This is a genomic window from Iodobacter sp. (assembly GCF_025352645.1).
Classification (GTDB): Bacteria; Pseudomonadota; Gammaproteobacteria; order Burkholderiales; family Chitinibacteraceae; genus Iodobacter.
In genome coordinates this window covers 57,672-115,342 of record NZ_JANXSO010000175.1, presented here as the reverse complement: position 1 = coordinate 115,342, position 57,671 = coordinate 57,672, and the positions used below count along the sequence as shown (strand labels likewise).

The 57,671-nt window shown below is 48.0% G+C and carries 44 protein-coding genes (1 of these 44 only partly in view); 26 read left to right on the top strand and 18 right to left on the bottom strand.

The genetic code is table 11. The annotated features are described in order from the left end of the window. The 5 genes from Q0R17_RS19590 to Q0R17_RS19570 form a co-directional block, all read right to left on the bottom strand. Positions 1–3,150 carry the 5' portion of an AAA family ATPase gene (locus tag Q0R17_RS19590; protein ID WP_293938162.1) on the bottom strand. The gene continues 2,769 nt to the left of window position 1, outside the view, so the window shows 3,150 of its 5,919 coding nt (coding positions 1–3,150); it begins with the start codon at positions 3,148–3,150; its stop codon lies off the left edge, out of view. Between the two features lie 251 nt (positions 3,151–3,401). Further along, a complete protein-coding gene (locus Q0R17_RS19585; protein WP_293938160.1) occupies positions 3,402–4,334 on the bottom strand; it encodes an exopolyphosphatase in 933 nt (310 codons plus the stop codon). A 20-nt stretch (positions 4,335–4,354) separates the two neighbouring features. Further along, complete coding sequence (locus Q0R17_RS19580) at positions 4,355–5,299, bottom strand: SPFH domain-containing protein (RefSeq protein WP_293938158.1); 945 nt, start codon at positions 5,297–5,299, stop codon at positions 4,355–4,357. Continuing rightward, complete coding sequence (locus tag Q0R17_RS19575; protein WP_293938156.1) at positions 5,299–5,724, bottom strand: NfeD family protein; 426 nt, start codon at positions 5,722–5,724, stop codon at positions 5,299–5,301. Before Q0R17_RS19575 ends, Q0R17_RS19580 begins: the two co-directional genes overlap by 1 nt. A gap of 310 nt (positions 5,725–6,034) precedes the next feature. After that, positions 6,035–6,508: an Lrp/AsnC family transcriptional regulator gene (locus Q0R17_RS19570; RefSeq protein WP_130107422.1), complete on the bottom strand. Its 474-nt coding sequence runs from the start codon at positions 6,506–6,508 to the stop codon at positions 6,035–6,037. 156 nt (positions 6,509–6,664) lie between these two features. Here Q0R17_RS19570 and Q0R17_RS19565 point away from each other — a divergent pair, with 156 nt between their 5' ends. The 4 genes from Q0R17_RS19565 (at position 6,665) to Q0R17_RS19550 (ending at position 9,627) form a co-directional block, all read left to right on the top strand. Continuing rightward, positions 6,665–7,450 (top strand): phenylalanine 4-monooxygenase, encoded by a 786-nt coding sequence (locus Q0R17_RS19565; protein WP_293938152.1) that lies wholly within the window; start codon positions 6,665–6,667, stop codon positions 7,448–7,450. A 72-nt stretch (positions 7,451–7,522) separates the two neighbouring features. Next, complete coding sequence (gene hppD / locus Q0R17_RS19560) at positions 7,523–8,605, top strand: 4-hydroxyphenylpyruvate dioxygenase (protein ID WP_293938150.1); 1,083 nt, start codon at positions 7,523–7,525, stop codon at positions 8,603–8,605. Between the two features lie 306 nt (positions 8,606–8,911). Then, positions 8,912–9,307, top strand: coding sequence for a DUF4280 domain-containing protein (locus tag Q0R17_RS19555; protein ID WP_293938149.1), 396 nt, complete (start codon positions 8,912–8,914; stop codon positions 9,305–9,307). 50 nt (positions 9,308–9,357) lie between these two features. Next, positions 9,358–9,627 carry a hypothetical protein gene (locus Q0R17_RS19550; RefSeq protein ID WP_293938147.1) on the top strand — a complete coding sequence of 90 codons (270 nt, stop codon included), beginning with the start codon at positions 9,358–9,360 and terminating at the stop codon, positions 9,625–9,627. Between the two features lie 8 nt (positions 9,628–9,635). On the opposite strand, the gene Q0R17_RS19545 is transcribed toward Q0R17_RS19550, so the two are convergent. The 10 genes from Q0R17_RS19545 to tssB form a co-directional block, all read right to left on the bottom strand. Further along, complete coding sequence (locus Q0R17_RS19545; RefSeq protein ID WP_293938145.1) at positions 9,636–10,160, bottom strand: toxin-antitoxin system YwqK family antitoxin; 525 nt, start codon at positions 10,158–10,160, stop codon at positions 9,636–9,638. 181 nt (positions 10,161–10,341) lie between these two features. After that, positions 10,342–12,348 carry a type VI secretion system tip protein VgrG gene (gene tssI / locus Q0R17_RS19540; RefSeq protein WP_293938143.1) on the bottom strand — a complete coding sequence of 669 codons (2,007 nt, stop codon included), beginning with the start codon at positions 12,346–12,348 and terminating at the stop codon, positions 10,342–10,344. A 236-nt stretch (positions 12,349–12,584) separates the two neighbouring features. Then, a complete protein-coding gene (locus tag Q0R17_RS19535; RefSeq protein ID WP_293938141.1) occupies positions 12,585–13,115 on the bottom strand; it encodes a hypothetical protein in 531 nt (176 codons plus the stop codon). A gap of 65 nt (positions 13,116–13,180) precedes the next feature. Beyond that, positions 13,181–15,748 carry a type VI secretion system ATPase TssH gene (gene tssH, locus Q0R17_RS19530; RefSeq protein ID WP_293938139.1) on the bottom strand — a complete coding sequence of 856 codons (2,568 nt, stop codon included), beginning with the start codon at positions 15,746–15,748 and terminating at the stop codon, positions 13,181–13,183. Then, the gene (gene tssG / locus Q0R17_RS19525; protein ID WP_293938137.1) at positions 15,745–16,773 is read right to left on the bottom strand and encodes a type VI secretion system baseplate subunit TssG; all 1,029 of its coding nucleotides are present in this window, start codon (positions 16,771–16,773) and stop codon (positions 15,745–15,747) included. Before tssG ends, tssH begins: the two co-directional genes overlap by 4 nt. A gap of 234 nt (positions 16,774–17,007) precedes the next feature. Then, positions 17,008–18,780, bottom strand: a complete 1,773-nt coding sequence (gene tssF, locus Q0R17_RS19520; RefSeq protein WP_293938135.1) for a type VI secretion system baseplate subunit TssF — start codon at positions 18,778–18,780, stop codon at positions 17,008–17,010. Positions 18,781–18,834: 54 nt separating this feature from the next. Continuing rightward, positions 18,835–19,284: a type VI secretion system baseplate subunit TssE gene (tssE, locus tag Q0R17_RS19515; protein WP_293938133.1), complete on the bottom strand. Its 450-nt coding sequence runs from the start codon at positions 19,282–19,284 to the stop codon at positions 18,835–18,837. A 38-nt stretch (positions 19,285–19,322) separates the two neighbouring features. Beyond that, positions 19,323–19,823: an Hcp family type VI secretion system effector gene (locus Q0R17_RS19510; protein WP_293938131.1), complete on the bottom strand. Its 501-nt coding sequence runs from the start codon at positions 19,821–19,823 to the stop codon at positions 19,323–19,325. 165 nt (positions 19,824–19,988) lie between these two features. After that, the gene (tssC, locus tag Q0R17_RS19505; protein ID WP_293938129.1) at positions 19,989–21,467 is read right to left on the bottom strand and encodes a type VI secretion system contractile sheath large subunit; all 1,479 of its coding nucleotides are present in this window, start codon (positions 21,465–21,467) and stop codon (positions 19,989–19,991) included. 18 nt (positions 21,468–21,485) lie between these two features. Beyond that, complete coding sequence (tssB, locus tag Q0R17_RS19500; RefSeq protein WP_293938127.1) at positions 21,486–22,052, bottom strand: type VI secretion system contractile sheath small subunit; 567 nt, start codon at positions 22,050–22,052, stop codon at positions 21,486–21,488. 151 nt (positions 22,053–22,203) lie between these two features. Between tssB and Q0R17_RS19495 the strand changes: the two genes are divergently transcribed. From Q0R17_RS19495 to Q0R17_RS19470, 6 genes are all read left to right on the top strand, one after another. After that, positions 22,204–22,665 carry a hypothetical protein gene (locus tag Q0R17_RS19495; RefSeq protein WP_293938125.1) on the top strand — a complete coding sequence of 154 codons (462 nt, stop codon included), beginning with the start codon at positions 22,204–22,206 and terminating at the stop codon, positions 22,663–22,665. 127 nt (positions 22,666–22,792) lie between these two features. Then, positions 22,793–24,145, top strand: coding sequence for a type VI secretion system baseplate subunit TssK (gene tssK / locus Q0R17_RS19490; protein ID WP_293938123.1), 1,353 nt, complete (start codon positions 22,793–22,795; stop codon positions 24,143–24,145). Next, positions 24,138–24,866, top strand: coding sequence for a DotU family type IV/VI secretion system protein (locus tag Q0R17_RS19485; protein WP_293938121.1), 729 nt, complete (start codon positions 24,138–24,140; stop codon positions 24,864–24,866). Before tssK ends, Q0R17_RS19485 begins: the two co-directional genes overlap by 8 nt. Beyond that, positions 24,863–28,672 (top strand): type VI secretion system protein, encoded by a 3,810-nt coding sequence (locus tag Q0R17_RS19480; RefSeq protein WP_293938119.1) that lies wholly within the window; start codon positions 24,863–24,865, stop codon positions 28,670–28,672. The genes Q0R17_RS19485 and Q0R17_RS19480 overlap by 4 nt, the downstream gene beginning before the upstream one ends. Then, positions 28,669–29,763 (top strand): type VI secretion system protein TssA, encoded by a 1,095-nt coding sequence (gene tssA, locus Q0R17_RS19475; RefSeq protein WP_293938117.1) that lies wholly within the window; start codon positions 28,669–28,671, stop codon positions 29,761–29,763. Before Q0R17_RS19480 ends, tssA begins: the two co-directional genes overlap by 4 nt. A gap of 447 nt (positions 29,764–30,210) precedes the next feature. Further along, complete coding sequence (locus Q0R17_RS19470) at positions 30,211–30,804, top strand: hypothetical protein (RefSeq protein ID WP_293938115.1); 594 nt, start codon at positions 30,211–30,213, stop codon at positions 30,802–30,804. Positions 30,805–30,906: 102 nt separating this feature from the next. On the opposite strand, the gene serS is transcribed toward Q0R17_RS19470, so the two are convergent. Beyond that, a complete protein-coding gene (gene serS, locus Q0R17_RS19465) occupies positions 30,907–32,181 on the bottom strand; it encodes a serine--tRNA ligase (RefSeq protein ID WP_293938113.1) in 1,275 nt (424 codons plus the stop codon). 361 nt (positions 32,182–32,542) lie between these two features. Next, positions 32,543–33,238, bottom strand: coding sequence for a crotonase/enoyl-CoA hydratase family protein (locus Q0R17_RS19460; protein WP_293938112.1), 696 nt, complete (start codon positions 33,236–33,238; stop codon positions 32,543–32,545). Positions 33,239–34,019: 781 nt separating this feature from the next. Between Q0R17_RS19460 and Q0R17_RS19455 the strand changes: the two genes are divergently transcribed. The 14 genes from Q0R17_RS19455 to Q0R17_RS19390 all read left to right on the top strand — a co-directional run bounded on the left by Q0R17_RS19455 (position 34,020) and on the right by Q0R17_RS19390 (position 54,601). Beyond that, on the top strand, positions 34,020–36,521 hold the full coding sequence (locus Q0R17_RS19455) for a TonB-dependent siderophore receptor (RefSeq protein ID WP_293938110.1): 2,502 nt from the start codon (positions 34,020–34,022) through the stop codon (positions 36,519–36,521). A gap of 382 nt (positions 36,522–36,903) precedes the next feature. Beyond that, complete coding sequence (locus tag Q0R17_RS19450; RefSeq protein WP_293938108.1) at positions 36,904–37,554, top strand: hypothetical protein; 651 nt, start codon at positions 36,904–36,906, stop codon at positions 37,552–37,554. A 33-nt stretch (positions 37,555–37,587) separates the two neighbouring features. Beyond that, the gene (locus Q0R17_RS19445; protein WP_293938106.1) at positions 37,588–38,325 is read left to right on the top strand and encodes a MotA/TolQ/ExbB proton channel family protein; all 738 of its coding nucleotides are present in this window, start codon (positions 37,588–37,590) and stop codon (positions 38,323–38,325) included. 59 nt (positions 38,326–38,384) lie between these two features. After that, positions 38,385–38,768 carry a biopolymer transporter ExbD gene (locus Q0R17_RS19440; RefSeq protein ID WP_293938104.1) on the top strand — a complete coding sequence of 128 codons (384 nt, stop codon included), beginning with the start codon at positions 38,385–38,387 and terminating at the stop codon, positions 38,766–38,768. Positions 38,769–38,838: 70 nt separating this feature from the next. Beyond that, on the top strand, positions 38,839–39,258 hold the full coding sequence (locus tag Q0R17_RS19435; protein WP_293938102.1) for a biopolymer transporter ExbD: 420 nt from the start codon (positions 38,839–38,841) through the stop codon (positions 39,256–39,258). Positions 39,259–39,415: 157 nt separating this feature from the next. Beyond that, positions 39,416–41,410, top strand: coding sequence for a M3 family metallopeptidase (locus Q0R17_RS19430; protein ID WP_293938100.1), 1,995 nt, complete (start codon positions 39,416–39,418; stop codon positions 41,408–41,410). A 116-nt stretch (positions 41,411–41,526) separates the two neighbouring features. Further along, positions 41,527–43,299: an ABC transporter substrate-binding protein gene (locus Q0R17_RS19425; RefSeq protein WP_293938099.1), complete on the top strand. Its 1,773-nt coding sequence runs from the start codon at positions 41,527–41,529 to the stop codon at positions 43,297–43,299. A 37-nt stretch (positions 43,300–43,336) separates the two neighbouring features. Continuing rightward, positions 43,337–44,275 (top strand): ABC transporter permease, encoded by a 939-nt coding sequence (locus Q0R17_RS19420; RefSeq protein ID WP_293938098.1) that lies wholly within the window; start codon positions 43,337–43,339, stop codon positions 44,273–44,275. Positions 44,276–44,290: 15 nt separating this feature from the next. Next, positions 44,291–45,346, top strand: a complete 1,056-nt coding sequence (locus Q0R17_RS19415) for an ABC transporter permease (RefSeq protein WP_293938097.1) — start codon at positions 44,291–44,293, stop codon at positions 45,344–45,346. Positions 45,347–45,358: 12 nt separating this feature from the next. Then, positions 45,359–47,098, top strand: a complete 1,740-nt coding sequence (locus Q0R17_RS19410) for an ABC transporter ATP-binding protein (RefSeq protein WP_293938095.1) — start codon at positions 45,359–45,361, stop codon at positions 47,096–47,098. A 327-nt stretch (positions 47,099–47,425) separates the two neighbouring features. Continuing rightward, positions 47,426–48,313 (top strand): ABC transporter substrate-binding protein, encoded by an 888-nt coding sequence (locus Q0R17_RS19405; protein ID WP_293938094.1) that lies wholly within the window; start codon positions 47,426–47,428, stop codon positions 48,311–48,313. 95 nt (positions 48,314–48,408) lie between these two features. Beyond that, on the top strand, positions 48,409–50,643 hold the full coding sequence (locus tag Q0R17_RS19400) for an alkaline phosphatase (RefSeq protein ID WP_293938092.1): 2,235 nt from the start codon (positions 48,409–48,411) through the stop codon (positions 50,641–50,643). A 41-nt stretch (positions 50,644–50,684) separates the two neighbouring features. Then, the gene (locus Q0R17_RS19395; protein ID WP_293938090.1) at positions 50,685–51,149 is read left to right on the top strand and encodes a cytochrome c; all 465 of its coding nucleotides are present in this window, start codon (positions 50,685–50,687) and stop codon (positions 51,147–51,149) included. A 392-nt stretch (positions 51,150–51,541) separates the two neighbouring features. Next, entirely contained in the window at positions 51,542–54,601 is a 3,060-nt protein-coding gene (locus tag Q0R17_RS19390) for a response regulator (RefSeq protein WP_293938088.1), read from the top strand. A 28-nt stretch (positions 54,602–54,629) separates the two neighbouring features. Here the strand turns inward: Q0R17_RS19390 and Q0R17_RS19385 are convergent, their stop codons facing one another. Then, entirely contained in the window at positions 54,630–55,757 is a 1,128-nt protein-coding gene (locus Q0R17_RS19385; RefSeq protein WP_293938087.1) for a GNAT family N-acetyltransferase, read from the bottom strand. A 385-nt stretch (positions 55,758–56,142) separates the two neighbouring features. On the opposite strand from Q0R17_RS19385, the gene Q0R17_RS19380 reads away from it, so the two are divergent. Together Q0R17_RS19380 and Q0R17_RS19375 are read left to right on the top strand one after the other, a co-directional pair. Continuing rightward, a complete protein-coding gene (locus Q0R17_RS19380; RefSeq protein WP_293938085.1) occupies positions 56,143–57,195 on the top strand; it encodes an oxidoreductase in 1,053 nt (350 codons plus the stop codon). Continuing rightward, positions 57,188–57,652: a CreA family protein gene (locus tag Q0R17_RS19375; RefSeq protein ID WP_293938083.1), complete on the top strand. Its 465-nt coding sequence runs from the start codon at positions 57,188–57,190 to the stop codon at positions 57,650–57,652. Before Q0R17_RS19380 ends, Q0R17_RS19375 begins: the two co-directional genes overlap by 8 nt. The last annotated feature ends 19 nt before the right edge of the window (positions 57,653–57,671 follow it).

The window sequence follows — 57,671 nt, the reverse complement described above, 5'->3', positions numbered from 1 at the left end:
GCGCAGGGTATCGATGGCCCATTGGTTTTTGTTGGCGATGCACGTTTGTAAGGTTTGTTCGATACGCTCGTTTAATTTGGCCAGTGGCAGGCCACTGATAAAGCGATGCAGTACATCGGCGCAATATAAATAGCCGGTGAATTGCTGATCGCCAGTCATGAGGCCCGCATTGATACTGTCTTGAATGAGCGGTAAAGAATCGTGTAGTGGTTTAACCCAGGGCAAGCAGCCCACTGCGTAGGGCCAGCCGGTTTTGCATTTAAGCGCTAAGCCATCTAATTGCTGGATAAGTTGATAGCCTAAGCTGGCAAATTCAAAGCCACGCTGGCGCTGGCCAAAGAGCGAGCCAAGTAAGACGCCAAACGTGCCGTAACCTTTACAAATCTCCATGGAGTTGCCGTGTTCTAAGGCCGTAAGCACCATGCGGGAAATAATAAAAGGGTAGTAACTAGGGTGGCCAAATGAGGTGGCGGTATCTAAGTTAAGCAGGGTTTTTTGAATAAGCTGTTGGCAGGGATCGCTTAATAGCGGTAATTGGAGCAAGTCGCTGGGAGGGCGGTTTGCCATGCGAGCTTCGATTTGCTGCAAAATATTTTGAAAGGCAGCTTCTGGGTCTCGCGGCCAAGCTAGGCCGAGTAGTTCTAATGCCTCCCGCCCCGCCTCAATGGCGCCTTGATAGTCGGCGCTTAGCGTTTTGCCAATAATTAATAGGTTTTGAAACTCGGCTTTTTCTAGCGTGCTATGTAAGCGTGGCATCGTGGCTAAAATATAAGCTTCTGATGTGGCTAAATCACCAGATAGAAAGGCGGCTTGGGCCTGAGTGTAGTTTAGGCGTGCCAGCAGAGGGTAGTCGTCTTGCCAAAAGCTTTCATTATCCAGCAGGCGTTGTGCATTGCTGGTAAAAAGCTTGGCACTAGCATGCGCGGCTAAGGTGATGGCTTTGTCTGCCGCCTGTAAAAATAAATGCGCCAAAATGCGATTTTGTTCGGGGTTTTTTGCCTGCAATACCGCATTTAAGCCCGCACTAAATTGCTGCACAATAATAAATAAATGTTCTTGTAAGGCGGCGCCTTCGTGCAGGCTAAGCAGGTGATAGGCAATGCGTAGATGCGTTTCTTCTTGCTGGGGTTTATTGAGAATGGAATAAGCAGCTTGTTGCACGCGATCGTGCATAAAACGAATTTGTTTAGGCTTGCCTGCATCATTGGGGATTTCTGTCATAAGCTCGGCTTGGCGCAAGATCGTTAAGCTATCTTGCGTGATGCTACTGCTAAGCCCCGTGATGCTGGATAAATCGGCTAGATGACAGGTGTTACCAAAGCAGGCTGCTGAGCTGACTAATTGCTGCACATGACTGGGTAGGCGGTGGAGCTGTTCAATCACCAGCTCAACCACATTTTCTGCCACATTATAGGTGGCCAGCAAGGGGATATCCCACACCCAGAGGTGCGTGCTTCGGTCCCAGTGGATCAGCTCTTCATCGACTAAGGTGCGCAGTAATTTGCCAATAAAAAATGGATTGCCACCGGTTTTTCTATGAATAAGGCAGGCCAAAGGCATGGTGTGATCTGCTAAATGCAAAACATCGGTAAGCAGGTTGTTGACTTGTTCGGTTGTGAGCGGTGCGAGTTCAATAAAGGTGCTACGCACATCTTGAGTTTGCCATTCTGCTTGCGCCAATAATAAGGCGTGACCGGTGCTGACTTCGGAGTTTCTATAAGCCCCAATTAATAATAAGTTTTTGTTATGGCTGTTGGTGAGTAATTGGCCCATTAAATCTAAGCTGGCAGGGTCGGCCCATTGTAAATCGTCTAAAAACAAGACCAAGGGCGATTTGGCTTGGCAAATGCCTTGGATAAAATCTACCAAGGTTTTGTTGTAGCGATGGCGTAATTCGGCAGGGCCAAGCTCGGCGACAGGGGGTTGCGGGCCAAGTAACCATTGCAGGGCGGGAATGGCATCAATCAAAATTTGCGCATTGCTGCCGACAGATTCTAAAACGCGGCGTTGCCATTGCTCTGGATTGGGTTCGGCCAGCCATTGCCTCACTAACTTATCAAAGGCACTGGATAGTGCGGCGTAGGGAATACTGCGCTGAAATTGATCGAACTTGCCTTCAATAAAAAAACCATCCGACATAATAATATCGGGGCGTAGTGATTGCACCAGTGCACTCTTGCCTATGCCCGAATACCCAGCGATTAACACCACTTCTGTGGCTTGTGTGCGGCTGCGAGCAAAGGCATCTAACAGACTAAGCCGCTGCTGATCGCGGCCATAGAGGGTGTTTGATGGATGCAGCACACCAGGCTCATCGTCTTCCCCTAGTGGAAAGAGTGCGGTTTGGCCGTTGCTTAGCCGCTCGGTGCAGCGTTGTAAGTCATTAGCTAGCCCTGCTGCGGTGTGGTAGCGCTTCTCGGGGACTTTTTCGAGTAGCTTCATAATGATGGCGGACAGTGCTAATGGCGTATCCGATATCTCACTAGGGGACGCCGGTATTTTTGCTAAATGGGCATGGATTAACGATAGGGTGTCGTTGCTATTAAAAGGCAGCTGGCCTGTAAACATGCGGTAGCAAATAACACCCAAGGTGTAGAGATCGCTGCGCGGATTAACATCTGAGCGTAAACGCCCCGTTTGCTCGGGTGAAAAATAGGCAGCGCGATGTATTTGTGGATCGGCTTCACCGCCATCGGCCATGCCAACAAAACGGACGGTATGATCGGGAGCAAGAATGATATGGTCTGGCCATAGCCTGCCGTGGGGTTTGCCGCAGGCGTGCAGAGCGGCGAGTGCTTGGGCTATTGCGGTGGTGCGTTGCAGCTTTCTGGCGAGCGTAATGGCTAATTGCAAGGTGGTGCTGGGGCTATGTCCAGATTCGTTCATTAAGTCTTCTAGAGTGCGGCCGGGGCAATCCTCTAAAACTAAGACCATAGCAGCGCCATGCTTGAAAAGATCGAATACTCTGGGGGTGTGCTTGGTTTGAATTTGTTCGAGTAATTCGCGTTCAACGGTCAGCGTGATGCTGGCTCTAGGGAGGGCTTGAATACGCAAAATACATGGCGTGCCATTACTACGAACGCCGCGGTGCATGCTGCCTGTCTCGTCTTGATAAAGCGTGCTTTTTAGACTGTAGCCAGGGATGTTCACTCTTACTCCAAGCGAAAAATATTTAGATGAATGTGATCTTGTGGGGGGGGGGGGGGGCGGTGGTTCCAAACTCTGTGTGCATTATAATTAACCAAATGCCGTGTGAACTGAATTAGCTAGGGCGGGTAAATACCCGCCCTAGGACACCCCTCCTTGCTGTGCGGTATTCTCTGCAGACGAATGCCTTTGTGATCCTTCTAGGGTACCGCTTTGTCCGTACTCAGAAAGGCTTTCGGATACATGCTGTTATTTCAGCCATCTGCTGTAATTTTTAGCACTAATTCGCGCAAGACACGATTGGCGTCTTCATTGGCTACTTGGCAGGTGCCGGCATTTTCGTGGCCGCCACCGCCGTATTCCAGCATCAGCTCGCCAATATTGGTTTGTGAGCTGCGATTAATAATTGATTTGCCGGTGGCATACACCGTGTTTTGCTGATGTAAACCCCACAGCATATGAATTGAGATATTGCATTGCGGGTAAAGCGCGTAAATCATAAAGCGATTGGTGGCGAAAATAGTTTCTTCATTTCTTAAATCAAGTACCACTAAATTATCGTAAATACGGCTGCAGCTAGTGAGTTGTTCTTTAGCTTGTGGGGCGTGTTCAAAATAAACTTCAATTCTTTCCTGAACATCGGGCAGGGCTAAGATATCTTCAATGCCGTGGCTGCCGCAGTATTTAATTAAATCCATCATGAGTTGATAGTTGGAAATCCTAAAGCTTTTAAAACGGCCCAAACCCGTGCGGGCATCCATTAGGTAATTGAGTAATACCCAATCTCTAGGGCTTAGAATTTCTTCGCGGGTAAATTCGGCAGAGTCTGCTTTATCTACCGCAAGCATCATCTCGTCACTAATATTGGGGAAAACACTTTTCCCGCCGTAATAGTCGTAAACCACACGGGCAGCGGAAGGGGCTTTGGGGTCAATAATATGATTGGTTTTTTCACCGACGGTGCGAATCGTTTCGGAAAGATGGTGATCAAAAGATAAAAAAGCACCCGCCACATAGGGCAAGTTGGTGGTGATATCGTTGGCGGTCACCGCGATCTTGCCATCCTGCATATCTTTAGGATGCACAAATAAAATATCGTCGATCATATCCAACTCAGTAAGGAGCACCGCGCAGACAAGACCATCAAAATCGCTGCGGGTAACGAGGCGGTATTTTTGTTCTGACATGGTGCTATTTCCTTCGGAGTTTAAGACGGTTGTTTAATGACCGACATCGCTGTGGCCACCACGCTGGCAATATCGCTGGCATTGGTAGGGATCAGCATGGTGTTGCCTTCTTTAGCAATATTGGCAAAGGCGGCCACGTATTGCTCAGCTACTTTTAAATTAACGGCTTCGTGCCCGCCGGGTTGGCGAATTGTTTGCGCCACCATATGAATGGCTTCGGCGGTGGCTCTAGCCACAAGCCGCAGCGCTTCAGCTTCACCTTCCGCCTGATTGATGGCTGATTGCTTGTGGCCTTCAGAGGCGTTAATGGCGGCTTGGCGTTCACCTTCGGAGCGCTGGATAGAGGCTTCGCGCTGGCCCGTGGCAAGGTTGATCTGCTCTTGCTTTACCCCTTCAGATTGCGCAATACGGCCCCGTTTTTCACGTTCAGCGGTAATTTGCTGCTGCATAGAGTGCAAGATTTCTTTGGGTGGGGTTAAGTCTTTGATTTCGTAACGTAAGACTTTAACGCCCCAACTGCGGGCCGCCTCATCTAAGGCGCTGACGACTGCCGCATTAATGTCATCGCGTTCTTCAAAGGTTTTATCCAGCTCTAGCTTACCAATGACAGAGCGTAGTGTGGTTTGGGCCAATTGCATAATGGCCATGACGTAATCTGACGTGCCATAAGAGGCTAGCTTAGGATCGGTTACTTGGTAATAAAGTAGGCCATCTACTTGCAGCTGGGTGTTGTCTCGCGTAATGCAAATTTGGGATGGCACATCGAGTGGGATTTCTTTTAACGATAGATTGTAAGCAATGCGATCCACAAATGGCACGATAAAACTCAGGCCAGGCTGTAAAACGGCATGAAATTTACCAAGGCGCTCCACAATCAGCGCGTGCTGCTGTGGCACTACTTTGAAAGTTTTGGCGACAAAAATAACCGCAATAAACAAAAAGATAATGGGAAAGCCGAATTCCATTAGGAGTGCCCCAGTGGTGAATGGTTAAGTGTAAGTGAGCTGCCGTGGGTGGCAACGATGATGTAATCATTTAAGCCAGTTGGCGTGTCTGCTGCCAGCTCGGCATCCCACAGTGTGCCACGATAGCGAACGCGTGCACGGCGTTCTCCTTGCCATTCCACAATTGTTACGTGTTGACCAATATCGCTGCTGATTTCATCGGGCTGTGGGGTACGTGTACTTTGCCAACGTTTCAGTACGGCAACGGCACTCAAGCTGACTACCGCCGCCGTGATGGCCTGTATGGTAAACGTAAGCCCAAAAAAAGCCATCCCCGCTGCGCTGAGCAAGCCAAGGGCGATTGCAAGTAAGTAAAAAGTGCCAGTCAGCATTTCAAATCCGGCCAGCAGTAATGCAGCAATTAGCCAGAGTGTTTGTAAACTCATCACGTCTAATCTTATTGATATGAATAAGTGATTCGGTATAGCTGAAATACCTAGGCTCTGGCAAGCAGCAAGGAAGCGTTCCATCAGTTCTTTGATGGAAAACAGACAGTTTGTGGTTTTTTTATTACGAGTATTTTTGTGTTGTACGTAAGAAATATGACGGGATGATGTGGGGTCGTCTGTAAAAGTGGATACACAAATCGTAGGTAAACTAAAACGATATTAAGGTGCGCTGCTTGCTGCGTTCCCTACTGGGCAGGGCGCAGCAAGCAGCGCCCCTACGTTTTTCTGGTGAACGTAGGGGGCTAATTTATGGGTTCAGATGGCTTAAAGGCAGGTTGGTGGTGTTTTTGAATTCTTTGAGAACAAAACTCGATTTGATATCGGCAATGCCGGGGTGCTGGAGCAACTGGCCCATCACAAATTTAGAGAAATGCGTCATGTCTTCAAAGTAAACCTGCAGCAAATAATCCATCTCGCCCGTCATGGCATAGCAATTCACTACTTCTGGCCAATCTTGAATGGCCGCCACAAATTCTTGCAGATGGCTATGGCCGCGTTTTTCTAAAGAAACGCGGATAAATGCTTGCAAACCGAGACCAATTAAAAGTGGATCCAAAAGTGCAACATATTTACGAATAACACCACTATCTTCGAGCTGTTTGAGCCTGCGCAAACAAGGTGAAGGTGATAAAGCGATGATTTCAGCGAGTTCTACATTGCTCAAACGGCCATGTAACTGAAGCTCGTTAAGAATTTTAATATCAGTCCTATCTAGTTCCATGGTGTTTTCTCCCCTTGTTTTATGTTTAATTGGTGTTAAATTGCATAAATATTTATTTTATTGGCATTTTAGAAACAAAATTGCTCGACACTTTTTGTAGAATGGAAAGCTAGTGTAGAGCAGTTGCTGTGAAAAATACCATTTAGGAGAAGTCTTGTGTATACCGATGAAGCAGCAACCCTCAGGCCCGACATGCAATTGTGTGCACCGGACGCAGTTTTAGATCTTCATTCCTACCCTGTGCCGCAGTACACCGACGTAGAACATCAAACATGGGCCACCTTGTTGGCGAATCAAAAAGCAGTTTTACCTGGTCGGCTTTGCCAAGCTTTTTTAGAGGGTATTGAGCAAGTTGGGTTCCCCTGTGATCGCATTCCTAGTTTGCTGGAAATTAGCGATAAAGTGGAAGCGCTTTCTGGTTGGAAGCTGACACGTGTTGCGGGAATTGTTCCTGATGAAGATTTTTTTAAATTACTAGCACAGCGAATTTTCCCTTCAACCGATTTTATTCGTAAGCCTGATGAAATCGGTTACACGCCTGCTCCCGATATGTTCCACGATTTAATGGGGCACGTGCCTTTATTGGTGAACCCACGTTTTGCTGATTTTTTTGAAGCTTTTGGCCGTGCGGGTGTCCGTGCATTTGAGTTAGACCATCCTGCAAAAGTGTGGCTGGCTCGTTTGTATTGGTACACGGTTGAGTTTGGCCTGATTCAAGAAAACGACGGCCTGCATATTTTTGGTGCGGGCATTGCCTCGTCTCCCAAAGAAGTGATGTTTAGCTTGTCTGATCAAACGCGTAAGCACGCGTTTGATATTGAGCGTGTAGCAGCAACGGTATATGACATTTGGCATATGCAGGAAGACTTGTTTGTGATTGAAAGTTTTGATGCCTTAGAAAAAGAGTTTTTACAATGGACCGCTAAGCACGGTTTAAATTAATCCATACAAAGATGCCGTGGCGATATTTTGCGCTGCGGCATGTTTGGCTGGGATCACCTACTGGAGAGATAGATGAAAATGGAAAAACCGAGCATCAACCCACTTGCAACAAATGGTTTCGAGTTTGTTGAATACACCGCCAATAATCAGCAAGGATTAGACAGCTTAAAGACTTTATTTATGTCTTTGGGCTTTGTAGAAATTGCCCGTCATCGCAGCAAAAACGCCAGCTTATTCCGCCAAGGCGAAATCAATTTTATTGTGAACGGCGAATCAACTCAGCCAGCTCATGAGTTTGCTGCCGCTCATGGCCCATCCGCTTGTGCGATGGCTTGGCGCGTGGCCGATGCCGATCGCGCTTACCAATATGCTATTGAGCATGGCGCTAAGCCGTTTAACCGTCCGATTGGCTTTATGGAGTTAAATATTCCTGCGGTTGAAGGGATTGGCGGCTCGGCGCTGTATTTTGTAGACCGTTATGGTAAAGATCAAAATATTTACGATGTAGATTTTGTGCCACTTGAAGGCGTAGATCAGTATCCAGTAGGCGTGGGTTTATTTGAAGTTGATCATCTAACGCACAATGTCATGCGCGGCAATATGGACGTGTGGTCGGGCTTTTATGAAAAAATCGCCAATTTCCGTGAAATTCGTTACTTTGATATCGAAGGCAAGTTGACTGGCCTTGTCTCACGCGCTATGACTAGCCCATGTGGCAAGATTCGTATCCCAATTAACGAATCGTCTGACGATAAAAGCCAGATTGAAGAATTTTTGCGTCAGTATCAAGGCGAAGGTATTCAGCATATCGCCATGGCATCAAATGATATTTTTGCCACAGTAGAAGCTCTGAAAGCCAGCGGCACACGTTTCCTTGATACCCCAGACAGCTACTTTGATCGCACCGATGCCCGCCTACCAGGCCACGGTGAAGATTTAGCGCGCCTGCGTAAAAACCGTATCCTGATTGACGGCGCGCCAACCGAAGGCGGCGGTATTCTGCTGCAAATCTTTACCGAAACCGTGATCGGGCCAATTTTCTTTGAAATTATTCAACGTAAAGGCAATGAAGGTTTTGGCGAAGGCAACTTTAAAGCGTTGTTTGAATCGATCGAAGAAGACCAAGTTCGCCGTGGTGTATTAAGCGCAGATTAAGCTTTCTGCATATACTAAAAACCGTCATAAGCTGATGCTTGTGGCGGTTTTTTATTTTTAACTCTGACTTTTTGCTTTCATTTTCCAATAATAAGGACGTGTAGGGCGGGTAAAATCCCATATGCGCTAAGCAAAAAAATAATGATATGAATTAGCTGGTTCAAGGTTTAGCGCCATTTCATGCACAGTTCAGGCTCTATGTAACTTTTTTAGCGCATATGGGGTGCAACCCGTGAGTCATGCTGAAAAAACGCGGGTTGCACCCGCCCTACAGGTATTGCAAATATTGGCTTATAAGGAAAAACCATGGGAAGCCCACAGGTTTGTAGCGGTGCCTCTTTGCAATGCAGCTTTGGCGCGGCGCCAGGCACTTTAAATATCTTGCCGCTGAACCGCTGCATGGCGGGTGGCATGCCTGCTGCCAATATTATGGATTACATTCCCATTGTTAATGTTGCGCCGTTTGGTACTTGCATGAGCCCGGCTAATCCTATGGTGGCAGCGGCAACGGCGGCAGCGTTGGGGGTGCTCACGCCTATGCCGTGCATTCCGATGACCGCCGCGCCGTGGATTCCTGGCGGCGCGCCTACGGTGCTGATTGGTAGCATGCCTGCACTTAACTCCGGCGGCATGCTGATGTGTAACTGGGGTGGGGTGATTAAGATTGTGATGCCAGGGCAGATGCAGGATTTAATCGCCTAGCATGCACGGCCATGCCACAATGGCGGGCTTATAAAACTGCAGTTTGATCTATGTCTACAAGCAACCCATTTAGCCAGCTTAATCTGAGCCCTGACGAGCAGCGTGTTTGTGCGCTGCTGCTAAAACAACGCCAGTGCACCAGTGTAGAGCTGATCAGCAAGGCCAAAATCAGTCATCCCGCCGCGATTATTGATGCAATTAATCAGCAGCTCATCGCTAGCCAAAGCACATGGTGCATTCTGTGCAGCGCAACTCGTAGTGTAGGTAGGCAATCTGCTGCACCCGTTGGCTATTATCGCCTGCTTAAAAAAATCATCTAGTGTGGCATTTAAGCTTCGGGGTTTAACCACGCTTTAAGCTTAGAAACCGGCTTGCCATCCTTACCAAGCGTTTTGCCCTCGTTATCAAAGAGCTGGATTCCGCCCTCGGCAATGCCCTGATTAAAGGTTTGTTTTTCAGCGATCTGCCCATTGGGGTGGAAGCGCAGCTGCTCGCCATGCTGCAGCCCCGTTTGGTAATGCTCTAGCTGTGCAACTTTGCCATCATTAAAAAAGTTTTTTAATGGGCCATGCAGTTGCCCCTGCTGATAAACACATTCGCGTTGCAATATCCCCTGTGGTGAGAAAAATAAAGCGGAGCCGTGCAATAGCCCAGCTTGATAGCTGAGCCTTGCCGATGGCTTGCCATTGGGATGCATCATCAGCATCGGCCCGTGCAGATCGCCATTTTTATATTGCATGGATGCAAGCGGCCTTTTTTGATCGAACACTTTAAATGGCCCATCTAGTGCGCCTTCGTTCATCGTGCCAATAAGCTTGCTGCTGCCGCGTTCTAGTTCAAAAGGCTGGGGCATGGTGGCCTCGATGTAGCTTCCCCCTTTGTAAAAGGGGGAGATTGAGGGGGATTCGCTTTTGTAATTAGCTCTATTCCGTGCAAATCCCCCCTAACCCCCCTTTTTCAACGGGGGGGACAAGGTCATCAAACTTAGAGCTGGTTTTGTAGGGTGGGCATGTCTTTGTGCCCACGCGACGCCATCAATTAATCTTCACCAGCCCGCCTTTAATGGTCAGCATGCCGCCGCCGTCAACAGTTTGCTCTGCGCCGCCTTTGTTCATCAGGCTGACTCCGCCGTCGTTGGTGAGGGTGGTTCCCGCTTTGTTATCCAAAGATGTGCCTGCCTGATTGGTCAGCGCCGTGCCCGCTTTATTGGTGAGCGATGTGGCTGCCTGATTGGTCAGTGCTGCGCCGCTTTTGGCGGTGTAGGCGCCGCTGCTTTCTATGTTGATGGTGCCGCTGACTTTAATGCTGAGATCACCATCAACGGTGATGGTGTAATTACCTGTGACTTTTTGCTCTAAATTGCCGCCTACTTCACGCGCTTCGTCGTCGCCTGCTTTTACACTGCGCTTGCCTTTGATATCGGTGGTTTCGTCGCCTGTGCTTACCGTTAGGGTGCGGTTACCTTTGTCTATGGTAGTGGCGTCGTTGCCTTCCTGCACGGTGCGGGTTCGGTCGTTTTTTACCGTGCGGATTTCATCGTGGCCGATGGTGTGGGTGACGTCGTTAAGGATATTGGTTTTAAGGTCTTTTTGCGCTTGCAGAAACACTTCTTCGGCGTCTTTTTTATCTTCAAAACGCAGCTCGTTAAAGCCGCCACCGCCCTTGGATGAATTGGTTTTGATGCCTGATTGCGTCTGATTGGCGGGCAGGGCGTAGGGCAGGCTGTTGTCGCCGTTGTAAACGCAGCCGGTGACCAGCGGCTTGTCTGGATCGCCATCAATAAAGGTCACCACCACTTCCTGGCCGATGCGTGGAATAAATTGCGTGCCAAAGGCTTTGCCGCTCCACGCCTGCATCACCCGCACCCAGCAGGAGCTGGTTTCGTCTTTTTTACCATCCTGATCCCATGGGAACTGAATCTTGATGCGGCCATGCTCGTCGGTCCAGATTTCCTCGCCTGATTTGCCCACCACCAATGCAGTTTGCGTATGCATGCGTGGCTTGGGGGTGAGCCTTGGCGGATGGTATGGGGTCGCCTTGGGGATGGCGCTAAAGCGGTTGCGATAATGCGCATGGCTGGCGTCGTGGGTAACGGCAGTGACCACCCATTCAATATTGGCGGCGGCGTTATCGTGGCCACTCAGGGTAAAAGTGTGGCCGGGGATCAGCCAGCGGCAATCGCTCTCGCCAATAAAGCGCGTCTCCTGGCTGCGTAAACCGGCCACACGGATTTTACCCAGCGCGTCGCCCTTGGCCTTGGCGGTGTAGCCGCCCGGATGCTCATACACCGAGCGCGCACCATCTACCGCCTTGGTCTGCGAATAGAGTGAAGTGCTGGCGGTGGTGAATTCGTAATCGCTGGTGTTGTAAGCGGTAGAAACCGCCTGCTGGCACAGCTCGCCACTGCGGATGCCGTGCAACTCCCTCGCGCCCATATCCTGCCCCAGCCAGGCGATGGTGCTGGCATTGGGGCAGGCGGGGAAAGCATCGTTGCTATCGGCCAGCACCAGCGTGTGTTTGCCGTCTTCATGGGTGTAAAACCAGAAAATCCCTTCGTCTTCCATCAGGCGGGAAACAAAAGCAAAATCGCTCTCGCCGTATTGCACGCAGTATTCGCGCGGATCATAAGTGGCATCGAGTTTCAGCGAATAATCGCTAAAGCCATGCACCGCAAACACCGCCTTCACAATATCCGGCACGCTTTTGGCCTGAAACACGCGGTTATTACTCGCCAGCGTTAGCCACCACAGCCAAGGGCGCAGCGTCAGGCTGTATTTATCTACTGTCGCATCGCCCGGCAATTGCCGAATCTCCGCGCACAATAAATCCAGCGGCCGCGTTTTAGTATCGTGGCGCAAGGTGACGGTTAGGTGCGTAGCAATCGCCGCATCCATCGTCAGCGTGGTACCGCTGTAGCCTGCCAGTGTGATGGCACCCAACTGATTCAAACCCTCATCCCCCGATACGCTATCGGGGTAAAGATCCGCGAGGGCCGAGGCTGATAGGGAGATTGAAGTGGCGGTGTCGGTGGGGCGGGTCATGGTGGCCTGTGAGCAATGGGGTAAGAATGTAGTCCTATCAACGTTAGTTTAATTCATTGGGTGAGTCGGTAATCATAGGGTGTACAAGGAGGAAGTCGGAGCGCAGAGAGCGGTGCGCAAGAAAAACGACTTGCACACCCTATACAGAACCAAACTTCATCCTGTTTTTGACCTTGAATTGGGTGATTAAATTGAGCCTGGCCCCTTTGATTTGGTAGCCACTCTATGAATTAAACCTATAGGCTGGATAAAGCCTCAGTTAGTTCATCAATGTCACTCTGCTTCTCGCAGTCAAACCATAGGTCTTCTCCAGAGTTTGGGTTGCTTCGAATAAGAATTTCTCCAAGGGTCAATGCAAATGCCTGTCCTTGGCCTACCTCGTGAAAAAGCAAGTCTCGTTTTGTTCCAGATACTTTTATATTAAGTTTGTTTGCTAATTCCTGTGCGGGAGAATGTTGTTCGTTATGTTCGGAAAGGACACCAAAGTAATTTTTTTGAGATGAATTACACATCGCTAATACAACCCAGCTAACACGAGCTATGGATAAATATGTTACTAAGGATGAAAAAAGATCTTTCTTAAATTCTCCTCTATGGCCGACTACTATAAGTGACATATATTCGGAGCCCTCACCTGGTCTCAATTTATCAGGTGCTTTTAAAACTGAATAATTATTAAACTTTCTATTTAGATTACGTGCCTCCCTCCTTCCATCTTCAGAGCCTGGAATCCAGGTGATTAAGGCATGTTGTGTACTTTTAGGCATGATATGAGTCTCCATTTAGAAGGTTACTATTTCATTGAAAGAAGGATGGATAGGGTGAAATGCATTCACTCCAACACCCATTCCGCCAATTTCCCCACCACTTCTCCCATCAATACATTATCCACATCCCTCGCACCCGCCCCCCGGCATCGGGCCAATACCGCAGCCACAATGCCGCTTTCAAATTCAAAGGTTTTCCCTGTGGCATCCATATAGCGTTGTTTTAATTTTTCTAATTTGGTTTTTATTATTTGGGCGAGAATGGTGTCGTCTAGGGCGCGGTAGGGTACGACGGTCATGCGGGCTAAAAAGGCGGGGCGGAAGGATTGCAGCAGGGTGTGGCGCAGGTCGTCGGCGAATTGGGTGCTGGCGAAAGCTTGCGGAGGCGTGTCGATAATCAGCTCGGCCCCTACATTGCTGGTGGCGAGGATGACGGTGTTTTTAAAATCGACTACCAAGCCGCTGCCGTCTTCCATCATGCCTTTATCAAACACGTTGTAAAACGCTTCCAGTACGTCGGGGTGGGCTTTTTCTATTTCATCGAGGAGCACCACGCAGTAAGGTTTACGCCGCACCGCTTCGGTGAGTACGCCGCCGCTGCCGTAGCCCACATAGCCGGGCGGTGCGCCTTTTAGCTGGCTGACGGTGTGAGCTTCCTGGTATTCAGACAAATTAATGGTGACCAGATTACGCTCGCCGCCGTAGAGCGCGTCGGCCAGCGCGTAGGCGGTTTCGGTTTTGCCCACGCCGGTGGGGCCAGGAAGTAGAAACACACCAACTGGTTTGGCTGGGTCGGTCAGGCCAGCGCGGTAGGCTTGGATGCGGCTGGCGATGGTATCGAGCGCGCTTTGCTGGCCGTAAATTCTTTGCCCCATGCGCTTGGCCAGTGTGCGGATGGCGTAGGCTTCGTCGGCCAGCATTTTGCCGACGGGAATCCCTGTCCAGCCTGCAATCACGGCGGCAACGGTACGTGAATCTACGCGGGCGGGCACCATGGGGTCGTCTTGGCGGATGGCATCTAAGCCGCTTTCAAGGCGCTTGATTTCTGCGGGTAGATCGTTAAATTTTTCTTCTTCTTCAGGGCTGCGTGGGTTGGTTTTAGAGAGTGCGATCAGCTCGGTGTGGCTGCGTAGGATTTCTTTTACCGCCGCTAGCTCGTCGTCCCAGCGGCTGGATAATTCTTGCGCTTGGGTTTTGAGCTGGGTTTGTTCTTGTTGCAGGGCGCTGATGCGCTCTTGGTGTGGCACGCCGGTGAGCTGCTCTCTTTGCAAGCGGTTTAGCTCGTCGTCTACCGCCAGTTGTCGGTGGCGAGCGGCTTCTAGCTGCGGCGGCACATCGTGCTGGGCCAGCGCCACGCGGGCGCAGGCGGTGTCGAGTACGCTGATGGCTTTGTCTGGCAATTGGCGGCCGGTGATATAGCGGTGCGATAGCTTTACCGCATCGCAAATGGCGGCATCCAGCACATACACGCCGTGGTGCTGCTCCAACTCGGCCGCCACGCCGCGCAGCATTTCGATGGCGGTGGCCTCGTCTGGCTCCTCTACTTGTACCAGTTGAAAACGCCTTGCCAGCGCAGGGTCTTTTTCAAAGTATTTTTTGTATTCCAGCCAGGTGGTGGCGGCGATGGTGCGCAGCTCGCCACGGGCCAGCGCGGGTTTCAGCAGATTGGCGGCGTCATTTTGCCCTTCGGCGGCACCCGCGCCCACCAGCGTATGCGCTTCATCAATAAATAAAATAATCGGGATTTCTGAGTTTTTAACCGCTTCGATCACACTTTTTAAGCGCTGCTCAAACTCGCCTTTCAGGCTGGCCCCGGCTTGCAGCAGGCCTAAATCTAATACACGCAGCGCCACGTTTTTAAGCGCTGGCGGTACTTCGCCGGCGGCGATTCTGAGCGCTAGGCCTTCCACCACCGCTGTTTTGCCCACGCCAGGTGCGCCCACCAAAATGGGGTTGTTTTGCCTGCGCCGCAGCAGAATATCAATCGCCTGACGGATTTCGCCATCGCGCCCCACAATCGGATCAATTTTGCCCGCGCGTGCATCGGCGCAAAGATCCTGCGTGTACTGACTGAGCACGCTGTTTTCTGGCGCATGGGGGCTGATGCCTAGGTTTGCAGCGGCGGGCTGCTGCCCGGCTTCTTTAGCGGGTGCAGGCGGCGCTTCACAAGAGGCTGCGCTCCATTCGCTCAGTTCGCTGCGCAGCGTATCGCGGTTAATACTGAGCAGGGATGAAACCCCATTGAGCAGCAGGCTGCGCAGCTCTTCGTTTTCTAACAGTGCCAGCAGCAGCATGCCGGAGCGCACCCGCTGATTGTGGCTGACGGTGGCATAGACCACGGCGCTTTCTAATAGCTTAACGGTATGCGTGGCAAAGGCGGGGGTGCGGGTATTGCCGCGTTTAAAGCGCTCTAGGGCGGTGTTGATTTCGGTGCTGAGCGCATCGCGGGTGAGGCCGCAGCAGGGCAATATCTGCGAAAAATCGCCACCTTCGATCTCAATTAACTCCAGCAAAACATGCTCAATTTCGATATAAAAATGGGTTTGAATTAAGCAGCGCTGGGCGGCGCGCTCTAAGGCATCGCGGCTGGCGGGGTTTAGCAGGGCAATCAGTGCGCTTAAATCGAGGCTCATGGTGATCCTTCACTAGGCACTTGGCATTGGCGATGGCTAATGGGCTGAGGGGAGCCTAGCCAAGTGCTCAGCCCTAATAAAAATGGGCTGGCCGATTTGGCCAAGGGGGTGGCTGGCTGGCCGTCGGTGTAGTCGTTGGCGGTTTTTGCGCTATCGGCCAGTTTTAGCACCAGCCTGCAACGCATTTCTGGGCCAAAATAAAATGCCACGAGTGCCATCAATGGCCGGTAGAGCGCTCCTGTTGGCAGATAGGCAAAGTATTGCTCTAGGGAGAGCGGGCCAAGGGTGAGCTTGATTCCGGCGTGTTCATCCCATATTTTTTTCCCTGCCATGGCATTTTGGCCTAAGCGTTGATTTTGGCCTCGGCTGCCGATACGGCTGAAGTGGCTGCTGGGAATATCGCTCCATGCGCCATCAAAGGGGCTAATCCTGATGGTGTCGCCCCAGTAGCTGCTTACTAGGGCTTTAAACCCCTCGGCGGAGCGTCTGCGATTAGCCAAAATAGGGGTGTGCGCTAGTAAGGCCGCATCAGAAATGGCTAAGCGATGCTGTAAGGCTTTGGGCAAGATGCCGGTGAGTGCTTGCAGCACAGGCTGAATTGGGCTTTGCAGTGGGCTGGCAAAGGGCGCTGCGATGCGGTGCTTACTTTGTACTCGGTACAGTTGGCCGAGGATGCGTTGATGAAATAAGTCTAAAAAAGCCGCTGGACCGTGGTCTTTTTGTAAGCGCCGTGATTGCAGCCAATCTTGGTAGGCGTAGGGCAGGGGGCCATCTGGGCCGCCTAGGCCAAATAGAAATGCTTGTAGGCAGAGCTGCTCATTTTGCTGGCTGATCTCCCCCAGTGCGCTGGCGTAAAACAGCGGGTAGAGCGGGCCAGATAGGCGCACCGTTTCTTGCCGAGGATCTAGCCCCGTGCCAACCGGCGTGCGGCTTGGATTACACTTTTCTAGTAGCGCTAGGGCTTGAGCAAACTCAAAGCGGTAGGGCGCGGCGAAGAGTTCGTTGATGAGGGTGTTAGCGGGCATGTTTGTTTCTGCTTTGCATGCGGCATAGCTCATGGTTTATGGGGTGCGCATCCAGTTGATGTTTCTCATCGGATGGCCGCACACGTGCAAGTTTTGAATCATATAAATTGCTTGCGTTGAAAATGCTCAAAAACTTAAAAAAATAGCGCAACTCACAATAGGTTTTCTCCGTGAAACTCCGTGTTCTATGTGTCCTCCGTGGTTCAAGATTTGGGTTTTCAACTCTCGATAAATTCACAGAATGAGTGGATCCCCCACAAGCGGTTGCCATGTTTTGACTTCTCTGTCTTTTTCTACCAGTACGGTACGGATAAAGCGGTTTACGCTGGCGTATTGCGAGAAAAACTGTGCCAGTACTCCGGCAAATAAGACACGGCTGCTGCCAGCAAATTGGTTGGGGTCTAGTTCTAGCCGTACTTCCAGCCCGTTGCGCCAGCCGCGCCATGCTTCTGTGCCAACTTGGTCTACCGTGCGCTTGGCACTAATCTGCATTATTCCTGCGATCTGCTGCCGTGTTGCCGTGCTATTGCCGAGGTTATAGAGGCTGAGCATTTCACGTAGTGCATCGAGTGCCTGTGGGCCTTCGCATAAAGATAAATGATTGAGCGATAGCTGCGAAACCAAGCGCCATTGTGCCTTGCTGGCGTAAGCAATTTGCGGCGTTGGGGGGGCCATAAGGCGCACCTTGGCTACGGTGCCAGGTTTTTCAAAGGCCAGCTCGGTGCTGGCAGCCAGTGATTCGGCAAGAAAGCGATTGGTACAAAGCAGCTCGGCGGTGAGCGTGGGGGCAGGAGGATCGTCGGTTTGAAAATCGGCGTTCACCCAAGTGAGTAGCATATCGCTGCCACGCCGCTGGCCAAGGCCTTCTACGCGTCTGGCGTGCCAGTAGCAGCTGGCGTTGCCGTGGTTTAGGCCAAAATAGCGCGGCACAATTTGCGCGCCGTGGGATTTACTCGCCCGTACTTGGCCGATGGCATAGATTTCAGTGGCGTGCTCTCGGTGGCTATCGGCAATTACACGGTACTCACGGCTTTTGCCGTTGGGGCGTAAGGGTTCGGAGCTACGTGGGAATAAATTAATCACCGGTACGCAGCCCAAAGCCAAATCACTGGCTTGTAGGCTAAGCCGATTGGCGGGTTTATCGCTAAAGGCAATGATCAGCTCCAGATCTTGCATGGCATCGTCTGGGGTGCGAAGTGGTAAATCAAAGAAAGCAAATTTGGCTGGGCAGCTAAAGTATTCCAGTAGCAGGCCATGACTGGCGTGGCTTTCATTTGGCAGCAAGGCTTCTTGCTCAGTAAAACCTTGCGCTTCAGGTAGGCCATGAATGCGCTGTATTTGTTGTGCGCTGCGGGTAAATACCGCAAGGCTGTGTGCGGCAAGCAGATCATAAAGCGTGGCCGAATTAACGGCAGAGCCTGCTAAATGCACGGTGACTTTTTGTGGGTCTATGGCTGCCCAGCCTTCTTTTGCACTGCAATGCAGGCAGATTTTAAGCGCCGATTGTGCATAGGCAAGGCCAGTGATTTTTTGGCTTTCTTCCGCGTCTAGCAGTAGCGCTTCCACAATTTGCAAGGGCCATATCGTGAGCGGGGCGGTGGTTCTAAAGTAAATGCTGTCGGTTTCTTGCTCGCTGCGTTTATGGTTTACAAATAAAGAGGTGCCGCGTTTAATCTCCAGCCCGCTTGCGCCCTGTGGGGCATCGCTTTGAAAACAAGCAATCGCTGTGGAGGGCATAGGGCGAAGCGCATAGGGGTAAAGCTCTTCTAATAATGCGCTGCTAAGCTGGGAAAAATCGTCATCTAATTGGCGCTGCAGACGGGCATTTAAAAAAGCAAAGCTCTCGAGCAGCCGTTCAATATGCGGATCGGGGCATTCGTATTCGGATAATTCCAGCCTATGAGCAATTTTAGGGTAACGCGCAGCAAAATCCGCCCCAGCGTGGCGCAGCCATGTGAGCTCGCGTTGGTAGTAATCTAGCAAAACCGCGTCAATTGAATCGCTCATTTATTCCTCGGTGGATATTTGGCCTAAGGCCATGGCGAGCAGGAATACGCTGGTTTATTCACCTTCTATTTCAATCTTTACTCCCTCCGCTATTGGGCTGATGCAGAGCACTGCACGTTGCCCAGCGTGGCCTGCTAATTCGGCGCTGATGCGTAAGGCCGATGTTTGGCTATTCATTGCTAGTAGCTCGACCTGTGGGTTTTTTAAGCGTGGCTCAAATAGGCTAATCGCGAGACGAATATCTTTGATGAGCTTGCGCCTATCTTCCTCAAAGCCGCTTTTAAAGCTACTCCAGTCGGCAATGCCATAATCAAGCACGCTGTAATTTTCTTGCCAAGGCGTACTTGAGCGGCGGGTATTGAGTAAGTGGGATAATTCAGTGCAAATCGAAGCCAGCGCCGCATCTTGCGCATAGCGCCTGAGCGGTGTGGCTTCTGGCTTTGCTGGTGCATCATCGCTTAGGCGTTCAAATAGCGGGATGCGAAATAGGGGCTGATTGGCCATAGATATGCAGGCCAAGCGCAGTGCTTGGCCTTAGCCCTTTAACCCTTAATTAATTTATTAGCGGTTAGATCCCATGTGCTGGCTGCGGTGCCTTCTTTATCGCCGCTGTCTTTTTGGGTGGTGAGTTCCCACTTGATTTTGGTGAAATTTAAAGAAAGCGTTTCAACTGGCTTGCCGCCAGAGCCACCGCTCACGCTGACATTAGAAATCAGCACATTGGTGAGGGTGTAAACAATAAAGGCCACAATCTTACCGCTATCGTCGGAGGCATTGCGGCCAATAGTGATCTTCACTTCGGCAATATCTTTACCGGCGCAGCAGTATTGGTTGAGTAGCGGGGTAGAGGCATCAACAAATTTGGTGGTAGTGAATTCACCAATATGTGGCTTGCCTGAGGTGCGCTCTGAATTGCTGACGTCATTGGTGACTTGCATGGCGACATTATGGCTGTACGACATCACTTCAATTTTGTCGACATAGCCTTCGAGCATACACTCGCCCTTAATATCGGCACCCAAATCAAGAATAATGGCATCCATCGTTTAAAACTCCCTGTGGTTTGATATGTTGTCTGGCGATCAGTTTTTTTAGGGTGAGCAATAGGTTTTATCTTGCCTAAGCGGGCCATTCACGGCAGCCGTGTTTGTTACGTGTGTTGCGCGCGTGGGCACGCATGCGTGCCCACCTTCACCCTACAAAACACTTCAAGCCGCAGGCGGTGGAAGCTCTGCCACTAAGCGGATTGATGCGGTGAGCTCTTCTAGCTGAAAGTGCGGGCGTAGAAATACCGTGGCGCGGTAAGAGCCGGGTTTGCCTGCTACTTCGGTCACGTCTACCCTTGCTTCTCGTAGCGGGTATTGCGCTTTGATTTCTTGCGGGGCGTTGTCGTTGATCAGCACGTAATCGGCGATCCAGTTGTTCAGATAACTCTGCACATTGTCACGCGTCATAAAGCTGCCGATCTTGTCGCGCATAATCACTTTGATGTAATGCGCAAAGCGCGATGCGGCGAGTACATAAGGCAGCATGCCGGAAATATTGGCATTGGCATTGGCTTGTGGCGTGTTGTAAACCTTGGGCTTATTGGTGGTTTGCCCACCAAAGAACACGGCTAGATCGGTGTTCTTTTTGTGGCAAAGCGCAATAAAGCCTAAGTCATTGAGCTCTTTCTCACGCCGATCGGTAATCGGTACTTCGGTAGGACATTTCAGTGTTTTATCGCCCGATGCGGTAGAGAAAGTATGCGATGGCAGGCCCGCCACAGCACCGCCGCCTTCCACTCCGCGAATCGCAGCACACCAGCCATAGAGTGAAAACGCATTGGTAATGCGCTGTGTGAGCGCCCATGCGGCATTGCCCCATAGATATTTGTTGGCCTCGGTGCCGTCTACGTCTTCAACGTAATTCATGCCTTCGGTTGGCAAAGTATCTGGGCCGTAAGGTAGGCGCAGCAAGACATGCGGCAGCACTAAGGACACATAGCGTGAGTCTTCGCTGGCTCTAAAGCTTTGCCATTTAATCAGCTCGCTGCTTTCAAATAATTTAGCCAAATCACGCGGCAGGCCTAGCTCGGCAAAGCTGGTCATATCAAATAGCTTAGGATTGGCTGCGGCAATAAAGGGGGCGTGTGCGGCGGCAGCTACATTGGATAGTTTTTCTAGCAGGGCAATATCCTGTGGGTGGCGGCCAAACTTATAGTCGCCCATCAGTACGCTAAATGGATGCCCGCCAAAGGTGCCATATTCTTCTTCGTAAATTTGTTTAAACAGGGCGCTTTGGTCAAATTCAACCGCTTTTTCTAGATCAGTTTGTAAGTCTTTGCGCGATACATTAAGTAAACGCAGCTTAAGACGCGTGCTGGTTTCGGTATTCATTACGAGGTAATGCAGGCCGCGCCATGAAGCTTCCAGCTCTTGCACATCGGGATGGTGCAAAATTTGATTGAGCTGGGTGCTGATCATTTTGTCGATATCGTCGATGCGATGGTTAATCATCGCCACCGTGTCTTTATTGATGGTCATGGCCCCATCAAGCACCTGAGTGGCAAATTCACCCAGTAAATCAATGGCATGGGGCTTTTGGCTATCATCCAGCGCCATCCGACCATCTTGAATGATTTTATCGAGCAGCCCTAGGGTAGCGGTTGATCCGCCTGCTGCTGGTGCAGCTTGTGTTTCTGGCATGGTGGTTCTCCAAAAGGTTTAAGCAGCAGGCGCGGGGACTGGCGTTTCAACAGGCAGGGCCGATTTAATTTCTTTTAGGCCTTCAGTATTGGCAACTACGTCTTGCAGTAATTTATCCAAGTCATCATTGCCATCTAGCTTGCCCAAAAGATCACGCAGACGCTGGCGGGCTTCAAATAGCTTTTTAAGCGGCGCAACTTTATTCACGATGCTGATCGGGTCGAAATGGTCAAAATCTTTGCTCTTAGGCACGGCATTTTTATCGTTGATATCTTGTGGTTCATAAAAATTAAGCTCGATATTGAGCTTGCTGCCGTCGCCAGCAATGGTGTTATCCACTTGAATGGCCAGACGCGGGTTGATCGATTCCAATACGTCGATAAAGTTATCTCGATCAATATTGATAAAGCGTCGATCGCTGAGCTTGGGAAGCTTTTCTTTGGGCTGACCAGATAGATCGGACAAAATGCCGACCACAAGAGGCAGCTCTTTTTTCTCGATTGCATTGCCAATTTCTACGTCGTAAGTAATTTGGACGCGGGGAGGGCGAACGCGATCTAGCTTGTGTTGTGTGCTTTCTGTCATGACGGCCTCATGCACGATGGATTGGGGTGTCTGTTGAATCTAGAAGACGATTCTTGTAATTGCAAATATTTAATTGGAAGTTTTAAGAAAGTTATTTCTATAATAAGCATCAGGCATTAATGTTATTTGCGTAAGCATACTCGAGGGTTTTGTGCGGGATTCTCAAAAACTATATCGCTGGGCCTGCTTACTGCTGCTTTGCATCGTGCTGGCTGGCTGTGGCTTGCTAAAGCCCTCGATCAAATTAAGCAGCGTGTCCTTTTCGGTGGCCTCCTTGGCCAATGAAGACACGCCTATCCCTATCGATTTAGTGGTGGTGGATGATGAAGAGCTGCTCAAACGCCTCTTAACTCTGTCTGCGGCGCAATGGTTTGAACAACGTGCTCAGTTACAACGCGATTTCCCCAAAGCACTGTTTGTTTGGAGCCGCGAGCTGGTGCCAGGGCAAAGATTGGATGTCGTTGATTCCCCATTAAAGGGCCAGCCAGGCTTGGCCGTATTGGTTTACGCCGCGTATAGCTCGCCAGGCATGCACCGATTACGTTTAGATCAGCAAAAGAGCGTGCTGCTGTATTTGGATAGCCAAGATGTACGTTGGGTGGCTGGGGATTGAGGTTTTAAAACGCTGGATAGCCAGGTCATGTTTTCATGTAGGGCGAGTGCAATTTGCCAGATTGAAGGCGCAAAACTAAAAATGGCGGGTTTCAGCCCTACAAAGGCTTAAATAATCAGGGGATAGCGTGGGTCAAATTCCAGAAGCAATTTGTTGGTTTGAGGGCATGCAGCTTTTGCCGCAGCACTTTCAACAGCAGTCTTTGCGCGCCGAAACGCTGGCTGCGCAGTATGCCCTTACCGCGCAGCCCTATTTCTGGGGCGTGCTTAATCTGGAGATTGATGAGGCGGCTTTAATCAGCGGCAAATTACGCGTGTTGGCACTAGAGGCCATTTTGCCCGATGGCTTATGGGTATGCCTACAGCCTGGGGTGCATCCTCCTTTAGAACTGGATTTAAAAGCCCCCATCATGGCCGAGCCTAATCGGCTGGCGACGTTTTATATCGTAGTGCCACCGTTGTATCGAGCGGGCGAGCTGGATCGTAGTGGTCGGCGCTATCGTTCGGTGCTGGGTAAAGATATTCCTGATTTAGTCAGTAAAGAATCACCCGCTTCGCTCACTTTATTGCAGCCCAATCTTACGCTGGCTAGTGAGCAGCAGTGTGCCGATGGGGTGTGCTTGCCTTTGCTGCGGGTGGAAGAAGTAGCAGGTGGTTTTGCCAAAGTGCTTTATTTTGCGCCACAGCCGCGGGTTTGGCCGGAATCGCTATTGGGGATGCAAATTGCTCATTTATGTAAAAACATCGGTGAAAAATGTGTGTTTTTGGCTGGGCGTTTAAGGCTGGCACAGCAGGCCAATAATGAGGGCGATATGGCACGGCTTAATCGCCAGTTGGCGGCGCTTTGGGCCAGATTACCTGAGCTAAAAAGTGCCTTGGATAGCCGCGTGGCTCACCCTAGTACTTTGTATCAAATTCTATGCGGCGCGGCGGGCTCGGTATGTGGCTTGAACCCTATCGCGGGCGTGCCTGCTTTTCGTGCTTTTAATTATCAAGAATTACTGGGCTGTTTTGAGGAGGTGATTGGCTTTATCTCGCAGGCCATTGCCCAGATTCGCGTGGGCTATGCGCGTTATCCCTTTAAGCACGAAGGCACAGATTTTATGATTATGCCGCCCGCTACATTAAAAGACAGTGGGCAATGGGTGATGGGATTGCGCATGCCCAATGGTATGGCTGAAGAAGCGGCGGGGTCGTGGCTTAAAAATGCGGTCATTGCCTCCTTATCTTTGGTTGAAACTTTACAAAAACAAAGAATGCAGGGTGTGGCTTATCGCCAGCTAGATAGACAAGAGCAGGCGAGTTATAGCGTGGGCGAAGACACGCGTTTATTTATGCTGTATGAGTTTTCTGGCTGGATTAAGCCGGATGAGCTCTTATATATTGCCGCCGCCAGCAATGATGCTGGGCCACTCAGCATCGAGCTATTTGCGCCTGAGGCCGATGATATTCCGGTGCTGAGCGAGGCCAAAAATGGCTGATTTCACCCGCCAGTCGCTGCCTTTAAAGCAGGCTTTTTGCCAAGTTTGGGAGGAGTGGCTTTTGCTCTCTCCCAGCCTTTTAACCAGCGCAGAGCCCAAAGAAAGCTTGGTGCAACGCATGGTTGAAGAAACCAGCATCTTGGCCAAGCGGGTGTATCGATCAGTGGTGATGCAAGCGGGCGTGGCCAGCGCCAAAGATGCGCAAACCATGCAATACGCGTTTGTGGCTTTGCTCGATGAAGTGCTGCTCTTTAGCGATTGGAGTGGGCAGAGCAGTTGGCAGCTTACCCCCTTGGAGTTTCGCTTATTTGGCACCCGCACGGCAGGTGAATCGCTGCCTGATGACATCGAGCAAATGCTGGCAAGGCAAGACCCTAGCGAGCGTGATTTGGCCGCTGTTTATTTAATGACGCTGGTGTTGGGGTTTCGCGGCCGCCTGCGTATGAATCCTAGCCAATATGGTGAGTGGTGTAAGGCCTTATTTGCCCAAGTTTATCAGCGTGAGCCAGATCATCATCGGCTGGGAGCCGTGTTAGAAGGGGAGAGCATGAGCCAGCCCTTGCAGCTAAGTGAGCGAAAAATGCTACCCGATGGGTTTAGGCTGGGCTTGATGATTGCTGGTTTGCTGCTGGTGATGCTGGTGCTTAGCCAGCTATTTTGGCGGGATATTTATCTGAGTATTGAATTGGCTCACCCAGCACTGAGTGAGGCTAAGCCGTGAAGCTGCTGATTATCTTGCTGATTATTGTTGTATTACTGCTGCTTTGGTTTGTGCTTAGCAAGATGGATCGTCTTGGACGTGGCTTTATTGATTCAGTTAAAAAAATGGAAAAAGACAGTGGCATTGAGGGGCGCTATCAAGTGCCTTGGCTGCTGCTCTTGGGCGATGATCAAAAAAGTGCGGAGGCTTTATGCCGCGCTTGGCAATTAAAAAGTGAGGAAAAAACTGCGTGGTTTGGGCGTTTTTGGTATGCCAGCGATGCCGTAGTATTGCTTCCTCCGCACGATATTTTTATGCAGGCCGATGGCGCATTAGCCGCCTTATCGTCGTGGAGACGTTTATTGGGGGCTTTGCTGAGGGTGCGCGGGCAAAGGCCAATCGACGCGGTGATCTGGGCTATTTCTGCCGAGCGTTTACAGGCTAAGGGCGAGGTTTTACAAGCTGAAATTATGCTGTGTAAGCAGTTTCAAGATGCACAACAAAAACTAGGGCAAACCCTGCCGGTGTATTGGTTGATTACCGGCTTGCAAGAGATGGCGGGCGGTAAAGAGCTGATTGAATCTTTGCCAGATCAGGCGCAAGACTGTGCTTTGGGTTGGTCTTCTACCTTGCCTCTGGCCAGCACCTATCAGCGTGAATGCTTGGATAAAGCCATCAGCCAGCTACAAAACCAGCTTGGCGATTGTATCGGTGAAATTGGTGCATTAAATGGCGGCGTCAGCGATGCGTTGTTTTTACTGCCACGGCAGTTTGATGCGCTACGCGCACCTTTACAGGCTTTAGGCGATGCCGCCTTCCAAAGCAATGCGCTGGGTGATGCGCCGGTGCTGCGTGGGCTGTATTTTGTGGGCGCTTATCAGCCGCCGCAAGACGATATGGATGGCTTTGCCCCTGTCGGCTCCCAAGTCACAGAAACGCCTATTTTTGCTGCGCGCTTATTACGTCAACGCATCGCCGCTGAACGGGGCTTGGCGCAGCCTATCGTGCGGATTATGTCTTTGCGTCAACGTTGGCATCGCTATGCTTGTATTGGCATGGGCGTATTTTGTGCGGTTTGGTTATTGGCCATGGTGTGGATTTGGCAGAATGAGCGCCAAGAAGCAATCACGCTGAATCACCTTTTAAGCGAGCTTGGATCAGGACAAAGTGAGGTGCAAACCGAGGATGATCCTGCCAGCCAAGCGGCGTCTGGCCTGTGGAGTGTGTTAACTAATGCACCACGTTTGCACTTTGCGAGTTTTGTGTTTCCAGGCGCTTGGTTTTCTTCTTTTGATCAGGATTTGGATAAAAAAGTCGCCAGTTTATTTAAAACTCAGTGGTTCGCTTCGCTCTACGATCAGTTGCAAATAGATTTAGCCCTCTTGCAGGCTGAAGGTACAAATAGCGATATAACGAGTGGCGATAGCACCAGCAGCCCAGAGAATTGGCCGCGTTATGTGAGTGCGCAGCGCTTGATGCAGCAGGCCAGTTTGCTTGAGCAAGATGTAATCTTATATAACCGCGCATTAAGGGGTGGGAGCGATGCTTTAAGCAGCATGGCTAATTTAAGTAATCGGCTGTGGGAAACAGATTTCCACCCAGATCGCTTGCATTTAAGGGCCAAGCTTGAAAATGTATTACAGCAATATGCTCCTGAAATGGGGAAGCTGATTCGCTTACAAGATGTGGCTAAAGAAACCGAGCAGCACTTTGCTGAGCTAATGAAGCGCTGGCTGGATCGTTTGTATGCCGATACCACTTTCACAGAAATGGCCGACAACGTACAAACGCACTTAACCGAGCTGCAAAGTGATAATCGCAATAGCTATGCCGAGCTAGATACGCTGCAGCGACAAATTGCACTGCTCAGAAGGTTGATTGCGGCGAGCAATAGTGCATGGAGTAGCGCCTCAGGCCAAGACTTAGTGCCAGGTTATAGCGCTTTATTAAATCATGCCCGATCGAGCAGCTTTGTTGGTAAAGAGGTTGTGCAGCAGATTGAAGCGCATGCCAGTAGTGTGCGCAAAGCGTTTCAAGAGCGCTGGTCTAATCAAGACTCATCCCTTACGGCGCAAGGCGCGGTAGGGATTAGAGAAGAGGTGGTGCAGTTGCAAAGCGCCATTCATTATTTACTGGAGCAAGATTTTGTGGTGCAGGCGCGCTCTGCAAGCCTTAAAGCCGCGGTGCTTGGCAGCTTAAAAGGGATGAATGCAGAAACACTCAATACCGCGATGGAAAACTACCAAAGCAGACAGCATTATCAGGCGCAAATCTTGCCGAAAGTACCGGATTTATATCGTTCTGCCCTCGGCGATTTAGCCAGCAAGAGCACGGCTATCACCATGTGGCATATCTTAGGAGGGCTCGTTGCCGATGAGGCTCAGAGCCGTGCGGATGATAGTTTAGATGGCTTGATCCATGCCGCGCCCGCGATAAGCGTCGCCTTTATCGACCTAGGGCGCAGTGATTTATCGAATGAGCTAAATAGAGAAATCACCGAAAGGGCGTTGCAAAGCCTGCGCCAAGCCGATGCTCAGTTAGCAGAATTAGCGCTGTATCAGCCCAAGCAAGCCACGTTTTCTTGGTGGGATGGCAAAAAAAATGCCAGCTACAAGGCCTTTAAGGCCAGTAACCCACTTGAGCTACAGCAGTATTTAGCACGGCAATTAGAGCAGCTTGCCAGCGTGGCGATCAATCAAGGCATGGTGCTGGAGTGGCTGGCGGCGCACCCCAAAGGCGTGCCGGTGAAAGATATGCAAATGATTATGCGTTGGCGCAGCTTGGCGCTGGATCTGAAAAAATTTAAAGAAAAAGCCCCTGATAGTGGTGTCATACTTTTAGCTCAGCTGATTAGTAAAGAGCTGAATGAGATGGATGTAAACACCTGCCACAGCGTCTTGCAGCAGCTGGAACTACCTGCGGGGCCTGGGTATTTCTTTGAGCGGGCACAGCGTTTAGTTAATCTAGCCAATGAGCGCTGCACCGGCCTACGGGCACAAAGCAGTGCTTATGCTTGGCAGCAGCTAGCCCCCTACTTTAATCAGTACCTAGCAGGGCGTTTCCCTTTTGCCGCCAATACCGGCGCTGCCGATGCGGATGTGGAAAGAGTCAGTGTATTGATGCGCCTGATTGACAGCTATTTGCCCATTGCCCTAGCTGGGGTTGACGAGGGAGATGCAGCAAATATGCAGGCAGCACGGCTGTATTTACAAGGCCTGCAAAATGCGCGTGAGCTTTTAGGGCCACTATTATTACGTGGCACCGTTGAGCAGCCACAGCCCTTGGGCGTGGATATTGATGTGCAATGGCGCAGTGATAAAGACAAAGAGCAGGGCGCAGATCAGGTGATTGAATGGAGCTTAGGCCTTGGTGCGCAACGCTTACGCTATCCGCAAGGAGAGCGAGCAAAATTGCGCTGGTTGCTTGGTCAGCCGGTCACGTTTGCTTTGCGCTGGGCCAAAGATTCGCCACGCCTGCCAGCGGAAGATGCCTTGCAGTCCGATCTGATGGTGAGCGAGCAAACGGCCGAGTGGCGCTATGGCGGCGCATGGTCTTTGCTGCGCTTTTTGCGTAATCATCAAGCGCCAGCGGGCATGGTATTTCAAGATGAATTTGCTTATCCAGCGCTGCTGTTTAGCCTGCCCATTCATGGCCCAAGCAAAGATAACCCACACGCGCAAATGTTTGCTCGCTTTGGGATTAGCGCCGTTGGGGCAAAAACGCTATTGCCGCTGCATTTAATCAATGCCCTGCCGCTCAAAGCCCCAGCCTCACCCTTTAGGCAAATCACCATGCCGGATTCAAAAACTGTGGCGGAGCTAAAATGAGTGAAGAGTTAGTGCCAAGTGGCCTAATGGGCGGCGTTGAGTCGCTATTGCAGCCAATTTCTAATGAATCGCCTTGCGGCATGTCGATCCGTTATGAGACGGAATACGACGTGCTGCGTGAAGCCAAGCGTGAAGACGATACCAGCTTGCCCACCGGTATTTGGCAATCTGAAGTAAAGCGCGGCGATTGGTCTACGGTTGAAAAACTAGGTCGGCAGATCTTACAAATGCGCAGCAAAGATTTAACCGTAGCCGTTTGGCTAGGCGAGGCATGGATACATCGGCGGGGGATTGAAGGCTTGAATGCCGCGCTGTGTTTATTATCTGAGCTATGCAAACGCTATTGGGAGAGCATTTATCCATTGCCAAGCGATGGTGATATGAGCTTTAGAACTGGCCCCCTTGCTTGGGGAGTGCATTCCTTTAGCACAATACTGCTCTCTAGAATGCCCATGCCGGTGCTGGATCAGCGTAGCGAGTTAGATTCATTTACCTTGGCAGATTGGCGCGTATTACAGAGGCAGCTAGGGCTAGATCAAGGCAAATCAACCAGCAAGGCTTCGCAGCTACTGTTGGATGCGGCCGTTAAGAAAACACAAAAAATAAATGAAGTGGTGCGAGGGGCAGATGTGCGCATTCTGCATAGTGCGTATGAGTTTATTGTGCAGGGTATCGTGCACTTGTCCGCACTAGCACAAGATTGTGATGAAAAAATGGGCAACGACGCACCCACGTTTAAATCCCTGCTCGTTCTGATGCAAGAATACGACGGAATTTTAAAAGATTGGTTGGCGATGCATCCTCAGCCCATCCCTGTTGTTCCCGAGTTAGTTTTACCTTCACCCGCAGAGAAAAAACCAACGATGGAAGCGCTCCCTTTCAGCCAGCCCCGTAGCCGAGAAGAGGCCTACCGACAATTACAATTGATTGCCGATTACCTCGCCAAAACCGAGCCCCACAGCCCCGTGCCTTACTTAATTTATCGTAGTGTGGAGTGGGGTAATAAACCTTTAAGAGATCTTTTGGCCGAGTTGATTTCTAGTGATGCAGAAGCTAGAAAATTATGGACCTTGATGGGGGTGTTGCCTTGATTAATATTGAAAGTAATCTTGCGCTTTAAGCAGATTTAATTATCGAAGCTGCCAAAAAACGCCTCACTCTGCTGGGCTCAGGGGAGGTAAAAAACACCGGCGCAATCGTAATGCTGTTCACTTAAGGTGTTGGTTTTGCTTCCCCCTTTTACAAAGGGGAACTTAATAACAATTTAGAAAGTCATGTTTTTATGAAATTAGGCTATATTTTTAGCCATTTTTACACTGCATCTTTGGTGAACGCATTTTCCTGAAGATGACATTTCTTTCTAAACGCTTAGTAATAGCAATTTGTTTTTACAGTGAGCCATCATTAAATTAATAGGCTAAGCCACGTAAAGTGGCTTTTATTATGTAAATCTGCTCCGTATGTCCTTGACATTAGTACTGCCAAATTTTAAGCTATATTAGTGTTTAATGATTTATTGGTTGCAGGATAAAATATTAATGAAAAAGGTATTGATTGGAATGTTGGTGGCAGTCGTTTCTGTTGCAACCTTTGCTGAAGAAAGCGTGGCTAAAGCCGAAACAACGGCTAAAAGCCGGATCAGAGTCTTTGGTCAAAACGGCGCAGGGGCAAGGATATATCCAGGGTTAAGCTGTGTGAAATCTGCATGGAGTAGTGATGGAATTGTTGTTTCAGGTGGTATGGGGCAGGCCTTTTCATCTTTTGTCGGCATGGTTTCTAATCTTAGCCTTGGTATGGCAGAAACAGAAAGTAGCCGAAATTTAAGCAGCAAGGACGGTGTTTTATCTAAAGCATATTATCAAGAGCATGAAATTGCAGCAGATCAGCCGGCTAGTTTGGCATTAAGCTTTAACGATGTAAGCTCGTTTTATATTGCTAATGGCGTGTCATTTAGCACGGTAAGCCGCCGCTGCGGTGGTAATGTGACATTTACCCCGCAAGCAGGAATAGATTACGAGGTTGGTTTTACTTGGGCGGGTAAAAAATGCAGCATCGTTATTAATCAGCTGATTAGCCAGGATGGAAATACCGAATTACACCCGGTTCCGCAAACAGTAGCTCCAGCGTGCTAATTGTAGATTTTAATTTTTAGAAAACACGCAATAGCTTCGACTAAAAAGCCGCCATAGCGAACTATGGCGGCTTTTTAGTTTTTAAAGCTGATTAATCAGCAATTATTTCAATACAGTCAATCCACCCATATAGGCGTGTAATGCCTTAGGCACGGTGATGCTGCCATCGGCGTTTTGATAGTTTTCTAGCACCGCTACTAAGGTGCGGCCAACCGCCAGCCCAGAGCCATTTAAGGTGTGAACCAGCTCGTTCTTGCCTTGCTCGTTTTTAAAACGGGCTTGCATACGGCGGGCTTGGAATGCGCCCATGCTGGAGCAGCTAGAAATTTCACGGTAAGTGTTTTGTGCAGGTAGCCATACTTCTAAGTCATAGGTTTTTTGCGCGCCAAAGCCCATATCACCCGTGCATAGATTCACTTTGCGGTAAGGTAACTCTAGCTTTTGCAAGATCGCTTCTGCGTGACCTGTCAGAATTTCTAGGGTGCTTAAAGATTCGTCGGGGTGAACGATTTGTACTAGCTCAACTTTATCAAATTGATGCTGACGAATCATGCCGCGCACGTCATGGCCATAAGCGCCTGCTTCAGAACGAAAGCATGGGGTGTGGGCGGTAAATTTCAGCGGTAGTTCTTCTGCTTTAACAATGGTGTCGCGTACAAAGTTGGTCACCGACACCTCGGCCGTAGGGATCAGATACAGCGGCTCTGCGCCTGGGCGGTTTACTTTAAACAGATCTTCTTCAAATTTAGGCAGTTGCCCCGTGCCCATTAAGCTGGCAGCGTTGACTAAATAAGGGGTGTAGGCCTCGGTATAGCCATGCTCGCTGGTGTGGGTGTCCAGCATAAACTGGGCCAGTGCACGGTGCAGGCGTGCAATGCCGCCTTTGAGTGCGGTAAAACGTGCGCCAGATAATTTGCTACCCGTTTCAAAATCAAGACCTAGCGGGCCGCCTAAATCAACGTGGTCTTTAATTTCAAAATCAAAGACACGGGGTGTTCCCCAGCGCAGTACTTCTTCGTTTTCTGTTTCGTCTTTACCTACTGGCACGGATTCGTGCGGCAGATTAGGCATGGCAAATAACATATCGTTTATTTTGTCTTGCAGGCTGGCTAAAGCTGTTTCAGCAGCTTTTAATTCATCACCCAAGTTGGCAACATCGGCCATGATGGCGGAAACGTCTTCGCCTTTTGCTTTAGCTTGGCCGATCAGCTTGGAGCTGGCATTACGCTTGGCTTGTAAGTCTTGGGTGCTGGTTTGTAGCTGCTTACGCTCATTTTCTAGCGCTGAAAAAGCCTCTACATCCAGAATGAACTTACGGCTGGCAAGGCGGGCTGCAACGTTTTCTAGGTCGGTACGGAGGAGATTGATATCGAGCATAATCGTCGTCTTTTTGTTTCATTGAATAGTTGATAGTTTACACGGCTGGCAAGCGCTTAAAAACCTTAAATCTTAAGCCAAATCTAGAAAGCCTATATTTAATAGCGGCAGCAGGTAGCAGGGGAGGCAATAAATGCTGGGTTATTCTGCTATATATGGGCACAAATGGGGCGCATAGTTAATCACTTAGGGGGCTGTTTGCTACGCCCTGATTAAATAGAGCGCAACAAGCAGCGCCCCTAAGGCAACGCTAATTTATTCAGTTTCGTCATCCCCGCTAAAAATACTCAGGGACGACGATTTGATCAGCGATTCCCGAGATTTGTGTACGGGCTGCTGCAACTGCATAACGGCAAATATTTTAATCCAAGCTTAAAGTTGTTTTATCTAGTTCAATCGCTGCATCTAATGTGGCAAGTAACTCTTGGCGTACTTTTAGCTTGGTGTTTTTGTGCGCCTTCATGCTGATTTTTTTAAGTGATTGAGCGACGGCTAAGGCGCTGATGGCTAGCGCTTCAGGGGCTACCAGTATATCTAAAAAGCCAGCGGCTAAAGCGCCTTCTGGGGTAAACATCTCCCCATTGACCACCGAGCGTTGAAACGCTGCAGGGCTAAGGCGATTGCGTGCGATTTCTATGCCGGTATGTGGCATGGTCATGCCAATTTGTACTTCATTTAAGCCAATGCTAAATGGCCCATTTACGCCGATGCGGTAATCCGCAGAAAGTAATAAAAAAGCGCCTTTAGCAATCGCATGCCCTGGGCAAGCCACAATAACAGGGTAGGGGTGGGCAAGAAGACGGCGGCTGAGCATGGAGCCTGCCGTAACTAAAGGAATCGCGTTATCTAAGCCTGAAGTCATCACTTTTAAATCGTAGCCAGCGGATAGCAGCCCTGTATGAGTTGTAATCAATACCACGGCTTGATCTTGCTCGGCTTGATCGAGCGCTTGATTAAAGGCTGCAATCACCTCCATGGAGATGGCATTAACCTTGCCATTGGCTAAAACCAGCGTAGCAATACCATCTTCTAATTGGTAGGTAACAAGTGAATTCATGGTTGGCTCATATCTAAAGGGTGAGTGCAGACCTTAGCGGCTATGGATAACTGGGTAAAGTGGGGTTAGCCCGCTTGCAATGCTGTAATAATAATTTACAAAAAATATCACAAAGATGACGTGAATATTTCAGCATGCTTTTGTGTTTGTTTTTATTGTCAGGGAGTGTGGTAGATATCACTCATAAATTTCTTTTTAAGCTTATCTAATATAAATAATTTATGACGTAAAACTAATAATTTTTGAGTGTTTTCCCCCCTCTTTGCTGAATTTAATGGGTGTAAAAATACATGCTCAGCTATTAAAAAGGCATAAAAATGCTTGGGTTTTTTAAAATTTGGCCTAGGAAAAACCCTAGTCGATGAATGGATGTTTTGAAAATGGCTTACTTATTATGCCGTAAGTATATTTTCTGTTTATGCCTTGTGTTTAAGTTGTTGTGCTATCTCATTGATTAAGTTGATATAAGTTATTTTACTTATGGTCGTGATATTTATTTAGTGGAAAGAAGGAAATTGCAAGTTTGCCTGTAAGCGGCTCAAGTTAGGAATATCCCTAGCTTGCTGGTGGTTTTTTGATTTGCATCAACACTTGAGCACAAAGAGCTAAAGAATTACTTCTACATAGCACTCTTGATTGGTTACATATCGTTACATTAACATTATTCACCTATGTTAATTTTTACCTAGCGAAAGCCGTGTAAACAAAAATCGGCATGCAGGGCGAGAGGGTTCACTTCTTAGTGAGCTTCATTTGTAAGTCTAAAAATCAGGGGGCTTTCATGAAAGCAAAACAACTAGCAGTAGCAATTGCACTCATTGGCGCTGGCGCGACTCTTAATGTGCATGCTGAAGAAAAAGTAAATAAAGTTGAGCGCGTTGAAGTAACGGGTTCGAGTATCAAGCGGATTAAGAAAGAAGGTTCAACCGCTGTAGAAACTGTGAATCGCAAAGCGATTGAAAAAACGGGTGCTACTACTGTCCAAGAGCTGGTTAAGAACATTACAGCAGTTGATTTTTTTGATTATGGTGATCAAAAAGCCAACTCCCCAACAAGCTCTGGCGCTTCAAATATTAAAATGCGTGGCTTGAGTGAAACAGATGTGTTGGTTTTGATGAATGGTCGTCGTATCCCTACGGCTGCATTTACTGATGTAAGTGGGGCAGGGGCTGCGGTTGATATTAATATGATTCCGCTTTCTGCTATTGAGCGTGTAGAAGTATTGAAGGATGGCGGTTCTGCAATCTATGGTTCAGACGCGGTTGCAGGTGTAGTGAACTTTATTACTAAAAAGAACTATCAAGGTGGTGAAATTCGCGGTGGGTTGGGCCAATCTAGCCGCGGAGATGGCACTGAAAAAACCTTTGGCATGACTGGCGGTTATGGTGATCTTGAAGAACAAGGGTTCAATGTTTTAGCTACGTTTGATGTACTCAAGCGTGAAGCAATCTATGCAAAAGACAGGGATATGACCAAGTCTAATGATTTTAGACGTTTTGGTGGATCAGACGACCGTAGTGATTATTCGCCCTACGGTAACCTATTGAATGATGATGGCGATATTGTCGGGACGGTTAAGGCAGGCTGCCCAGCAGAGTCGCAAGTTGGAAAAGGGTGTAAGTACGATCCTCTGGCATCATTACTAACGATTAACAATGCCGCGGATCGAGTTGGTGGAATGTTGCAAGGTAGCGTAAAAGTTACTGACAATATTACGGCAATGGTTCAGGGTTTCTATTCTAAGTCAACAGACCATTTTGAAGCTCATCCCGTTCCCGATATATTTTTAACGAAAGATGGCAAAGAATACTTGGGTCGATTTATGCAGGCTGGCCCGCGGACAACGGATCGTGAGTCTACGTTATCTCAATTGACCGCTGGTTTGGATGGAAGCACTGGGGGCTTTGACTGGAGTGTTTCTGCTGGATATGGTGTAAGTAGATCAACTAATCAAGATAGCAACTATTTGCATGCAGTGAAGTATAAGCAAAATAAGGACAAGATTGACGCCACAGTAACGACTAATGATCAAGCGTTAGTTGATAGCATTAAAGTGACCCCGCTGCGTGAAGCTGAAAATAAACAATCTTTCTTGAATGCGAAGGTTAGTGGTGAGACGGGTCTTGTTTTAGATGGCGGAGCAGTTGCGTTTGCTGTTGGTGTGAGTTTGGTTAAAGAATCATTAGTTGATACCCCTGATCTATTAACTCAGGCAGGTTTGGTTAAGGGATCTATTAAACAAGCGGCTACAGATGTTTCTCGTACAGGAAAAGGATTGTTTGCTGAATTAGCAATTCCGGTTACTAAATCTTTGGAGTTTCAAGCTGCTGCCCGTTACGATCAGTATGAATCAGAGTCGCATGTGTCTCCACGATTGGCTGTTCGTTTTCAGCCTATCCCTGAGCTAATGTTGCGCTCATCATTCTCGGAAAGTTTCCGTATGCCTTCGCTTAAGCAAATTAGTGAAAATCCTTCGGAAGGAGCATATAAATTTTCGGGTGAAGATTGTAAGTACATAAATAAACCTGATACTTGCAATGTAAGTGGTTATACGCAAACAAAAGGGAATGCTAATTTAAAACCTGAAATTGGTAATTCATTCAATTTCGGTGCAGTAGTTGATGTGGGTGTATTTAGCGGTAGTCTTGACTGGTGGTTAATGAAGAAAGATGATGTTATCACTACGCCAACAGAATCAGAGGCACTAGCTGCAGGGCAATGGTTTATTCGGGATAAACAGCCAATTGTGTATAAACAATTGATGAATCGCGGTAAATTTGAGTCTTCTGGTATTGATACTGATTTGAGAGTCCGTCTGCCGCTGGATATTGCTACAGTTACTTTCTCAAATAGTAACTCTTACTACCTGTATAGCAAATCAACAAATGCAGCAGGGGATATGGAGGATGGGCTGGATGTGATGATCAATGGCACTCCTACTCCAGTTTGGCGCAATACATTCCGTGTTGATATTGAAAAAGCAGGTTGGTCGGGTGGTGCGGCTATTCTTTCCACAGCTGGTTTTAAAGATTCAAAAGTAAGTGTTGATGATAAAGCCAATTACGATCCAGATACTAAGCGTGTTGATGCTTTTACCGAGGTTGACCTGAATCTTAGCTACACAGGGTTTAAGGGCTTAAAGCTTGATTTTACAGTGAAAAATGCGCTGGATGCTGAGCCTCCATTCTCTAATGTTGGTACAACATTCCAGTATCCTGGTTTTGCACCAATTTATAGCGCACGTGGTCGTTTCTACACTTTAGGTGCTAAGTATTCCTTTTAAGTGAGTATCCCCTTGTGTACTAGCAATACAGTAGGGGTATTTCTAGTTATTTGGATATTGCTTTTGACGCTTAATCTAAGCATATAAAGTAAAAGCTTATAAAAGATCGCTTGCCTGTGATATTGTATTTGTCATGGGTGAGTTGATCTTTTTAAGTGGTATCTTCTTTTTTGAAAATAAATTTAAAATCAAAGTGTGAATTCATATATAAATGAAGGCATTTCTTTAAATTGATGATTTATATGGCTTTTATTTTCAAGATTTATTTTGAAAAATAAGAGAAAACCCTAGTGAATTTTTTTTATTGACTAGAGTATGTTAAGCATATTGCTGCTTAATGATTAATTAAGTTTTTTACGAAACATTTTTTAAGGAGAGCATAGTGGAAGCTTTTGGCCAGAACGCACGAGATCGTCGTGCAGTGGGCTTGGCTGGAGTGGCTGCCTTGCATGTGCTCGTTGTCTACGCGCTAGTTACAGGTTTGGGCAAGGATTTGGTCAAGGTTATTCAGCAGAAAGTTGAAGTGGCTGTGATTAGCGAGCCGCCACCACCGCCACCGCCGCCACCGCCGCCAAAAATTGAAAAAGTAGTGAAGGATACCGCGCCTCCACCTCCGCAACAGCAGCCTGCTTATGTGCCACCGCCCGTGGTTGCGCCGACCACCCAGTCAACTAATACGATTCAAGCAACATCAGAAGCAAAAGCACCTTCGGCTCCGGCAGTACCGCAAGCTACAGCCGCTCCTGCCCCTGTTGGCCCTATTTCAACTGCAGGGAATTGCTCTAAATTTGGTGGTTTAGAATATCCACGTAAAGCGCTGGGTGAAGACATTAGTGGCGTTGTCACCCTTGTTTATAAAACTAACGCCGAAGGGAAACTGAGCGAAATCATCAGCTCTAAGTTTTCTAGTGGAATTCCAATGTCTTTTCGCAGTCAGTTTTTGCAAGCAGCTAAGCAATCTTTGCAAGGCAATCACTGCAAAGCGGATACGACTTTTGAGCAAGAGCTTTCTTTCAAACTTGAATCTGAATAATTAAGTCCCTCACTTTAACGAATGGAGTAAATCATGGCTAAGTTCTCCCGCCAATTCTTTATGTTTGCAGCTGCTGCAGCTGCATGTGCTTTGCCAGTTTTGGCGAATACCACTGAAGCCGTTGCCAATCCATATGGCATCGACGCTTTGTGGGCCCAAGGTGACTTTGTAGCCAAAGGGACTTTAGTTATTTTGCTGACCATGTCGGCAGCCACATGGTATGTGTCGATTGTTAAAGTTTTAGATCAACGCCGTTTAATTAAAATTGGCCGTGATTTGCTTAAAGCGCGTGGCCCAGAGCTGCTCACTAAAGCAAAAGCGCTGAAAGATGATGGTATTTATAGCTCAGTAGCGCACGCTGGTTCACAAGCGGCCAGTGAGCACAACGGCGAATTAAGCAAAAACGTAGACCTGAATACTTGGGTATCTATGGCAACCTACGATGCGGCTGATCATGCTGCAAGCAAGATGCAAGCAGGCATGTCGGTGATTGCAACCGTTGGTTCTACCGCACCATTCGTGGGTCTGTTTGGTACTGTATGGGGTATTTACCACGCGCTGACAGCAATTGGTATCTCTGGCCAAGCGTCTATCGATAAAGTGGCTGGCCCAGTGGGCGAATCACTGATCATGACTGCGATTGGTCTGGCTGTAGCTGTTCCTGCGGTACTGGGGTACAACTGGTTGGTTCGTCGCAACAAGCTGGTGGTAGAAATGGTTCACACTGTTGCTGCTCGCTTGCACACAAATTTACTCAGCACACCTAAGTAATCATCATGAGATATCTGAGGCCAGGACAAAGGGCATCTAGCCACGATGAAGATGAGGTCATGTCTGCCATCAATACCACGCCTTTGGTGGATGTGATGTTGGTACTGCTCATTATCTTTTTGATCACTATTCCTGTTGTGACGCAAACCATTAAATTGACTTTGCCAAAGGAAATGAATATTCCTACCCAAACCAAGCCTGAGAACATTATTTTAGGCGTGGATGAGAAAAGTAATATTTATTGGAATATCAGCCAAGTGAAGTCAGATGAAGAATTGCTGGCGCGTTTGGTGAAAGTTGCAAAAATGGATCCTCAACCGGAAGTCCATATTCGCGGCGATATGTCTTCTAAATATAGCTCGGTAGGGCGGATTGTATTAGCGGTACAAAGAGCAGGTATTGTAAAGATTGCTTTTATTACCGAGCCACCAGCAAGAAATTAATAGCTTTAAGATGGCAGAGGCGGGCTAAGCCCCGCCTCTGATATGCAAAGCATCCCTGTGGAGAGCAATTATGGGAATGAACGTTGGCGGTAATGATGACGATATGATGATGGAAATCAACACCACGCCATTGATTGACGTGATGTTGGTGCTATTAATTATGTTGATTATCACCATTCCAATTCAAACACACGCTGTTAAATTGGATATGCCGGTTAATTCGCCTTCTAAGCCAACTGAAAAGCCAGAAGTGGTCCAGATTGATATTAATAGCAGCAATGTTATTTCTTGGGCGGGTACTCCTTTGGCTAATCGTGCGGAATTAGAAAAAAATCTTGAAGCCGCCGCACAAAAAGCAGTTCAACCAGAGTTTCATATTCGCCCTGATAAAGACGCAAACTATGAAGCGGTAGCAATGGTATTGGCTAGCTCACAGCGTTTGGGTGTTAAAAAGATTGGTATTGTTGGTCACGAACAGTTTATTCAGTAAAAAAAGCTAGGTGTGTCTTCACACCTAGCTGTTCTGCATTATCCAAATAAAAATTAAGCACAAGATTTTTTATAAATGGCGGCTTGCATTTTGTATGCGCGGCTTCGTGTCTATTTTAAATATCAAATTACATCAAATAAAAATCACAGGGGCTGTAATGAATAAATTAGCGATATGTATTAGTGTCTTGTTTGCATCGGCGCCCCTGTATGCCGCGCAAAGTGGCGCATTATTGTTGCCTAATGCAGAACAAATGGTGCAATTTTGCCAGCAAGGTATTGATCAAGCTAAGAGCAAAATAACAAAATTAGAAAAATTACCGTTAAATAAGGTAAATGCAGCCAATACCTTGGCCGAGTGGGATAGGATTAACCAATTGGCAGATAAAATTGGTGGCCCCGCTGGTTTATTATCAGAAGTTAGCCCCGATAGCGCTGTACGTGCAACGGCAGATGCGTGCAATTTGAAAATGTCGGCTTTAATGAATGATGTTTTACAAAGTGAAGCTTTATATAGCCGCTTTAAAGCACTTAAGCCCAAAGACGCAATTGATACTGAAGCACGTGCTGATATCCTAAATAATTTTGAAGACCGTGGCGTAAATCTGCCCAAAGCTAAGCGTGCCGAATTGCTGGCGATCTTTAATAAAATCGAAAAACTGCAACAGGATTTTTCGCGCAATATGCGTGATAATCAGGCCAAGATTAGCTTTAGCGCCGCTGAATTAACAGGTGTTGCCGCTCGTTTTTTAGAAACAGCAAAAAAAGATGCGGCAGGGCAGTATGTATTGGGCTTTGATTACCCAGAAATTGATGCGGTAATGGGCTATGCAGAATCAGAAACAACGCGTGAGCGCTACTATATTGCGCGGATGAAAATTGGTGGTGCAGCCAATTTGCAAATCTTAAAAGAAGTGGTGCAATTACGCCAACAGCTGGCTGATTTAACCGGCTATCCAAGCTACGCTGCCTTTGCTATGCGTAATAAAATGGCGGCCACCCCCGAGGCCGTAAATACTTTCCTGAGTGACGTGCAATCGCGCGTGAGCGAGCTAGAAAAATCCGACATTGAAGAGCTGCGCCAAGAAAAAGCCCGCTTTACTGGCAAGGCAGATAGCCAGCTCAAGCGCTGGGATGTCGCATTTTATGAAGAGCAACTAAAAGCCAGCCGCTATCAACTCGATCAAAAACAAGTGCGTGAGCAGTTTCCAACTGAGCCAACGATTGCTTGGATGATGAATGTTACCGGCACTTTATATGGCGTGGAATTTCGCCCTAATGCTGCTTTAAAAACCTGGCATAGCGATGTGCGCGCTTACGATGTATTTGATAAAGCCAGCCAAAAATACCTTTCCAGTTTTTATCTTGATTTATTCCCACGTGATGGTAAATACAAGCACGCAGCCGCTTTTCCTGTGCGTGGTGTAAGCGTGCTGAGTGGGCAAACTCCTGTAAGCGTACTGGTTACCAACTTTAGCCGTGAAGGTTTTAATCAGGATGAATTAGAAACGCTATTTCATGAGTTTGGCCATGTGATGCACGGCGTGCTGTCTAAAACCCGTTACAGCATGCAGGCTGGCACATCGGTTAAGCGTGACTTTGTTGAGGCCCCATCACAAATGTACGAAGAATGGGCGCGCCGCCCAGAAGCTGAAGCACTTTTTAATGATACCTGCGCTAGTTGCAAACCGATTGATCCAAAATTGATTGCAAAAATGGATGACGCCCGCCGCTTTGGCCGAGGCCTTAAATACGCTCGCCAAGTGCTGTACTCTGCATTTGATATGGCTTTAGCGGCTAAAAATGCCGGTGATCCACTCGTGCTCTGGCAAACCATGGAAGCTAAAACCCCGCTGGGCTATGTGGCCGGCACTGAATTCCCTGGTACGTTTGGTCATATCGTTGGCGGCTATGCGGCAGGCTATTACGGCTATATGTGGTCTGAAGTATTGGCATTAGATATGTTATCGGCCTATGGCAACAATGTAATGGATGTAAAACAGGGCAAACGCTACCGTGAATTGATTTTAGAAAATGGCGGCCAACGCCCCGCTATGCAATTAGTTGAAGAATTTATCGGCCGCAAGCCCAATGCCGATGCATTTTTTCAAGAAATCAGTGGTCAGCGTGGTGCAAAGCAGGCGCTTAAGTAAATAGGGATTTGCAGGGCGGCTTAGTGCCTGCCCTGCTTTTGATTTTGGTGGGTTTTTTATTCAAAAGATAAATCTGCTTGCCATGTAATAAATGACGGATAGAAGAGGAGACGGTGATGAAAAAACTATTAAGCATCGCCATAGCGGGGGCGCTATTAAGCCAGCCAGTATTGGCGGCGGATATGAGCAAGGTATTGCGGGTGGCATTTCCTGCGCCTGAAACCGGTTTTGATCCGGCGAAGGTGTCTGATGTGTATTCCAGCTCGATTACAGAAAACGTATTCGATCCCATGCTCACTTATGACTTTATGGCAAGGCCATCCAAGCTCATCCCGAATACACTGACTGAAATGCCAAAGGTCAGTGAAGATGGCAAGGTGTTAACTTTCCATCTTAAAAAAGGCATTTATTTTGCGCCTGATCCGGTATTTAAGGGCCAAACGCGTGAATTAACCGCGGCTGATTATGTTTATTCATTAAAACGCTTGGTAGATCCTACTACCGGCTCCCCAACTGGCTATTTAATTGCCGGTAAATTCATTGGCTTGGATGAATGGGTTAAAACGGCCAAGAATGGCAAATTAGATTACGACGTCACCGTTGAGGGGATTAAAACCCTTGATCGCTATACTTTGCAATTAACGCTTAAAGATGCTTATCCGGCATTGCAGTATGTATTAGCTATGCCGCATTTGGGCGCAGTTGCGCGCGAAGTCATAGAGGCTTACGCCGATAATACGATGTCGCACCCTGTTGGTACTGGCCCTTATATGGTGAGTGAGTGGAAGCCAGGCACGCATATTTCTCTAGTGGCAAATCCCTATTATAGAAAAAACATTATTGCCTATAAGCCGGGCGATGATATTGGCGATCAGCAGCTCGCTAAAGAAATGAATGGCAAAACTATTCCTGAAGTGGGCCGAATTGAAGTTTCAATCATTCAAGAAGAGCAACCAAGTTGGCTGGCATTTAGAAATGGTGATTTGGATATAAGTAAAATGCCACAGCCGCTGGTGCGTGGCTCTATGTTGCTCGATCCTAATGATCCTTGGCGTGTTGATTTAAAAGCAGATTTAAAGAAAAGAGGGATTAAACTTCACCGCGATTTGGGTGAAGAAATTACCTACTATGTGTTTAATATGAAAGACCCTGTCTTGGGGGGCTTGGGTAAAGAGAAAATTGCTTTACGCCGCGCAATTGCAATGTCTTTTAATACTACAGATACGATTCGTAATATTCGCCGCAACCAGGCGGTAAAAGCGCAATATATTATCCCGCCGAATGTGGCTGGGCATAATCCTAACTTTAGAGCGGCATTTGAATATAACCCCGCTTTAGCGAATGCCTTGCTCGATGAGTTTGGTTATAAATTGGGTGCTGATGGTAAGCGTCATCTACCCGATGGCAAGCCTTTGGTGGTTGATTTCATTACCGGCACTACAGGTATTGATAAGCAGTGGAATGAATATTGGCAAAAAGCTTTTGACCAAATTAAAGTCAAAGTGGCATTTAGACAAATGCAATGGAATGAGCAAGTTAAATCATTGCGTACCTGCACCTATGGTATGGATGGCGCGGCATGGCTGGCAGATTATCCCGATGGCGATAATTTCACTATGATGCTCTATGGCAAGAATATTGGTAGCGAAAATTATGCCTGCTATAGCTCGCCTAAATACGATAAATTATATGAAGCATCACAAAAAATGGTCGATAGCCCAGAGCGTAATGCGCTGTATGATCAAATGAATAAAGTGATGATGGCAGATACGCCTTGGGTTATGGGCGATACACGGTTTAATAACTACTTAACGCATGCTTGGATTAAGGGCTATAAACCCCATCCACAATTTAATACGCTGTGGCGTTATTTGGATATTCAAAAATAATGACTCATTTTGCATATTTTGTGGCTAAGGAAAAATAATGCTCGCATATATTATTCGCCGTGTTTTACAAATGATCCCGACTATCTTCGGGGTGATGTTATTGGTTTTTATCCTATTTTCTGTGGTGGGAGGCGATCCAAGTTTAATCTTGGGTGGTAAGCATTTAACCGAGGAAGTATTAAATAATATTCGTACCCAACTAGGGTTAGATAAAAGTCTGCCAGAGCAGTTCTTGATTTTTGTAAAGCAAGTACTGACTTTAGATTTTGGCACGTCTTGGTCTACCCAGCAGCCGGTATCGCAGATGATTGCGAGCCGTGTTGGCCCATCCTTAACCTTAACCGGTGCTTTGCTGGCTGTAAGCTTGCTGGTGTCCATTCCTTTGGCCGCATTGGTGGCTTACTTTAGGGGCGGTGTAACCGATCGCATTGTGACGATTGCTTGTACCGTGGCGATGTCGATTAGCGCCTTGGTGTATATCGTGGTGGGCCAGTATTTCCTTGCTTATGAATTGGCTTGGTTTCCGGTGCGCGGCTGGGGTGATTCCTTATTCACCAATTTAATGGTTTATGTGCCTTTGCCATTATTAATGGGTCTAATGGTTTCTATTGGCCCAGATATTCGTTTCTATCGCAGCTTTTTTATTGAAGAAATGAATAATGATTATGTGCGTACGGCTAGGGCAAAAGGTTTGTCAGAATCTAAAATTATGCTTAAGCATGTGCTGCGTAATGCGATGATTCCTGTCGTTACTAATGTGATGATGGCATTGCCGTTTTTAATGATGGGGGCGCTGATTCTGGAAAGCTTCTTTGGTATTCCAGGTATGGGTAATGAAGTATTGCTGGCCGTTAATAAAAGCGATTTTCCAGTGATTAAAGCTGTCACCATTTATATTGCGATTGCAACGATGATTTTTAATTTGTTGGCCGATTTGGTTTACAAATTAATTGATCCACGCGTTCAACTTAAATAAACCCTGGGGAAACTTATGAATGCAATTGTTGAAGCTGTGCCGGGGTTGAAGATTGAACCGGCGTCTAAAAGTTTGTGGGCATTGGGTTGGCAGCGCTTAAAGCGTAATAAGGTTGGCTTTATTGCGCTATGGGTGGTCGTGGCTTATTTGTTGATTGCCGTAGGTGGTTGGCTGAATATCGTTGCAAGCAATTGGGCCGAAGAAGTAGCCGTGCCTTACGCACCCCCTTCTTGGATTACTAAGGATAAAGACGAGCAGTTGCCAGCAAAAACGGCAACGGTGGCTGAAGCGCAGCCGATTGTAACCATGCTGCCTCCAGAAGACCCGCTGGCTCAAGAGCTGGAAGCCGCGCAGAAAAACACGGCAAAGTATGCGGATAACAGCCCAGCCAAGCTAGAAACCATGCCGTTTGGTGCGGATTTACGTGGCCGTGGTGTGATTGAAAAAACCATTAAAGGCACTTCAACTTCTATTTTTGTTGGTATTTTTGGTGCGGTGTTGGCGCTGAGTATTGGCACGACCTTGGGAGCGATTTCTGGCTATTTTGGCGGAAAAGTTGATGACTTCTTTACATGGTTTTACAGCATCTTTACTTCTGTTCCCGATATGCTCTTGCTCTTATCTTTTGCTGCGGTAAGCGGGCGTGGGATTAGCACTATTATTATGGTGATGGCGCTGACTAGCTGGACAGGTACTTATCGTCTGGTGCGCGCTGAGTATATGAAGCTTAAAAACCGTGAATACGTGCAAGCCGCCGATGCGATTGGTGCTTCGCATTACCGTCGTATGTTTGTGCATATTTTGCCAAATATCAGCCATTTGCTTTTGGTGCAGTTCTCCTTGATGACGGTTGCCTTGATTAAATACGAAGCTATTTTGTCTTTCCTTGGCTTTGGTGTGGGTGTGCGTCAGGTGAGCTTGGGCTCGATGCTGGCGGAAACGCCCGCTGAATTGGTGCAGGGCTTCTGGTGGCAAATGCTTGCTGTGACGATTGCGATGTCGGTCTTGGTGACGGCGTTTAGCCTGTTGGTGGATGCTTTGCGCGATGCGCTTGATCCAAAAGTTAAATAAGGAGATCGCGACATGTCCTCTGCTGAAAATACCGAAACATTATTATCGGTGCGTAATTTAGTGGTGAATTTTCGTCAGGAAGATGGCGAAAAATTTAGTGCCATCAAAGGCGTAAGTTTCGATATCCCTAAAAATCGTACCGTGGCCTTGGTGGGCGAATCGGGCTCGGGTAAGTCCGTGACTTCGATGGCGATTATGCAATTGCTGCCACCAAATAATACTGAAATTAGCCCTGATAGCCAGATTCTCTTTGAAGGTAAAAATCTATTAGGTTTAAGCGGTAGCGAGCTGCGTAAAATGCGCGGCAAAGATATTGCGATGATTTTCCAGGAGCCGATGAGCTCGTTAAACCCTGTGTTTACCGTGGGCGATCAGGTAGCGGAAACCTTGATGCTTCACGCTGGATTGGGCCGCCGTGCCGCTGCCAAGCGCGCGGTTGAGCTGTTGTTTGAAGTGGGTTTACCTAATCCAAGTGAAAAAGCCAATGCTTATCCGCATCAATTATCAGGCGGGCAGCAACAGCGCGTGATGATCGCCATGGCGATTGCTTGCGAGCCTAAGCTTTTGATTGCTGACGAGCCAACCACGGCGCTGGATGTCACTATCCAAAAGCAAATTTTACAACTGATTGCCGAGCTGCAAAAAAAGCACGGCATGTCGGTACTGTTTATTACTCATGATTTGGGCTTGGTTGGCGAGTTTGCCCATGATGTGGTGGTGATGCGTCATGGCGAAATCCGCGAAACGGGTACGGTAGAGCAGATTTTCGATGCACCTAAAGACAGCTACACCAAGGCACTGCTGGCTTGCAGGCCGCACTTAGATCGCCGCCCAGAGCGCCTTGCAGTGATTGACGATTTCTTAAAGCCAGGTGGCTATGTAGAGCCAGCGGATCGTGTACGCGGCTATAAAAAAGACGATGAAATTGTGCTGGAAGTAAAAGGCTTGGGCAAAGCTTTTGAATCCCGTGAAGGCCTATTTGGTAAGAAAGTATTCCATGCGGCTAAAGATGTATCGTTTAAATTAGCCCGTGGTAAAACGTTGGGTATTGTGGGCGAGTCAGGCTCGGGTAAAACCACAGTTGGATTGACTTTAGTGCGCTTGCATCAAGCCACTAGTGGCCAAGCATTCTTTAATGGTAAAGATCTATTTGCCATGAATGCACGTGAGTTTAATGACTATAAGCGCCGCATCCAGATTATTTTTCAGAATCCGTACGCCTCGCTTAATCCACGTTTTACCGTGGAACAAATCTTAACCGAGCCTATGCAGCTACACGGTATTGGCAGCAGCGCGATGGATAGAATTAAATTAGCGCGTGAGCTGCTGGATAAAGTGGGCTTGCCTGCTGCTGCGCTGGCTAAATATCCACACGAATTTTCGGGTGGGCAGCGGCAGCGGATTGCTATTGCACGTTGCTTAACCATGAAGCCAGAGATTTTAATTTGCGATGAATCGGTATCGGCCTTGGATGTATCGGTGCAAGCGCAGGTGCTGAACTTGCTGCAAGATTTGCAAGATGAATTTAAGCTGTCTTACTTGTTTATTTCGCATGATTTGGCGGTGGTGAAGCATATTTCAGATCAAGTGATGGTGATGAATAAGGGTGAAGTGGTGGAGCAGGCCGATGCAGATGAAATTTATCTGAATCCTAAAGCTTTTTATACCCGAAAATTGCTCTCGTCTATTCCGCAAGGCCGTGGCCGAGTGCAAAATAAGCAATATTTAAATGATGATTTAGTTACTTTATAAATAATTTTAGCTAATTTTAAACCGCTCAGATAAACGCCTGGGCGGTTTTTTTATGTGCGGAACCCGCTGCTTAAATCATTAATTTTATCCCTTTATCCATTTGAGAACGGGCACTAGGCGGCAATGGTCTAATTTAAGTAAGGTGCTCATGTGAAGGGCAATTCTATCAACTTAAGAGAAACGGTATTTGTAGGACGGGTGCAACCTTTGATCGACGTTGAAAAAAATGCGGATTTCACCCGCCCTACGATGATTCAATGTTTGTAATTGTGCGATAAGCCATGGCAAGTGGTTAAGTTAATAGGATTAGGGTTAAGGGGGATCGTTATGTTGCGAGTGCTATTATTTTGTTGTTTATGGTTTATTCATGTAAATGCCTATGCACTTAAAATTGCCATGGTGTTATGGCGGGGGGAAACTGCAGCGGAGCAGGGTTTTCGTGATGAAATGAAAAAACTGGGCTTAAAACCCGATATTACGGTTTTTAACGCCAATCAGGACCGCACTACGCTGGCTACACTATTGCGCACCCAGCTAGAGCCTACTTTGGCCCAATATGACTATGTATATAGCTTTGGCACAACTGCAAGTCAGATGACTAAGCTGTTTTTGCAAGGGCGTAAACCTTTAATATTTAATGTTGTGGCTGATCCCTTAGGCGCAGGGCTGGTGTCGGCGAATAAAAAAGATAATAAAATGATGGCAGGGGTAAGCAATATGGTTTCGCTACCATTACAGATCGCTAACGCCCGTAAATACTTGCCTAGGGGAAGTAAAATGCTGCTGCCAGTGAATCCACGGGAGCAAAATACACAGCTGATTGCTGAGCAATTAAAACCAGTGGCCGCCCAATATAATTGGACATTAGCAACTTGGCGAATTAACCCTGATAAAGCATTAATTAAATCAGAGCTGTTGCGTTTGCAAAAGGATGCTAAAGATAGCGTGGTGTTTATTCCCACAGATAGCTATTTGATTTCGATAGCACCCGAGCTAATGCAAGCACTGAATGAAGCTAATATTGAGACTATTTGTAGCGTAGCCGCATTTATTCCTTATCATTGCAGTATTGGAACCGTTGGCGATTATCAGATACAAGGCAAGTTAGCTGCAGGGATTATTGCTATGCATCAAAAGGGCACTGCCTTGCAGGATATTCCTGTGCAATATGATTTATCTCCTCGTTTAATAACGAGGGATGCGGCGGCACATTAAGGCTGAGCTGGTATTTCTTCAATGAAACACTTGTTTTAACTTACTTGTCATATTGTTCGGTTATGTTGCTGGCCTTACTCTTTTGGATGCGCAGCATGAATCGTCGTCAGTTTTTAAAGTGGACCGGCTTTGTTACTGTTTCTACCGTAGGCCCAGCGTTGTTAGTTGGCTGTAGTAGCAACGACGATGACGCTGTATTGCCTGCCGTGGTGCAGATCCCTTGTAAGTTTCCGCAGAGCATCGCCTCGGGTGATCCGGCGGCCACCAGCATCATGCTATGGACCCGCGTGGTGCCTAGCGATGCAGACGATGTGATATCAACTAAGGCCGCAGATATTGGCCTGCGTTTAGTGATTAGCAGTAGCGATCAATCGGCCTTACTCGGTAGTAATAAGCCGCTGACCAGCATTGTTCATGAAGTGGCACTCACGGCAAAAACCGAGTGGGATCACACCATTCGCCATAAAGTAGAAGGCTTAAACCCAGCCACCACTTATTTCTACCAGTTTATTGCTGGCAATAGCATGAGCCGAGTAGGGCGGTTTAAGACTGCACCTGCGGTAGATGTGGATGTGAATAAGCTGCGCTTTGCTTACTTATCTTGCCAAGATTGGAGCATTAACCACTGGGCTGGCTTTACTGAGCTAGCAAAAGAGCAGTTAGATTTTGTGGTGCATTTGGGGGATTATATTTACGAAACCGTTGGTGAAGACTTCCAAAAAGGCGCTGTAGAGGCGCTACATACGGCGATCAAACTACCGGACGGCCCATTCAAAAATGGTAAAGACGGTGCACGCTTTGCCAATAGCACCGCCGATTACCGCACCCTGTATAAGCAGTATCGCTCTGATGCCCGCTTGCAGGCGGTGCACGAGCGCTTTGCCATGATCGCCATCTGGGATGACCACGAGTTTTCTGATGATTGCTGGGGCGATGCCACCACCTATGACAATGGCAGCTTTGATGCTACCAGTGGCAAGGCGGACAATAAACACGAAACCGAACGCCGCCGCAGCGCCAATCAGGCGTGGTTTGAGTTTATGCCTGCCGATGTGAAGTTTGATATTACGGATAAGGGCTTCCAGAATATCCACCTTTACCGTGATTTCCGCTTTGGTAAATTGTTGCATCTGGTGATGACCGATCAGCGCCTCTACCGTGCCGATCATGTGATTCCTGAAGCGGCAGCAGGTAGCTCGGTGGGTTCGCGTTATATGGTGCCAACGGCGCTGCTAGCGGCGGCTGAAGCAAAAAAAATGGCGGCGGCAAAGCCTTTGGGCGATGAGCTGGCGCTAGTTTCCATCCTTGGTAAAACCCAGCGTGATTGGTGGCAAAACACCATGAAGGCCTCCACGGCAACATGGAAGCTGTGGGGTAATGAGGTTTCCTTACTTAAAATGTGCGTTAACGGTAAATCGCTAACGGCGGCGCCTAAAGATTTCCAAACAGAAATCATCCTGAATGCCGACCAGTGGGATGGCTATAACGCCGAGCGTAAAGCGCTGATGCAGTTTTTAAGCAGCAATCAGATCAAAAACGTGGTGGCCATTACTGGCGATATTCACTCCTTTTATGCGGGCCAGGTTTATGACGATTACACCAGCGGCAAGCCGGTGATGATTGATCTAGTTACCGCTGGTATCAGCAGCGATTCTTTCTACAGCTATTTTGCCAAGGCGGTGAGTGATCCGGCTTCTGCTGCGGTGCAGCCATTAATCTTTACTTCAGAAGCCGCAGCCGAAGGCATTGCCATTCAAATGATTTCGGCCGGCATTGCCATGCAGGCTGGGTTGACGGATCTAAGCAATACCACAGCCATTAAAGCTGCTGTAGGCGGGGCGATTGCAAATGGCTTATTGCCAGCTGCGGCCGTTACGCCAACGGCCGGTTTGTCTAGCGCTGCAATCAATACCTTTAATGAAACGCTGGCTGGGCAAATGGGCGAGTTGATTGGTGGGCAGATTGCTGCGCTGGCAGCGGCCAAAAAATCCGTTGCGGCGCAAACGCTATATGGCATGGTGGCGGGGCAGCTGGCTGCGGCACTGAAGATTCCTGTTGCTAGCGTGCCAGCGGCTGAAGTAATTAAGCGCCTAAATCCGTTTGCCAATCAGGCGGCAGGCACCGCACCGGCGGCAAATAATCCTTGGATTAAATATGCCGACACTGATGCACAGGGCTATACCGTAGTAGAGCTAACCGCGGCAGGCTTAAAAGCAGAGTTCAGAAAAATCACCCGCTTGGAAGGCAATGTTGCACCGCAAAAAGCCATTGAAAAATCGAAAACGATTTTAGTGAAAGCGGGGAGCTTAGATTTAACAATAACGGATTAATACGGCGTATTTAATTGGCTGATAAAAAGGGGAGTAGTATCATGCTCCCCTTTTGCTATTTACATTGGTTGGATATGCAGCGATTTATTTTGATTTTATTTAGCCTATTGGCACTCACTGCCTGCCAGCGCACCGATCCAAATTCCCCCGTCTCTTTACGTAAAGTCACTTTCAAAGAAATGCTGAAATCGCGTGAAGCGATACACGCCATGCTCAATGGCGATAAGCCTTACAAGCAAGATGAGTTACTTAAAGAAGCGATTAAGCTTAAGCAAAAGTCACAGCAGCCTTGGGCTTACTTTGCTGAATTTGCGATTACTCAGCAATCCACAAGTAAGCAACAAGCGGATGCTAAAGATTTTCATGCTGCAGCAGAAAATATGCAGCAGCAAAGTGTTGCCTTAGAGGCTGCGGCTCAATCTGGGCAATCTGAGAATATCCGTGCATCTTACAAGGCCGTAGAAAACGCGTGTATACGCTGCCATCAGCAGTTTAGGCCAGGCTGATTCATTTGGATTAAGGCCACAGCATCCTCATGGCGGTTTACTTGCCAGCAGTCTATTTTGAATGGGAGACAGTTGTTTTCTGTTTGTTTGATTCTGTCTGGCTGACTTGGGATGAGTTTCATATGCTGCAACGATTTTTCCAAATTTGGGAGGGCAAAAGAACATCGAGGCAGCTCGTTTTTAGTACGTTTTTAGTCTCATTTACCCTTCTGCTTGGCGCTTACTTTATCCTACACTGGGCTTGGTGCGCCTTACTTTGCTTGCTAGCGTGGGGTTTGCTATGGCTCTACCTATCCGCGCGGATCGCACTGCAAAGCGCACAAAGGCAAGTGCAGTACGCTGAACAGCAAATAATTGATATTGCAAATGTTTTGCCTCTAGTAGTGTTTCAGATGCGTACCAGTGCGCAAGGGGTGCATCGCTATAACATCATTCATGAGCGAGTGATTGATGTAATTGGTGTATCTGCGGCTGATCTGCGCAAAAACCCTGAGCACCGCTGGCGCAATGCTGACCCACAGGATAAATCTTTTGCACAGCAGGCTTTGCGAGAAGCCGCAGTGCGTTTGCGTGCAGGCGCGGTGGCGGAAAACATTGAAATTATTGTCCGCTTTCACTTTGATGATGCGCTGCACTGGGTAGTGTTTAGTGGTTTTCCGACGGCAATTGAAGCAGATGGCACGGTGATTTGGAATGGTTACTATCAAGATATCACCAAACGAAAAAATGCTGAAGATGCACTGATTAAAAGTGAAAACTATAACAAAATGCTGTTTCAAGAATCACACCGGCCCTTGGTTGTGCATGATCCAGAGGCGAATCGATATATTGATTGCAATATGGCCGCAGTGAGGATTTATGGCTGTACTCAGCGTGATGAGGTAATAGGGAAAAATCCATTAGATTTTTCAGCGCCATTTCAATATGACGGTACAGATAGTAAAACAGCAATGTTGCAGCAGGATCACTCTGCATTAGCGAATGGTATGGAAGTATTTGGATGGCGGCATCAAAGACCAAATGGTGAAATTTGGGATTCCATGACGTATTTAATGTTATTTGAATATCAAGGTAAATCTTTGCTCCAATTCACCTTGGAAGATGTGACCGATAAAAAAAGAATAGAAAAGAAAATACTTTTTAATAGTTATGTAGTTGAAAACTCAGGCCCTTTGATGTGGGTGGATGCAGATACGGCAAGAGTTAGCTATGCAAATAAAGCAGCTCTTGAGCACTTTGGCTATAGCTATGATGAATTTATTGGCTTTCATGTCTCAGATTTTGATCTTGATTTTGATATGGAAGACTATCCTAGTCATTTAAAATTTATCGCTGAAACAGGCCGCCCTATTAACTTTGAAACTCGGCATATTAGGGCTAATGGCGAAATTATAAATGTAGCAATAACCATTTTTTTGGCCGAGGATGATGGTCAGGTGCGGGTGGTTTCCACGGCAAGAGATATCACCGCACTTAAAAAAGCAGAAATTGAAATGCGGCAGGCTAAGGAAATGGCTGAAGAGGCCGCACAGATAAAGGCCGATTTCCTCGCTAATATGAGCCATGAGATTCGCACACCCATGAATGCCATCCTAGGATTAAGCTACTTGGCATTAAAAACCCAACTAACCGCACCGCAACAAAATTATTTAAATAAAATAGAGCAATCAGCTCAACATTTGCTCGGAATTATTAATGATATTTTGGATTTTTCTAAGGTGGAGGCGGGCAAGTTAACGATTGAATCTAATGAATTTGATTTAGAGCTATTATTAGATAATGTAAGTAATTTAATTGCAAATAAATCAAATGATAAAGGATTAGAGCTTGTTTTTGATGTGGCCGCCGATGTGCCGCGCTACTTAATTGGGGATTCGCTGCGTTTAAGTCAAATTTTGGTTAATTACGCCAATAATGCAATCAAGTTTACTGAGCAAGGAGAAGTGGAGATATTGATCCGCCTGCAGGAAATAAGCGCGGAGGATGCTTTGTTTTATTTTGCCGTGAGGGATACGGGGATTGGGCTTACAGAGGAGCAAATTAGCCGCCTCTTTCAAAGCTTTCAGCAGGCAGATACCTCAACCTCACGTAAATATGGCGGCACGGGATTAGGTTTGGCTATTTCTAAAAAATTAGCTGAATTAATGGGAGGGGAAGTAGGGGTACATAGTGAATATGGAAAAGGCTCTACTTTTTGGTTTACGGCAAAGTTGGGTTTAAGTGCGCAAACTAGCCCTGTTTATTTACCAAGCATTAATCTACGTGGTCAGCATATTCTGGTTGTAGATGATAACCAGACAGCGTGTGCCGTTTTGGCGGATATGCTCAGTAGTATGAGCTTTGTGGTGAGTATAGCGAGCTCAGGGCGTGCAGCATTAGCAATGATTCAACAATTCGCCACCACACAACCTATTGATATAGTGTTATTAGATTGGCAAATGCCTGAAATGAATGGAATTGAAACGGCCAAAGCCATTCAAGCATTACCCCTTGATCCTGCACCTCATTTGGCGATGATTACGTCCTATGGGCGCGATGATGTATTGCCTGCTTGTAAAGACATTCATATCCATGAAATCATCAATAAGCCCGTGAATGCTTCGGTATTGTTTGATAGCTTAATGCATCTTATGGGTGGGCTTGGTTCAGTAAGGCCATCGAAAAATGAAATACTTGAAAAAGAATTAAGTGAAGTGAGACAAATTCGTGGCGCAAGAATTTTGTTGGCTGAAGATAATGAATTGAACCAAATGGTTGCATCTGAGTTGTTGCAGGGCTTAGGGCTGCTTGTAGATATTGCAGATAATGGCCTTATTGCTCTAGAAATGGTGCAAAAAAATATTTATGACTTGGTGCTGATGGATATGCAAATGCCCGTTATGGATGGGCTAGAGTCAACGCGTAGTATGCGTGCTATTGCCGAGTTAGCTCAGTTACCTATTGTGGCTATGACAGCCAATGCCATGCAGTTGGATAGAGATCATTGTATGCAAGCGGGCATGGATGATTTTGTAAGCAAGCCGATTGATCCAGAATCATTATATAAAACCTTATTGCGCTGGATACCACTTAGTCGTAGCGCTTTGCTTGAGCCTAATGTGATGCCTGCTCATATTTTAGGTTTGGATTTGGCAGAAGGTTTGCGTTTGGCCCAAGGCCACGCCGCAAGTTACTTTAAGGTGCTGCATGATTTTTGTTTAAATCACGCAATATGGGTGAAGGATATTCGCAGTGCCATAGCTCTGCTGGATTGGCCGTTGGCAGAGCAGCAGGTTGCAGCGTTGAAAATACAGCTTGCAAAGCTTGGGGTCAAAAGTTTGCTCAGGCTGGCGGGGGTTTTAGAGCTGGAAGTTCAAAACCAGCAGGTTAGAGAAGAAACCTTACAGGTGCTTAGTCGTTCTTTGCAAAAGCAAGCGGCTTCGATTCAATCTGCTCTGGGTTTATCCCCGTGATTGATATAAATTTTCTAACGTTTTTGCGCTAACGCTTAAATGGTTGGTGCTGTGCTAGTTCGCTTTGCCATTGGTTTACGGCAAGACGCTCTTTGGCTAGGTGTTGATCAATGGCATCCGCAAAGCCAGCGTGGGCCAGCCAGTGCGCCGATTGAGTGCTAACCGGTACAAAGCCACGGGCCAGTTTATGTGCGCCCTGTGCACCCCCTTCAAATGCATCTAAGCCTGCCTCCAAAGCAAATTCAATGCCTTGGTAAAAGCACAGCTCAAAATGTAGATTGGCCACAAACCCCGCTGGCCCCCATGCCGCGCCCCAATAACGCCCATATAGCCGATCTGGGCCAACAATATTCAGCGCTGCTGCAATCGGTTGGCCTGCTTGGTAAGCTAATACCAGTAAGCAAGCTTGCGGCATGCTGCTGGCTATTTGTAAGAAAAAAGCCAAGCTTAAATAAGGTGTTGAGCGATGTTCCATATAGGTGTTGCTGTAGCAGCGGTAAAAAAAATGCCAGTCTGCCTCACTGATCTCGCTGCCGCGCTTACGGATAATCTTTACTCCCGCATCGCTCACCTTGCGCCGCTCTTGCCGCAGCTTCTTGCGTTTATCGCGGGTGAGTGCATCGCTAAAATCGGCGTAATCGCGCCAATCGCCACGTAGCCAATGAAACTGCACATCGCAGCGCGGGATAAGGCTACTTTGCAGCGCCAGAGTGGCTTCATTGGCCTCAGGAAACAATAGATGAAACGATGAATCGCCTGCTTCTTGCGCAATTGCCACGGCAGCCGCAAGCAAAATTTGCCGCGTGGCATCGTCGTTTGCCAGCAGCCTAGGGCCAGTAATTGGCGTAAAGGGAATCGCGCTGATTAGCTTGGGGTAATAATCTAAGCCATGGCGCTGATACGCATCGGCCCAAGCCCAATCGAACACATATTCGCCATAGGAATGGCTTTTTCGATATAAAGGCATTGCACCAATGAGCTGCTGTGCTTCATCCCTTACGGCTAGATGGCAAGGCTCCCAGCCGCTACGCCCACCCACGGCTGCCGTTTGCTCTAGTGCGGCTAGATAGGCGTGGCTTACAAAAGGTTGCGTGCCAGCCAGCGCATCCCATTCAGTGGCTGCAAGCTCTGTAATTTGCGAGTGAAGGCGAATCATGCCGTTTCCATGTGGGTGATTGTGGGATTGGACGTCGCTATCAACTAAATAACAACTATTGCCAGTTCTTATACATAAAGGAGGGGGCAGAGTACATAAATAGGCGAGTCTGCAAGCGAAGCAACATCATAAATAAGGGAGGAGCGCTGCTTGCTGCGCCCAAGATAAAGCAGCGCCCTCCATTTTGCCTACGAAGTGATGGCTGTGGCTTTTTGTTTTAATGGTGAAAGATTGTGTTTTTATTTTGTAGTCATAAGGTAAGTTATTTTTTGTGCTTAAATCTTGCTGTTTTACGAGCCGTATAGGTTGAATAGGGTGGGGTAATTCCACCGGTCCACAGGTAATATGGATTAGGCCGCTGTGTGGACAAAATAAGGGAAAAAACATGCAACAGAATTTAGCAGTAGGCTTGGTTGGTTTTGGCTATGCGGGGCAGACTTTTCATGCGCCGTTGATTACGGCCACGCCAGGCTTAGATTTGTGCGCGGTGGCATCTAGCCAGCCGCAGCTAGTAGCAGATCGCTATTCCGCAGCAAGGGTGTTGCCCGATGCGCTGGCGCTGATTAAAGACCCTCAGATTGATTTGGTGGTATTGGCCACGCCAAATGCTAGCCACTATCCCTTGGCTTGTGAAGCTTTGGAAGCGGGCAAGCATGTGGTGGTGGATAAGCCATTTACCTTGACCGTGGCTCAGGCGACAGAACTAGCGCTGCGGGCAAAAGACTCAGAAAAGATTTTGTCGATTTTTCATAATCGCCGCTGGGATGCCGATTTCTTAGGCTTAAAAGCGCTACTTGCCAGTGGTCGCCTTGGGCAAATCGCCCAGTTTGATAGCCAATTTGATCGCTATCGCCCGCAAACGCGTGATCGCTGGCGAGAAAATACCGAGCTGGGTAGCGGCCTGTGGTTTGATCTTGGCCCACATCTGATCGATCAAACTCTACAGCTATTTGGCATGCCCCAAGCCGTGTTTGCCGATTTGCAACAGCGCCGAGCCGGTGCGCAAGCCGTGGACGATTTTCATGTGCTGCTGCGCTATCCAACCATGCGGGTAAAATTATCGGCCAGCTGTTTAGTCAGTGGCGGTGCGCCGCGTTATATGCTGCACGGCAGTTCGGCAAGTTTTGAAAAGCAGGGCTTAGACACGCAAGAGAGCCAGCTTAAAGCCGGTTTATTGCCAGACGCAGTAGGCTTTGGGCTGGATCCACTGCCTGGTTTATTGCATCACAGCGTGAATGATCTGGTGAGTAGTGAAGAAATTGTCATGCCGCTGGGGCAATATACAGATTATTACGCTGCGGTTCGCGATGCGGTGCTGGGCTTGGCTAAAAACCCAGTTACGCCGGAAGAAGGCGTATTTATTATGCAAGTACTAGAAGCGGCGCAACAAAGCGCAGCAATCGGGGCTTGGCAATCTATGGAGGCATTTAATGAATAAATGGTGGCTGGTTTTAGCCAGCTTAATGATCAGTAACGTGAGCTTGGCAGAAGAAGTAGGCTCGGTGACCACCGCGTTTAAGCTGATCGGCCGCAATCACCGCGTGCAGGTCGATGCCTTTGATGATCCAAAGGTAGAAGGCGTGACTTGTTATATGTCGCGGGCTAAAACCGGCGGTATTAAAGGCTCGCTGGGCCTTGCCGAGGATAAAGCCGAGTTCTCTATTGCCTGTCGCCAGATCGGCAAACTCACCTTTAAAAAACCGCTGCCATTGAAGGAAGAGGTATTTTCTGAATCGGCATCGCTATTTTTTAAACAAGTGCAGGTCGTGCGCATGGTGGACGTAAAGCGCAACGCGCTCATCTACCTCACCTATTCCGACCGCCTAATCGATGGCAGCCCACAAAACAGCGTGACGGCAGTGTCGGCGGGTGAGGTGAAGATTCCGGTGAAGTAGGGGTATGGACTAACTAGCA

Excerpts from the sequence above, each read along its gene's own strand:
- Q0R17_RS19585 (WP_293938160.1), bottom strand. The coding sequence starts at position 4,334 with ATGTCAGAACAAAAATACCGCCTCGTTACCCGCAGCGATTTTGATGGT.
- Q0R17_RS19580 (WP_293938158.1), bottom strand. The coding sequence starts at position 5,299 with ATGGAATTCGGCTTTCCCATTATCTTTTTGTTTATTGCGGTTATTTTT.
- Q0R17_RS19575 (WP_293938156.1), bottom strand. The coding sequence starts at position 5,724 with ATGAGTTTACAAACACTCTGGCTAATTGCTGCATTACTGCTGGCCGGA.
- Q0R17_RS19570 (WP_130107422.1), bottom strand. The coding sequence starts at position 6,508 with ATGGAACTAGATAGGACTGATATTAAAATTCTTAACGAGCTTCAGTTA.
- hppD (WP_293938150.1), top strand. The coding sequence starts at position 7,523 with ATGAAAATGGAAAAACCGAGCATCAACCCACTTGCAACAAATGGTTTC.
- Q0R17_RS19555 (WP_293938149.1), top strand. The coding sequence starts at position 8,912 with ATGGGAAGCCCACAGGTTTGTAGCGGTGCCTCTTTGCAATGCAGCTTT.
- Q0R17_RS19550 (WP_293938147.1), top strand. The coding sequence starts at position 9,358 with ATGTCTACAAGCAACCCATTTAGCCAGCTTAATCTGAGCCCTGACGAG.
- Q0R17_RS19545 (WP_293938145.1), bottom strand. The coding sequence starts at position 10,160 with ATGCCCCAGCCTTTTGAACTAGAACGCGGCAGCAGCAAGCTTATTGGC.
- tssI (WP_293938143.1), bottom strand. The coding sequence starts at position 12,348 with ATGACCCGCCCCACCGACACCGCCACTTCAATCTCCCTATCAGCCTCG.
- Q0R17_RS19535 (WP_293938141.1), bottom strand. The coding sequence starts at position 13,115 with ATGCCTAAAAGTACACAACATGCCTTAATCACCTGGATTCCAGGCTCT.
- tssH (WP_293938139.1), bottom strand. The coding sequence starts at position 15,748 with ATGAGCCTCGATTTAAGCGCACTGATTGCCCTGCTAAACCCCGCCAGC.
- tssG (WP_293938137.1), bottom strand. The coding sequence starts at position 16,773 with ATGCCCGCTAACACCCTCATCAACGAACTCTTCGCCGCGCCCTACCGC.
- tssF (WP_293938135.1), bottom strand. The coding sequence starts at position 18,780 with ATGAGCGATTCAATTGACGCGGTTTTGCTAGATTACTACCAACGCGAG.
- tssE (WP_293938133.1), bottom strand. The coding sequence starts at position 19,284 with ATGGCCAATCAGCCCCTATTTCGCATCCCGCTATTTGAACGCCTAAGC.
- Q0R17_RS19510 (WP_293938131.1), bottom strand. The coding sequence starts at position 19,823 with ATGGATGCCATTATTCTTGATTTGGGTGCCGATATTAAGGGCGAGTGT.
- tssC (WP_293938129.1), bottom strand. The coding sequence starts at position 21,467 with ATGCCAGAAACACAAGCTGCACCAGCAGCAGGCGGATCAACCGCTACC.
- tssB (WP_293938127.1), bottom strand. The coding sequence starts at position 22,052 with ATGACAGAAAGCACACAACACAAGCTAGATCGCGTTCGCCCTCCCCGC.
- Q0R17_RS19485 (WP_293938121.1), top strand. The coding sequence starts at position 24,138 with ATGGCTGATTTCACCCGCCAGTCGCTGCCTTTAAAGCAGGCTTTTTGC.
- tssA (WP_293938117.1), top strand. The coding sequence starts at position 28,669 with ATGAGTGAAGAGTTAGTGCCAAGTGGCCTAATGGGCGGCGTTGAGTCG.
- Q0R17_RS19470 (WP_293938115.1), top strand. The coding sequence starts at position 30,211 with ATGAAAAAGGTATTGATTGGAATGTTGGTGGCAGTCGTTTCTGTTGCA.
- serS (WP_293938113.1), bottom strand. The coding sequence starts at position 32,181 with ATGCTCGATATCAATCTCCTCCGTACCGACCTAGAAAACGTTGCAGCC.
- Q0R17_RS19460 (WP_293938112.1), bottom strand. The coding sequence starts at position 33,238 with ATGAATTCACTTGTTACCTACCAATTAGAAGATGGTATTGCTACGCTG.
- Q0R17_RS19455 (WP_293938110.1), top strand. The coding sequence starts at position 34,020 with ATGAAAGCAAAACAACTAGCAGTAGCAATTGCACTCATTGGCGCTGGC.
- Q0R17_RS19445 (WP_293938106.1), top strand. The coding sequence starts at position 37,588 with ATGGCTAAGTTCTCCCGCCAATTCTTTATGTTTGCAGCTGCTGCAGCT.
- Q0R17_RS19440 (WP_293938104.1), top strand. The coding sequence starts at position 38,385 with ATGTCTGCCATCAATACCACGCCTTTGGTGGATGTGATGTTGGTACTG.
- Q0R17_RS19435 (WP_293938102.1), top strand. The coding sequence starts at position 38,839 with ATGGGAATGAACGTTGGCGGTAATGATGACGATATGATGATGGAAATC.
- Q0R17_RS19430 (WP_293938100.1), top strand. The coding sequence starts at position 39,416 with ATGAATAAATTAGCGATATGTATTAGTGTCTTGTTTGCATCGGCGCCC.
- Q0R17_RS19425 (WP_293938099.1), top strand. The coding sequence starts at position 41,527 with ATGAAAAAACTATTAAGCATCGCCATAGCGGGGGCGCTATTAAGCCAG.
- Q0R17_RS19420 (WP_293938098.1), top strand. The coding sequence starts at position 43,337 with ATGCTCGCATATATTATTCGCCGTGTTTTACAAATGATCCCGACTATC.
- Q0R17_RS19415 (WP_293938097.1), top strand. The coding sequence starts at position 44,291 with ATGAATGCAATTGTTGAAGCTGTGCCGGGGTTGAAGATTGAACCGGCG.
- Q0R17_RS19410 (WP_293938095.1), top strand. The coding sequence starts at position 45,359 with ATGTCCTCTGCTGAAAATACCGAAACATTATTATCGGTGCGTAATTTA.
- Q0R17_RS19405 (WP_293938094.1), top strand. The coding sequence starts at position 47,426 with ATGTTGCGAGTGCTATTATTTTGTTGTTTATGGTTTATTCATGTAAAT.
- Q0R17_RS19400 (WP_293938092.1), top strand. The coding sequence starts at position 48,409 with ATGAATCGTCGTCAGTTTTTAAAGTGGACCGGCTTTGTTACTGTTTCT.
- Q0R17_RS19395 (WP_293938090.1), top strand. The coding sequence starts at position 50,685 with ATGCTCCCCTTTTGCTATTTACATTGGTTGGATATGCAGCGATTTATT.
- Q0R17_RS19390 (WP_293938088.1), top strand. The coding sequence starts at position 51,542 with ATGCGTACCAGTGCGCAAGGGGTGCATCGCTATAACATCATTCATGAG.
- Q0R17_RS19385 (WP_293938087.1), bottom strand. The coding sequence starts at position 55,757 with ATGATTCGCCTTCACTCGCAAATTACAGAGCTTGCAGCCACTGAATGG.
- Q0R17_RS19380 (WP_293938085.1), top strand. The coding sequence starts at position 56,143 with ATGCAACAGAATTTAGCAGTAGGCTTGGTTGGTTTTGGCTATGCGGGG.
- Q0R17_RS19375 (WP_293938083.1), top strand. The coding sequence starts at position 57,188 with ATGAATAAATGGTGGCTGGTTTTAGCCAGCTTAATGATCAGTAACGTG.